A 57,671-nucleotide genomic window follows, 5' to 3' on the forward strand; every position below is an offset into this window, starting at 1 on the left:
ATATAGGCCCAGAATATATAGTTTGTCACCTGGCGTTTTCTGGACAAAAAATCAGCCCAGCACACATGATAACCCGCATTTCCCGATTTGCGGGATGGAGTTCAGAAAGATGCCCTGCCACATCCCCATTAGCCACACTGCCGATAGTTGCCCGACAAAAAAGCCCGTCACATATGTCCGCCCCAAAATTGCGCTCACCGTTAAATACGTCATTCATGTTGTGTTTCGTCGCACCCGCACATTTATAACTGGCGGGCTGAACCACTTTCTTGATCGCGTTAATGGCTTTTTTGATGTTTTGGCCCAACGCCTTACCGCGCGCCGCCAGAAACGGCTGGATGTGCGTGTGATGAATAACCGGCAACTGGCCGATATTGGCCTGTCGCGCTATGATGTTGAGGATGATTACGCAAAATCATCGCATTGGAACTTTCATTTGAAAAATTGATCTGTCTGCTTGCGGCTGGTTGAAAAGAATACGTATCCTGTTTCGTAAAATTGTATGCGGCGGCGCATAGTGCCGCCGTTGTCCGCCACGGAAAGGATCAGACATGGCCAAAAAGCAAAAGCCGGCGCCTAAAAAAACAGCTTCCGACAAAAAAAACGATGGCACCCCGGCGCTTGATCAGGCCGTGCATAAAACCCAGCACAGCCGCAGCCATGCCAACCGCAACCCCGACCTGCAGGGCCTTGATAGCGAAACCCGCGATCACATGTTGCTGGATTCCGAAAGCCTGACCATGGAACGCCTTGATGATGGCAAGGGCAAACATCACCATCATGACAAAGACAAACATGACGATAATGCCAGCGCCCAGCGCAAAAATGACGTTGAAATGGCGCGCAAAGACACCGCCAAAACCGAAAAAGAAGCCGCCGTTGTCGCCAAACGTGCAACCCATGTGATTCATAAAAGTGTTGCCATCCCGGCAGACCTGCCAGACTCCCCCGATGAACCGCTTAAAAAGATCAAGACCAAACAATATCTGGAACTGATCGCACCGCTTCACATTGAACTTCTGAAATTCCAAAACTGGGTCAAAAGCGAAAAGGTAAAGGCCCTGATCATTTTTGAAGGGCGGGATGCCGCAGGCAAGGGCGGTACAATCAAACGGTTTACCGAACATCTTAATCCGCGCGGTGCGCGGGTTGTTGCGCTCGATAAACCCAACGATCGCGAAGTCACCCAATGGTATTTCCAGCGCTATATGCAGCATCTGCCATCGGGCGGTGAAATTGTTCTGTTTGACCGGTCCTGGTATAACCGGGCGATGGTCGAACGGGTTATGGGCTTTTGCACCCGGTTTGAAGTCAGCGAATTTTTGCAATCCGTGCCTGAACTTGAACGCATGCTGCTGCGCTCGCACATTTCAATGACCAAATTCTATTTCTCGGTCAGCAAGGATGAACAGGCCCGCCGCTTCGCCCAGCGCCAAGAAGACCCCTTGAAGCAATGGAAACTCAGCCCGGTTGATCTGGCATCACAAAACCTGTGGGATGAATACACCCAGGCCAAGGAAGAGATGTTTTATGCAACTTCCACGCAGGCCTGCCCGTGGGTGATCATTAAATCTGACGATAAAAAACGCGCACGGATCAATGCGATCCGCTATTTTCTCTCGCAGTTTGATTATCACGGCAAGCTGCCCGATCTTTTGCAATATGACCCGCGCATCATCCGCAATGTTGATCAGGAACTGGGCATCGAAGACTAACCCTAGCCCCACATATACCCGATACCGCAACCAAAAGAGTGTTGCTGTATCGGGTTTTCCCTTTTTCATCTTACCATCATTTCATTCATCGGCCCCGTGCCAGCAAACCGCGCCGCGCAGTTGCGCCCAAACACCGCAACCAGAATGCGCGATGTCTTTGGTGTGGTTTCAAAAAACACGCTAACGCATTTCCCTACCGACTTCCCGTGCATTGACAACCCCGCCTGCCCCGGCCTTTATAAGACGCAGGAAAAACCATTAAACGGGAGGCCGCATCATGGCCAAATGTGCATTTATCGGACTGGGTGTTATGGGCTATCCAATGGCCGGTCACCTGCAAAAGGCCAGTCACAGCGTCACCGTCTATAACCGTACCAGCAGCAAAGCCGAAAAATGGGCTGGCGAATTTGGCGGCACCTTTGCCGAAACCCCGGCCAAGGCCGTTGAGGGTGCCGAATTCGTATTTTGCTGCGTTGGCAATGATGATGACCTGCGCAGCGTCATCACCGGGCCGGACGGCGCATTGGCAGGTATGGCGTCAGGCAGCATTCTGGTTGATAACACCACCGCATCGGCCAATGTCGCGCGCGAACTTTATGAAATCGCGGCTAAACAGGGCGTTTCCTTTATTGATGCGCCGGTTTCCGGCGGCCAGGCCGGTGCCGAAAACGGTGTTCTGACCGTGATGTGCGGCGGCGACAAGGACGCATTTGACAAGGCAGCCCCGATCATTGATGCCTTTGCCCGTTCCTGCAAGCTCCTGGGCGAAAGCGGCAGTGGCCAGTTGACCAAAATGGTCAACCAGATCTGCATTGCCGGCCTGGTCCAGGGCCTGTCCGAAGCCATGAATTTCGGCACCAAAGCCGGCCTTGATATGACCAAGGTAATTGATGTGATTTCCAAAGGTGCCGCAGGTAGCTGGCAGATGGAAAACCGTGGCCAGACAATGGTTGATGGCAAATTCGACTTCGGTTTTGCTGTTGACTGGATGCGCAAGGACCTAGGCATCTGCCTTGACGAAGCGGGCCGCAATGGCGCACGCCTGCCGGTTACCGCCCTGGTTGACCAGTTTTATGCCCAGATACAGGGCCGTGGCGGCAATCGCTGGGATACATCCAGCCTGATCCACCTGCTGGCAAACGACTAAGGCAATCCGTGCTTGCACACTGTGCGCACCTTTTTTGTAGTGCCCAAACATAAAAATGGCGGCGTCCGATGAGGATGCCGCTATTTTCGTTTCTAAACCCGGTTAAACCGGCCCTTACAGGCCAGCCCGTAACAGGGGTTCAACCTGATTGCGATATTGGGCCAGCATACCGTCATTGAAGTAGCCAACAGCACATTCCAAAACCTGATCATGCGGGGCTTCTCCATTTTCGGCCCCTTCTGCATCACTGGTATGGTCGCCATCCTTGGGTTCAATTTCTTCGGTTTGCGGGTTGGGTGCCTGGTCTTCGGCCTTGAAGCCACCCTTGCCCAGACGGTCAATCTCGATATCGGCAGCGCACTGGTCAGCAGCAACCGATGTAATCGTCTTGCGCGGGTCACGGCGGCGCGGCGGCAATGCATGGGCAAGGTCGATCTCGCGATCGAATTCCTCGGCATCCTTTAGCTGCACTTCAATATCAGGAACCACACCATTACCCTGCACAATGTGGTTTTCCGGGGTAGTGTAATAGCCGGTGGTAATTTTAACCCCACCACCGCCCGAAAGCGGTAAAATGCGCTGCATCGACCCTTTGCCAAAGGACCGTTCACCAATGATGATGCCACGGCCATTTTCACGCAATGCGGCTGCCATCAGCTCCGCACCAGATGCCGAACCACGATCCAGCAGAATAACCATCGGCGTCCCATCAAAATAGCTGCTGCGATCTGCTTCATAGGTGCGCATCTTGCGCTCGCCCCGGCCTTCGGTCGCCACAATCAAACCTTTTGACAGGAACTGATCGGCAATGTCAGCCGCGGAATCAAGCAAGCCACCCGGATTACGGCGCAAATCGACAATAATGCCACGTGGATTGCTGACACTGCTTTTAAGCTGCTGCAGGTAATCCTGCGTCTGCTCAAGCGTATTGGCGTCAAAACGCGAAACACGGATATAGGGAATATCATGGTCAATCACCGCTGCGGTAACCGATGGCACCTCGATCTTGGCGCGGCGAATGATGACTTCAAAATTCTTGTCCTTACGCAAAATGCCCAGTGTCACCGGCTCGCCCACGCGGCCGCGCATCAGGCGCACGGCCTCGGCGATCGGCTGCCCTTTCATATCGTGGCCGTCAATGGTCGCGATACGGTCATTGGGCTGCAGGCCGGCACGCGCGGCTGGTGTATCGTCAATCGGTGAAACAATACGGATCTGTTTGTCTTCATCCTGCGCAATAACAATGCCAACACCGGCAAAGCTGCCTTCGGTGCTTTCCTGCAGGCGCTTGAACATATCTTCCGACATATAAGCACTGTGTGGATCAAGGTCATGCAGGCTTTGATCCAGCACTTCGCCAACGACATTTTCAGGGCTTTTGTCTTTCAGCTCCAGCTTTGGCAGGGCAGCGATGGAATCATCAACAAACTTGTTGGTATCAACCTCGAACACATAGTTTTCGCGCAGGACCTGTACCGTTTCGATATACAGGTTATCTGCCCGGTCAAGCTGGTCGTCCGTCGCGTTATCATCGACATAGTCACGATAGGCATCAAGGAAGCGTTGCTCATCCTGATTGGCCCATACCGGACCGGCACAGGCCACCAATCGTGTTCCGGCAAACGCAATGATGATCCCGAAAACGATTGGCAAAATTCCCTTCCGCAGCACCGCCTGCTCCTTGTTATGAAAGTCAAATATTGTCAGACCTTATATCCTTCATCGCGCAAACGCGACCCGGAAGCTGACATTTTTGGGCAAAGACGCGTAAATGTGATCGAAACGCACCATTGGGTGAAGACACACTGCGCATGCAAGCAAAGCAGTCGACAACTGCGCATTGGCACACATTTCAGATCACATTTAAGCAACCAAACACTACAGACAAATATATCGTAATTACGGCAAGGCAACATATAGGTCTGAAAGAACTGCAAATAAACCCGTTCCAAAGTCGGTATTTCACCGCTCAAAATTTCCGATCACACGCATAGCAATATGGACTCGAATTCCGTGCGTGGCTTGATTATGCTGTAGGCAACAATTGATGCCCGGCAAAAGACCGTGGCACATCCGAGCGGGCGCCTCACTGATTTTAGGGAGACGTCATAATTCATGACTGACTATTTGCCGCCGATTGACGATGTGCGCTTCATCCTTCGTCACGTTATCGGCCTTGATGGCATTGCAGAAATCCCTGCTTTTGCCGATGCCACCCCCGAGACCATCGACGCCATCCTTGATGAGGCCGGAAAACTCGCAGCGGGCCACCTTGCCCCGTTAAATCGCACGGGCGATCAACAGGGTTCGCATCTGCAATCTGATGGCAGTGTAAAAACGCCGGATGGCTGGCAGGATGCCTATCGCCATTTTCAGGATGGCGGCTGGCAAGGTATATCGGCATCACCCAATCATGGTGGCATGGGTCTTCCCCTGACCATTGGTGCTGCCGTCGCCGAATTCTGGCATTCGGCCAACATGGCATTTGCCCTGTGCCCGATGTTAACAGCTGGCGCAATCGAGCTTCTGACCACCCATGGCTCGCCCGTCCAAAAGGACCTTTACCTGACAAGGCTGATTTCCGGTGAATGGACCGGCACCATGAACCTGACGGAACCACAGGCCGGGTCTGATCTGGCACAGGTCCGCAGCCGCGCCGAACCCGATGGAAATGGCAACTGGCTTGTTCGCGGGCAAAAAATATTCATCACCTATGGTGACCATGACCTGACGGACAATATTGTTCATCTGGTTCTGGCCCGCACACCAGATGCCCCTGCCGGGGTAAAGGGCATTTCGCTGTTTATTGTGCCCAAATATCTATGTAATGAAAACGGCACATTGGGCCAGCGCAACGACGTTCACGTTGTATCGCTGGAACACAAACTGGGCATTCATGCCAGCCCGACGGCGGTTCTGTCCTTTGGTGACGATAAAGGTGCCGTTGGCTATATGGTTGGCAAGGAAGGCAATGGCCTGGCTGCCATGTTCACGATGATGAACAATGCGCGCCTTGCCGTGGGGCAACAGGGCATTGCCATTGGCGAACGCGCCTATCAGCAGGCACTGGATTACGCCAGAACCCGCATTCAGGGGCGCGACACCAAGACCGGCGCTCCGGCCCCGATCCTGCATCACGCTGATATTGCGCGCATGTTATTGCGCATGCGAGCCAGCACCGAAGCTGCCCGTATCCTTGCCCTTTATGCCGCAAACCAGCTTGATATCGCGCACCACCATGGCGACGCTGCTATCGCAGCCAATGCGCAGGCGCGTGCTGACCTGCTTATTCCCATGGTCAAGGCCTGGTCGACTGATCTGGGTGTGGAAAATGCGTCGCTGGGCATTCAGGTCCATGGTGGCATGGGCTTTATCGAGGAAACAGGTGCAGCCCAGCATCTGCGCGATGCCCGTATCGCCCCCATTTATGAAGGCACCAACGGCATTCAGGCACTTGATCTTATTGGCCGCAAACTTCTGCGTGACCAGGGTGCTGCGGCCTTTGCTTTGATGGACACGATCACCACCGATATTGCAGACAATGCCTTTGAACCATCGCTTGGCACAGCCATATCGCAGCTAAAAACCTGCACAAAACAGATCCTCGATACCTGTACCGATGACCATAATCTAGCGCAAACCGTCGCCAGCCCCTATCTGCGCCTGTTTGCCACCATTTGTGGTGGGTGGCTGATGGCCCGATCACAGGTCGCCCTTGATACGGCCCGTGGCGACTATTCCTCGGCTTTCATCACCCGCAAGCAGGCATCGATCACTTTCTATGTCACCCAGATTTTGCCGGAATGTGAAATGCTGCATTCGCAGATTCATCATTGCCTGCAGCCAGCAATTTCGGGGCAGCCGGGCAACATTATAATGGAAATTGAAACAGCCTTTGCTACCGATTGAAAGGCTGGCAACGATATGTCCGCCATCGGGTTTTGTAGGGCACCAACCCACATCATTTGATGGCGGACACAGGATTTTGAACGATCCACGCAGGCGATAGCATCTTGCAAAACAAGCCAAATTTGCTTGGCAAGCCTTCAATTTGGTAAATACGAAAAAATACGGAAATTTTCAGCCAATTTCCTGTTTCTGTTTTTATCGGCTTCTCTATAATCCGCCCGATGAATCGCTTGACCCGATATATGCTCAAACAGCAGCTTATCATGATGGTTTTTGTGACACTGGGCCTGCTCTGTGTCATTTGGCTGTCGCAAAGCCTGCGTTTCGTGGAAATGATTGTAAACCGGGGTCTTTCGATTTCGGTCTTTTTGCATTTAACCTCCCTGCTGCTGCCCAGTTTCCTGACAATCATCCTGCCGATTGCTTTGTTTTTCGTGGTGGTTTTCACCTATAACAAGTTGATCCAGGATCGCGAACTGATCGTCATGCGATCAGCAGGGCTAAGTCAGTGGGCGCTAGCAAAACCGGCCATTATCCTGGCAATCGCGGTTGCTGGCGTTGGATATTTTTTAACGCTCTATTATCTTCCCTACAGCTATCGTCAATTCAAAGAACTGCAATATACCATCCGGAACGACTATTCGTCGGTTCTGTTGCAGGAAGGCAGCTTCACCGATATTGACGGATTAACGATCTATGTGCGCGAAGTCGGGCAGGATAACGAACTGATGGGCATTCTGGTTCACGATGCTCGCAATCCAAAGGCGCAAAGCACGATGATGGCGAAAAACGGTGCATTGGTTCGCACCGATAAAGGCCCGCGCATTGTGCTGCTTGATGGCAACCGCCAGGAAGTGAATACCGAAGACGGTACCATGTCGATCCTGTATTTTGATCGATATGCCGTTGATATCGCCGAAGATATTGATGACCCGTCGCTGCGTTATCTTGAAGCGCGCGAACGCAGTGTTGGCAACCTTTTAACGGCCGACCCGCCTGATATCCAACCCCAGGACATTCGCAAATATCGCGCCGAAGGGCATGAACGGCTGATTTCCCCGCTTTATGCGGTTGGCTTTGCATCGCTTGCACTTGCGGTTCTGGTTTCAGGCAGCTTTTCGCGCCGTACCCAGCATTCACGCCTACTTATCGCCATTGCCCTTATGATCGGCTGCGAGGCGGCATCAATTGCACTTAAAAATATTGCCGCGAAAAACCCGGCCTTTATCGTGCTGATGTATCTGAATGTACTGCTGCCGATTGTGGGTGGTCTTTATTGGACCTTCCGGGGGCCTAAAATAACGCTGGCGCGCCGCAACGATTGCAGCACCGAGGAAGGATCCGCATCATGAGGGTCTCTCCGCTTCTCACATGGTATTTCGGCCGCCATGTGCTTTATTCCATTCTCGCCATTCTTGTCCTGCTTGTCGGCCTTATCTTTATTGGCGACATGATCGAACTTCTGCGCCGCGCCAGCAGCCGGCCGGATGCGACCATTACCATCGTTGCCCAAATGGCAATGGCGCGCATTCCCTTCATGACCGAAAAGGTTTTGCCTTTTGGGGTCCTGTTTGGCTCGATGTATTCCTTCTGGAAACTGACAGGAAACCAGGAACTGGTGGTGACGCGCGCAGCTGGCGTATCTGCCTGGCAGTTTTTGTTGCCGCCGCTTCTGTGTGCCTTCCTGCTTGGCACCATCCAGATCACGGCATTAAACCCGTTATCGTCGATTTTGCTGCAGAAATACGAAAAGCTCGATTCCCGCTACCTTAAGGGCGTATCAAGCGTCATGAACCTGTCTTCCAGTGGTTTGTGGTTGCGTCAGGGCACGCAAAATGGCCAGGCGGTGATTTATGCCCGCACGGTACAGTCCCAGGAAGAAGACCGGATCGACCTGCGCGATGTCACGGTATTTCGCTTTGAAAACCTCGATGACTTTACCTCACGCATCGATTCTGCGCGCGCTGTTCTCGAACCGGGGCTTTGGCATTTTTACAATGCCTGGAGCTTTGTTCCCGGCCAGAAAAGCACCTTTGCAAAGGACCTGGAACTACCGACAAACCTGACAGCCCGCAAAATTCAGGACAGCTTTGCCTCGCCCGATACCATGTCATTCTGGGACCTCAAGCCGTTCATCAATTTGCTGGAGCGCGCGGGTTTCAATGCAAAGCGGCACCTGATCCATTTTCACGGTCTGCTGTCCCGGCCGTTACTGTTATGTGCCATGGTTCTCATTGCGGCGGCCTTCTGCCTTAAATTTTCTCGACGCCGCAGGGTGTCTCTTGTTATCGGTGGTGGTGTTACCACAGGTTTTCTGTTGTATTTCTTTACCGACGTTGCTTCTGCACTGGGTGTTTCGGGTGGGTTGCCCCCGGCCCTGGCCGCGTGGGCACCAGCTGGTATTTCCGCATTGCTGGGAATATCGACATTGTTACATCTGGAGGATGGCTAACTAGATGGCGGACTTGTCAGGGGGAAGTCTGAAAGCATTGGCTGTATGGGGAATGATCGGGGGGATGGTCTCGGCCATGACACCTGTCATCTCTTACGCCCAGGGTACAGACGCTACGAAGCCAGCAGTAAATGCCGATAACCAGAACGGCAGTAACAGCAATGCCGATCCTGCAACGGATAAGGAAAACCCGCTTCTGTTTTCTGCCGATGAAGTGGATTATAGCGACGATCTGAAAACGGTTACCGCTCGCGGAAATGTTGAAATTTCGCGCGATAACCGTGTTCTGATGGCCGATACCGTCAGCTATGACATGACCAAGGATGTCGTTTCGGCATCGGGTAATGTCAAAATGCTTGAACCGACGGGCGAAGTGGTTTTCGCCAATTATGTCGAGCTTACGGGCGACTTCAAGGAAGGCATCATCAAAGACATTTACGTCCTGCTTGATGACCATACCCGTCTGGCTGGTGTTGGTGCACGCCGCAGTGAAGGCAATTTCACCGAACTTGCCAAAGCCGTTTATTCGCCCTGTAAAGTCTGCGAAGACGACCCCGAAAAACCGCCGCTATGGCGCATCAAGGCCGCCCGGGTCACCCATGACCAGAAAGGCCAGAATATCGAATACAAGGATGCGCGCCTTGAATTTGAAGGCGTGCCAATCCTTTACAGCCCCTATTTCAGCCATCCCGATCCCACAGTAAAACGGCGGTCTGGCCTTCTTGCGCCAACGTTCGGCAGCACCAGTTACGTTGGCGCAAGATTTGAACTGCCCTATTACTGGGTCATTGATAAATCAAGCGACCTGACGCTGCGTCCCATCGTCACAGCCAAAAAGGGCCCGGTTCTGGCATCGGAATATCGTCGCAAGTTCGATACAGGCAATTTGAATATCATTGATAGCATCACCGATGGTGGCGATGATGGCTGGCAGGGCCACATTGATGCCGACGGCCGTTTTGATATCGACAAAAACTGGCGCTGGGGTTTTGATGCCGAACAGGCTTCTAGCAAAACCTATATGTCACGATATGGCTTTGGCTCCCCCTCTGTCCTGACATCAAACCTGTTTGGCGAACGGTTTAGCGCGCAAAATTACGGCCGTATCGATGGTTATTACTTCCAGGGTCTGAAGGAAGAAGACAGCCGGGCAACCAGCCCGCTGGTACTTCCCCATGCCCAATACCATGCCCGCACCACACCCGATGCCATTGGTGCCTATACCACGCTCGACCTTGATGCCTTATCGCTGTCGCGCCGTGAGGGCGCAGATTCCAACCGCCTTTCCGGCAAAGTTGGTTGGGAACTGCCACATATCGGCGATTACGGCGATGTCACCAAAATCACGCTTTCGATGCGTGGTGACAGCTACATGGTCAACAACGTAACGCGCAGCGGCCAGTCAGATTACACTGGCTATGCCGGGCGTGCCGTACCGCTCGCCGCCATTGACTGGAACATGCCGTTTGTGCGCGACGAAGGCGGTTATCATCAGGTTATCAAACCGATTGCCATGGTGGCATGGTCACCCAATGGCGGTAACCCGGATGAAATTCCGAACGAAGATTCGCAATCCTTCGAATTTGATGACATCAACCTATTCTCCCATGACCGCTATGGCGGGCTTGACAAGGTTGAAGACGGTTTGCGTGCCAGTTACGGCATGGAATGGGGTATTTACGGGCAAAATGGGGGCTATACCAATGCTCTGTTTGGCCAAAGCTACCGCCTGGAAGATAACGGCACATTTGCCGACGGTTCCGGCCTTGATAAACATCTTTCGGATTATGTTGGTCGCGTTACGGTTGCCCCGAACCAGTTTGTCGATTTAACCTATCGTTTCCGTCTTGATAGCAGCGATTTCTCTCCGCGCCGCAACCAGTTGGCCGCAAGTGTGGGCGAAGAACGCACCCTGCGCCTTGATCTGAGCTATTTGCAGCTTACGGAAAATGCCGGCTCGGAAGAATTCAACGACCGCGAAGAACTGTATTTCAACGCAACACACCGCTTTAACGACTATTGGTCGGGTAACGGATATGGTCGTTTTGACCTTGATCAGAACGGCGACCCCCTTGAATACGGTATCGGCTTTCAGTACGAAGACGAGTGCTTTATTTTCGACGGACGTGTACGCCGGACATTTTACCAGGATCAGGATCTTGGACAGTCTGACGAAATCATGTTCCGCCTCGTCTTCAAGACACTGGGCGAATTTGCCTCCCAAGCAGGACTTTAACAGAATATGAGACCTTACATTTCCAGACCGCTTCGGCTTTGTGCGATGCTTCTTGGCGTTGTTCTGTTGACCCTTCCCGGTGGGCAGGCCCGCGCCCAATCGACCATTGGTCTGGCTGCTGTTGTCAATGACCAGCCGATTTCGGTTGTTGACCTGATTGACCGGTTGAATCTGGTTGCCACCACATCGAACATTCAACTGACCGAAGATCGCCGCCGGGAAATGATCCCGCAGATTTTGCATCAGCTGATTGATGAAACCCTGCAGATGCAGGAAGCAAAACGCCGCGGCTTTACTGTTAGCGATGCCGATATGGAACGCGCAGTTGCATCTGTCGAACAGAATTCCGGCATGCCTCCGGGGGGCTTGGAACGTTATCTGCAGGCAAACCGCATTCCGCTGGAATCCCTGCAGGACCAGTTGCGCCCGCAAATTGCGTGGCAGAAAATCCTTGGTTCGATGCGCCGTGACATTGAAATTTCCGAAAGCGAAATTGACGACGTCCTTGAACGCATCAAACGCAACCAGGACAAACCGCGCAGTAATGTTCAGGAAATTTTCCTGCCGATTGATAACCCGCAGGAAGAAAACAAAGTCCTGGACGATGCGCGCAAAATTATTGGCGCCCTTCGCAATGGTGCAAGCTTCGAGGGTCTGGCCCGCCAGTTTTCTGCCAATGCCAGCGCGGCCAATGGCGGGAACCTTGGCTGGATGTCGTCTGGTGAAATGGACAGCACCCTTGAAAACGCTGTCAGCAACATGCAACCCGGCCAGATCAGCATGCCGATCCGTACCGTTCGTGGTTTCTATATCCTGAAACTGCTGGACCGAGCCCAGGGTGACACCAACGCCGATCGTGATGTCAAACTGGACCTGTATCAGCTGTTTATTCCGATTGCCCAGAACGCAACCGAAGATGAAATTCGCACCAAGGTCGGCATCCTGCAAAATGCACGCAGCACGGCACAAAGCTGTGAAGCCATGGCCAATATTGCGGTTGATCTTGGCTCGGACCTGAGCGGCCGTACCAAGGGTATTTCCCCGCAGGAACTTTCAGGGACCGTTGCCAATGCCGTCAGCCAGCTTAAAGAAGGCCAGACATCGAATGTCATTCGTGTTGATGGCGGCGCGCTTGTAGTGATGCTGTGCGGCAAAACGGTTCAAAGTACCCTGCCGGACCGTGAAACCATTCGCAGTCGCCTGTCAATGGACCGCCTTGAAATTGCAGCCCGCCGTAAACTGCGTGAACTGCGCCGCGAAGCCTTTATTGATATCCGTATCTAACCGATACCCAACCTGACGCGAGACCGCCAATGGCAAACCTACAGCCACAACCTCTGGCAATGACCCTTGGCGATCCCGGCGGCATCGGGCCGGAACTCGCACTGAAAGCCTGGCAGGCCTATCAGATAGCAGGTAAAACCGCATCACATCAGGGCAGCGACATGCTGCCCTTTTGCCTGCTGGCCCCTGCCCGCATCATTGCACAATATGCGGGCATTCTCGGCTACGACGTCCCGATCATCCCCATCCGGGACATCAACGAAACAGCCGAAAACTTCGCAAAGGGACTGCCCGTTCTTGAGATCACTGATAATGGGGCCCCTGTAACGCCAGGTGTTGCTTCGGCCAGTACGGCCGCCATGGTGATCGACAGCATCACGACTGCCGTTGCCCTTACCCGGCAAGGCGTGGCATCAGCCGTTGTGACGAATCCCATCCAAAAAAGCGCGCTTTATCAGGCTGGTTTCAGCCATCCTGGCCATACTGAATTTCTGGCCGAACTGGCCGGTCCCGGCACCCTGCCGGTCATGATGCTGGCAAACAGCAAATTGCGCGTTGTCCCCATGACCATCCACATTGCCCTGTCGCAAGTACAATCGGTCCTGACCACTGACCTGATTATCGCACTAACCCGCATAACGGCGAGTGACCTTACGCGTGATTTCGGACTGGCAAAGCCACGCATCGCCATTGCCGGGCTTAACCCCCATGCGGGCGAAGACGGCGCCATGGGGACTGAGGAACAAACCATCATCGCCCCCGCCATCAAGCAGTTGCAGGCAGAGGGTTACAATGTCGTTGGCCCCCTGCCGGCAGATACCATGTTTCACGAAGAAGCCCGCGCCGAATATGATGTGGCGCTGTGCCCCTATCATGACCAGGCATTGATCCCGGTTAAAACACTGGATTTTCATGGCGGCGTCAATGTCACACTGGGCCTGCCCTTTGTCCGCACATCGCCCGACCACGGAACGGCCCTGAATATTGCTGGCAAGGGGGTTGCCCGGGTCGACAGCCTGATGGCCGCCCTGAAAATGGCCGGTGACATGGCACACAATCGCCTTAGCATGGATATCAAACATGACTGATGTTTCATCCCAGTCAGAACAGGCAACCGGCAAGCTCGCCAATGACGGCCTACCGCCCCTGCGTGAAGTCATCGCCGAACACGGCCTTTCGGCCCAAAAGAAATTCGGCCAGAATTTTCTGTTTGATTTGAACCTGACTGGTCGTATCGCGCGTACCGCCGCCCCGCTTGACACCGCCACTGTAATTGAAATTGGTCCGGGCCCCGGCGGCCTGACCCGCGCCCTTTTGTTTAACGGCGCCAAAAATTTAACGGTGATCGAGCGTGACCCGCGCTGCCAACCGGTATTAACGCAAATCAGCAATCATTATCCAAATTGCCTACATGTGATCGATGGCGACGCGCTGGAAGTCGACGTCACCACGCTGGGCCCGGCACCACGTAAAATCGTTGCAAACCTGCCCTACAATGTGGGCACGCTGCTGTTGTTGGGCTGGTTGGAAAAAATAGACGAATTTGCCAGCCTGACCCTGATGTTCCAGAAAGAAGTTGCCGAAAGAGTGGTGGCAAAACCGAAGACCAAGGCCTATGGCCGCTTATCGGTTCTGTGCCAGTATCTGTGCGATTGCGACATTCTGTTTGATGTGCATCGCAGTGCCTTTACCCCGCCGCCCAAGGTCACATCGGCTGTCGTCCAACTGGTCCCCAAAGTGGATCGCGGCGAAAATATCAGCCTTGATAGCCTGGCAAAAGTAACCCAGGCAGCATTTGGACAACGGCGGAAAATGCTGCGTGCCAGCCTGAAAAGCCTCAACATCGACGTTCTGGCATTATTGGAACAGGCGGGCATTGCCGAAACGGCCCGCGCGGAAGAGTTATCCGTCACCGATTTTGTCCGCCTGACCCGGATTTATGACAGCCTTTAAAAGAAATCCCCCTATGACACTGACATCAGGGGGATTTATTGATCACCAGCATGGCCCGAAATTATGGGTCAGTCGGTCAGAAGCTTTTTAACAAAGGCATTCAATTCCATCTGCCGTTCGCGCTTTACCCGCTCCGCACCGATAATATGCTCGACAGAGGCAAGGCACTGTTCCAGGTCATCATTGACCAGCACATAGTCAAACTCTTCCCAGTGGCTGATTTCGGCCCCTGCCTTTGCCATGCGTTTCATGATCACATCGTCGGCATCCTGCCCGCGGTCGCGCAGGCGGCGTTCCAGTTCGGCTGACGATGGCGGCAGAATAAACACCGACACAACATCATCACCGCCTTTTTCGCGCAACTGACGTGCGCCCTGCCAGTCAATGTCAAATAGCACATCCCGCCCGGCAGAAAGCGCTTCTTCAACCGGCTGGCGCGGCGTTCCGTAATAATTGCCAAAGACTTCGGCCCATTCCAGCAGCTCGTCATCGGCAATCATATGCTTGAAGCCATCAACAGACTTGAAGAAGTAATGCACACCTTCTTCCTCGCCCGGGCGCGCGGCACGGGTGGTTGCCGAAACAGACAGCGAAATATGGTCGTCTTTTTCAAGCAACTGGCGGGTAATTGTGGTTTTTCCTGCCCCGGATGGCGCACAGAAAACCAGCATGACACCCCGACGCTTATGCGAATCAATCATTGGTCAAACCTTTCGCCAACCGTTATTCGACGTTTTGTACCTGTTCGCGCAACTGGTCGATAATCACCTTCAAGTCCATACCGCAACCTGTCAGCTCGATATCATTTGCTTTGGAACACAGGGTGTTCGCTTCGCGGTTAAATTCCTGGCACAGGAAGTCAAGCTTGCGGCCAATCGCCCCACCCTTGCCAATCATGGTGCGCGCCGCTGCGATATGGGCTTTCAGACGGTCAATTTCTTCACGCACATCAACCTTGGTTGCCAACAGGGCAGCTTCCTGATGCAAACGATCAGCATCAAACTGCCCCGCCTCCATCACTTCGCCAATCTGGCGCTGTAACCGCGCACGGATCGCCTCTGCCCGCGCACCGGCACAGCTTTCGGCTTTCACCACTGTCTGTTCAATACGCTCAATATGGCCCTGCAGCAATTCCTGCAGTTTTACACCTTCGGCATCGCGGTTTTCCGCCAGTTGGGCAATCGCAGTGTCCAGTGTTGCCATCATCGCGCCCTCGCGGGCTTCGCGGCTGGCATCATCTTCGGTCTGCTCAACGGCTTCCAGCACGCCGCGTACATTCAAAAGGTCGGCAATCGTACCAGCTGCCAGTTTGCTGGAATTATCAAATTCTTCGGCAAGGCGGACCAGATCAGCCAAAAGATCGCGATTGATGCGGTAGCTGGTATTTTCCCCCGGCCGTGTCACATTCAGGGTGACACCGATATTGCCACGTTTGAAAGCCTTTGAAACCGCATCACGTACAGGGGCTTCCAGGCGTTCAGCACCATTCAGGCGGGCACGCACATCGAGTCCCTTGCCATTCACACTGCGAAGTTCCCAGACCCAGGCAAATCCCTCGCCTGCACCTTCGGCGCGGCCAAACCCGGTCATGCTTGAAACGGTCATGCTGCTGTCCATCCTGTTAAATTGTGTGGGGTTTTATAACGTCGCAACGTGATCCCGCCAAGGATAAGTCACTTTCAAAACCCACGGATTATGCATGTGGCATTCATATTGATGCCCCAATCATCCCCCATCTTCGCGCCAGTTACAGGGTGCAGATTCATAAATTCGGTTGATATCGCAGGTTGCCCGCGCGACATGTCGGCCAAATTTATAAGTCTGCACCCTTAAAACGCAAAAAATGCGCCATTAACAAAGCGGAATACGTCCTCGCATGTCTTTGCAATATAACGCAATTCTGATCACAGGTGCCAGTTCCGGTATCGGGGCGGCACTGGCGCGGCATTATGCGCGCCCTGGTGTCACCCTGTTTATCAGTGGTCGTAACCAGCCCCGCCTCAAACAGGTTGAAAATGACTGCCGCGAAGCAGGCGCCAATGTCTTTGCCGATATCCTTGATGTCACTGATGCCGGTGTCATGCATGAATATGTCAGCAAATGCCACGGTATCATGCCGCTTAGCCTTGTAATTGCCAATGCCGGAATTTCAGCTGGCAGTGGTGGTAGCGGCGAAACGTCCGGCCAGGTCCGTCAGATCATGGCAACCAATGTCGACGGTGTTTTAAACACCATCGATCCGGCCATCGAAGTCATGAAGCATGACGGGCGCGGGCAAATTGCCATCATGTCCTCTCAGGCATCCTGGCGGGGCCTGTCGACCGCGCCAGCCTATTGTGCCAGCAAAGCCGCCATCCGCATTTATGGCGAGGCCCTGCGCGGCAACCTTGCACGTGATGGCATCCGGGTGAATGTTATTTGCCCAGGCTTTGTAAAAAGCCGCATCACCGATGCCAATAGCTTTCGCATGCCGTTTCTTATGGAGGCTGCCAAGGCAGCCAAAATCATTGATCGCGGGCTAACCAAAAACCGCGCCATCATCGCCTTCCCCTGGCAAATGAATATGGCAACCAGCCTGCTTAAACACCTGCCATCGGTCATTTTTGAACGCCTGACAGCGCGCCTGCCCAAAAAGTCTGCACAGCAGAATGGATAAGCAACTTCACTGTACCGGCTGAAATCAGCCACCTAGCTAGGATAACACAAAAAAAGGGGCGTCTTTCCTGATGCGAAAGACGCGCCTTTTTCATCATAATACCCGCAAGGACACTGGATCAGTTATTGTCATCCTGGGCCCGCAATTTACGCCAGCGCGCCACATTACGATTATGTTCATCAAGTGTCCGGGCAAAAGCATGGCCCCCCGTACCATCGGCAACGAAATAAACTTCGTCGGTTGCGGCAGGATGCAGTACCGCATAAATCGCCTCGCGGCCCGGATTGGTAATGGGTGCTGGCGGCAAGCCCGTGACAACATAGGTATTGTAAGGGCTTTCAAACTTCAGATCAGCCCGGCTTAACGGCCGGTCAAGCGGCATGTCCGGGCTAACCGCATAAGCCACGGTCGGGTCGGACTGCAGGCGCATATTCTGACGCAGGCGATTGACAAACACACCAGCAACACGGGCGCGTTCGGCGGCAACGCCTGTTTCGCGCTCGACAATCGATGCCAGGGTCAGGGCCTGTTCGCGCGTCTCAAACGGTAAATCAGCCGCCCGCTTGGGCCACAGTTTTTCAAGCAGTTCGCCCTGCGCAGTGCGCATCCGGTCGATAATGCCCTGTTTTGAATCGCCATAGGAAAACTGGTAGGTTTCGGGCAACAAAGTGCCATCATCTGGCACGCTATCAATCGAGCCAACCAGCCCGTCCACACGGTCCAGGCGGTTTACGATCTCGACGCTGCGCAATCCTTCCGGGATCGTCACAAACCGTTTAACGGTTTCACCCGATGCCAGAATTTCAGCAGCCTGCCGCGGGCTGACCCGGGCGGGAAAATGATATTCCCCGGCCTGCAAGGAATGATCCAGGTTGGCTGCACGTACACCGGCCAGAAAGATCAGCGGGTCGGACACGATTTTATGGCGGGTAAGGATGGCGCCAATCTGGCGCACGCCAGTCCCCTGCGGGATGACAATGTCAATGCCCTGTGCAAGGCGGCTTGGCGAAGTGTAGGCGATATATACGTACACCGCCGCGCCCCCGATAGCGAACGCAGCGGTGATACATAACATACCAAGTAAGAGCAGAAAACGCCGCAATGCGTTCCCCTACTGACTTGTTAGACCGATTTGAACACCAGCGATGCGTTGGTGCCCCCGAAGCCGAACGAGTTCGACAAAGCGTAATTGACCTTGCGCTGTTTGGCTTCCAGCGGAACCAGATCAACACCAAGGCAAGCCTCGGACGGGTTGTTCAGGTTCAGGGTCGGCGGTACAGCACCTTCATGGATCGCAAGGATCGAGAAGACAGCTTCAATCGCGCCAGCCGCACCCAGCAGATGCCCGGTTGCCGATTTGGTCGAAGACATGGAAACCGAATTGATCGCATCACCAAACAGGCGTTTCACTGCACCCAGCTCAATCTCGTCACCCAGCGGGGTGGACGTACCGTGCGCGTTGACATAGTCAACCTGCTCGGGATTGATGCCTGCATTACGCAGGGCATTACGCATGGAGCGGAAACCACCATTGCCATCCGATGCCGGGGCAGTGATGTGATACGCATCGCCAGACATGCCATAACCGGCAATCTCGGCATAAATTTTTGCGCCACGGGCTTTGGCATGCTCGTATTCTTCAAGCACGACACAGCCGGCACCTTCACCCATGACAAAACCGTCACGGCCTTCGTCCCACGGACGGGAAGCTTCGGTCGGGGTGTCGTTATAGCCGGTCGAAAGCGCACGGGCAGCAGCAAAGCCAGCCATACCCAGGCGGCAAACAGCGGCTTCGGCACCACCTGCAACCATCACGTCGGCATCGCCAAGCATGATCAGGCGCGAAGCATCGCCAATGGCGTGTGCGCCGGTAGAACATGCGGTAACGACGGCATGGTTCGGGCCTTTCAGGCCATGCTTGATCGAAACCTGGCCTGAAACCAGGTTAATCAGGCAGGACGGAATAAAGAACGGACTGATACGGCGAATTTTGCCTTCGGCAAGCAATTCGGCAGATTCAGCAATACGCGGCAAACCGCCAATGCCTGAACCGATCATGACACCAGTGGCTTCGCGGTCTTCTTCTTCTTCCGGCGCCCAGCCGGAATCAGCAAGCGCCTGGTCAGCAGCAGCAATGCCATAGACGATAAAATCGTCCATCTTTTTCATGTCCTTGACGGAAACATGATCTTCGGCATTGAACTCGTCAGCACCCGTTCCACGCGGAACCATACCCGCAATCTTGGCGGGGATATCAGACACATCAAAATTATCGATAGCTTTGATGCCCGATTTTCCGTTCAGCAGCCCCTGCCAGGTAGCACGGGCACCGTTTGCGACAGGCGTGACTGCGCCAATACCGGTTACAACTACGCGTCTCATCCCGCTTTACGCCTTTATTTTATGAAAATTGCAAAGACGAAAAGGGCGCCCGAGGATGCCTCTGGCGCCCGCGTCAAACAGCAAAATTAGCCGTTTGCCTTTTCGATGAAGTCAATCGCGTCTTTGACGGTCAGAATTTTTTCAGCGGCATCGTCGGGAATTTCAACGCCGAATTCTTCTTCAAACGCCATGACCAGCTCGACGGTATCCAGGCTGTCGGCGCCCAGATCGTCGATGAAGCTGGCGTTTTCCGTGACCTTGTCTTCTTCAACACCGAGGTGCTCGACAACGATCTTCTTCACGCGATCTGCGACATCACTCATAGCTTAAATCCTTCAATAGGTTCTCTGTCAGTAGTTTAACTTATCCTTAAGTTCGCCCTCTCTGGTGCGAACCGGGACCGTGGAAACCGGCAACCGTAATTGCCGGTTCCGGTAATTTGGTATAGCGGCCTCTTTTAAACAGAAAAGCAGGCAACCCGCAACGGGTTAAATCATCGCCATTCCGCCATTTACATGCAAGGTCTGACCGGTGACATATCCGGCTTCGTTACTTGCAAGGTACAAAACCGCTGCGGCAATTTCAGCACTATCGCCCATGCGACCGGCAGGAATGCCGCCCAGCAGCTTTTCTTTCTGGGCATCGCCCAGTTCTTCGGTCATTGCCGTGGTAATGAAACCCGGTGCAACACAGTTAACCGTAATGCCGCGTGCGGCAACTTCCTGTGCCAGCGATTTTGACCAGCCAATCATGCCGGCTTTGGCCGCGGCATAGTTGGTCTGGCCCGGATTCCCGGTCACGCCGACAATCGAGGTAATGTTGATGATGCGGCCAAAACGGCGCTTCATCATGCCACGCAGGGAATTGCGCGCCAGCTTGAAGGCCGCGGTCAGGTTCACATCGAGAACCGCCTGCCAGTCTTCATCCTTCAAGCGCATTGCCAACTGGTCACGGGTGATACCGGCATTGTTCACCAGAATATCAAGTTGACCACCAAGGGCTTCTTCTGCCTGCTTGATCAGCCCGTCAACCGAGGCACTGTCCGAAAGATTGCCCGGCACCACAACGGCGTTTTCGCCGATTTCGGCAGCAACGGCTTCAAGGCGTTCCGCACGGGTACCCGAAAGGGCAACCTTGGCACCAGCACTTGCAAGCGCCTTGGCGATTTCGCCGCCAATGCCACCCGTTGCGCCCGTTACCAGTGCCGTTTTACCTGTCAGATCAAACATATGTTTCGTTCCTGTCACTTTTTAAACCGGTGCCGCCTTAAAGCGCGCCCAGAAATGCTTCTATATCTGCCGGACCATTGATTGCGGTACCGTTAAGATCGCGATCAATTCGACGCACCATGCCGCTCAGAACCTTGCCAGCACCGATTTCGACCAGTTCGGATATACCCTGTTCTTTCATATAAAGAACTGATTCGCGCCAGCGCACTGTGCCGCAAACCTGTTTAACAAGCAAATCACGTATCGCATCGGCATCCTGCACCTTCGCGGCAGTCACGTTGGCAACCAGCGGCACTTTCGGTGCATTCATGGTAACGTCGCCAAGGGCTTCGGCCATACGGTCCGCTGCAGGCTGCATCAGGGCGCAATGGAACGGTGCTGAAACCGGCAGCAGAACGGCGCGCTTGGCACCCTTTTCCTTGGCCAGTTCAATCGCACGTTCAACAGCGGCCTTATGGCCCGAAACCACGACCTGCCCATTGGCATTGTCGTTGGCGGCAGTGCAAACATCACCCTGTGCGGCCAGCTCGGCAACAGCGGCGGCATCGGAAAAATCCAGGCCCAACAGGGCGGCCATTGCGCCAACACCAACCGGCACGGCAGCCTGCATTGCCTGACCACGGATTTTAAGCAAACGCGCAGTATCGGAAATACTGAAGGTGCCCGCAGCAGCAAGGGCGGAATATTCGCCCAGCGAATGGCCAGCAACAAGCGCGCATTTATCCGTCAGGGTAAAGCCGCCTTCTTTTTCAAGAACACGGGTAACAGCAAGGCTGACAGCCATCAGCGCGGGCTGGGCATTTTCCGTCAGGGTCAGATCCCCTTCCGGGCCTTCAAACATCAGCGTACTGAGTTTCTGGGAAAGTGCGTCATCAACTTCCTGAAACACTTCACGAGCCAAAGGAAAGGCATCGGCCAGTTCCTTGCCCATACCAACTGCCTGCGACCCCTGACCGGGGAATACAAATGCGCGTGTCATTATTGATATAGCACCCTTGTCTGCGTTTATGTCGCCCGGCGCGCCCGGCCCGACAATTTAAAAGGCCCCCTTGATAACGCGCCCGCCCGTCCTGTCAAGACCGGACACCATTATGCCGCGCAGGAAAAACCAGATTGTTGTCAAAGGTGGCTTAGAAATTCACGATTGCAAGAAAAAAGGCAGCAAACATCACAATTTGTCTGCTGCCTTTTCATATATGAAACGGAAATCAGTTAAATACCAGATCCCCGATCCGGGCCAGACAGCCCCTATTCAAGGTAATGCTGCATGCTTGAAACAACGCTGTCCGAGATGTGCGATTTGGTAATCACACCACGCACATCGGACTGGCGCGGCAAACCGCGGCATGGCTGAACAACAACAGCAGCCCGTGCCTTACGGCGATGCATACGCTTGATCACGTCAAACAGCGTGGTTTTATCAACAACCACAACAAAATCCTCATCGACAACATCGCTAAGCGTTGCGGTGCCCTGCTCGCCTGCAATGGCAAACAGCTGGTCAATATCGGGTAGCACGCCCACAATACGATCACCCGCAACCACAACAATCGATGCCACCTTTGGCTTCGGCGTCAGGTTTTCAACGGCTTCGGAAACACGCATTGCAGCATCCAGGAAGATCGGCTCGCGATCCATCACCTCATGTGCCGGGTGAACCATGAACATGTTGCTGTGGCGTTCCTTGGGAATATGCAGGCCGCGCAGCACCAGTTTGGACGTATAGATGGTTTCGCTGATCAGCATACGGCGAATACCCAGTGCAATTGCCACAGCCACAACCAGCGGCACGACAATATTATAGTCACGGGTCATCTCGAAAATCATGATGATCGCCGTCATTGCCGCACCAGTACCGGCCGCAACAACACCGCCCATGCCAACCAGGGCAAATTCCGCCGGGTTGATACCAGCATCAGGGAAGATCATCGACCCGATCACACCAACAGCACCGCCCATCGTCGCACCAATAAACAGTGACGGCGAGAACACACCACCTGATGCACCCGAACCGATACTGACCGATGTCGCATACATCTTGGCAAAGAACAGGATCACCAGCAGCGGCAGGGTCGTCATGCCACCACGCAGAATTTCCTGGATCGTGCCATAACCAACGCCATCGACATAATAGTTGCCTGCCGTCAGGAACAGCACATACATCAGAATGCCGACCGAAAGCATGCCAGCAGCATGACGGGCATAGTCATTGACCGGCAGCTTTTTGAAGAATTTGTCGGTGATCAGCATCGATCGGATCAGCATCCAGGCGGCAACACCGCTTAGAACACCCAGCACCACATAAATAATAAGTGCTTCAACATCGATTGCCGAAACCTGCGGAATGGCGGCCAGCGGCACTTCGAAGGCCGGCGCCAGACCAAAGGAAATGCGCCCGATATAGGTCGCAGCCCCCGTTGCAATCACGACAGGCAGGAAGGTCCGGGTCGAAACCTCGGGCATCATCAGTTCGATGGCAAACAGCACCGCACCCAGCGGGGTGTTGAATGTTGCCGCAATGCCAGCACCCGCCCCTGCAGCCAGCAGCGTAATGCGCTGGCCGGTCGGCAGGTTGCGCAACTGCGCGATACTTGAACCAAGGGACGAACCGATCTGAATGATCGGGCCTTCACGACCAACGGCTGCCCCCGTACCAATTGACAGGGCCGATGCAACAGACTTGATCAACGCCACCAGCGGGCGAATGCGCCCCTGATTGAAATAGATGGCATTCATCACTTCCGGCACGCCGTGGCCTTTGGCTTCCGGGGCGAAATTGTTGACGAGGAACACAACAATCATCCCGCCAAGAACCGGGACAAGAATAATAAGGGGTCCCCACGCCGACGGGGCCGTCAGCATATTGGCGTCATATTCCAAAGAGAATGTGCCGTAAAACGCCACGTTGTGAATGATCGCCACCAGCGCACGGAACGCAACCGCGCCGTACCCGGTAATGATACCGACAACTAGGGAAAAGAAACATAAAGTAAGAAGCGTTGCGCGCCGGGACGACGCACCTTCAACCTGGGATTCAACCATCACCAAACCATGTACATTCTGAGTATTGCCCGGTCATGCGCTCAGCAACACGAAAGCCCTGCCCCGCAATTTTTGTTGTCGTTAAGAGGAGGAGGCAGGAAAAATGTGCAAGAAAGAGAGATAGACCGGTTCGACGAATGGCCCTAAGCTGTACCCGCACACCCGTTGCAAATCAAGGGAATATCCGGCTTTGCATAGCCGCTCTTAGAAAAGTGCAACGCTTTTGTGACAATTTTTCAGGCAGGGCTTGCGCCCCAAGGATCGTGCAAACCTGACCTGCAAAAACCGGGACGTCGAATCGTGTGAAAATCGCGGTATTTGCCGTTGCACCAATTGCCGAAAAGTGTATATTCGCCCGCTCACGGCTCCTTGCCGGGACGTACCCGGCTATGCCTGCACGACATGAGGTCGTGCCAGGAAGAGACAAGCCACAAGGGGTGATTAGGAGAATTATGAGCAAGTACGAAAGCGTGTATATTGCACGTCAGGACTTCTCGACTGCACAGGTCGAAGCCCTGAACGAAAAGCTGAACGAAACCCTCACCGGCCTCGGCGCAACTGTTGCCAAGACCGAATACTGGGGCCTTCGTTCCCTGACCTACCGGGTCAAGAAAAACCGCAAGGGTCACTATACCCTCTTCCAGATCGAAGCCGACAAGGACGCGATTGCGGAATATGAACGCCAGATGCGCTTCAACGAAGACGTTCTGCGTCAGATGACCGTAAAGGTTGACGAGTTCGAAGAAGAACAGTCGGCCATTCTGCGTAACCGCGACGAGCGCGGCAGCCGTGGCAACCGCCGCAGCGGCCCGCGTCAGTAATCGAGTAACGAGGAGGATATATCATGGCTGGACGTCGTCTGTTTTTCCGTCGCCGCAAAACCTGCCCGTTCTCGGGTGCGGATGCGCCGAAGATCGACTACAAAGATGTCAAACTGTTGCAGCGTTTCGTTTCCGAACGCGGCAAGATCGTTCCGAGCCGTATCACGGCCGTTTCGGCCAAGAAACAGCGTGAGCTTTCAAAGGCTATCAAACGCGCTCGTTTCCTGGCGCTGCTGCCCTACGCAGACCAGGTCTGAGGCAGTCGGCAAGAGACTTTGTTTTGCGGTCTCGGCCACGGAGTAGCTAATGTCTTCGCGTGATACCCTGATGTCGATCGGTGCAGGACTGGGCAGTGCGCTCTTGTTCCTGCTGGTATTGACAGGAAGTCCGCTGGCTTTGCTGCTTTCCTATTTCGGGCACTTGCCACTTTTCGTTATCGGATTGTGGCGCGGACCCAAAAGCCTGCTGGTTTCGGCGCTTGCGGCATGTGCAGCCCTTCTTCTTCTGGGCGGCCCCATGCCATTCACGGTCTTTCTGGTCGTGATAGCCGGACCGGCGACGATGCTGACCCGCGTGGCGCTGATTATGCGGGCTGACGACTCCGGGAAACCGGGGTTCATACAGCCCGGGATCATTTTGGCAGCCATGGCCCTGGCAGTTGCAGTGGTGGTGACAATCGTCCTTGCAACTATCGCGGCGGAAGGTCTGGAAATACAGGAAGTGATCGCTCACTTCTTTTCGACGATGTACTCCTCGATGGGTGTTCCGCTAACCCCGGAAATCCAGCAGGTCATCGCGATCTTCCAGGCATACTTCCCGGCAATTGCGGCCTTGTCCTGGTACCTTATGGTTCTGGTCAACGCCATGATTGCACAGGCAATTCTAGTGCGCGCAGGCCAAAACCTGCGCCCGACGCCTTCACTGGCATCGCTTGAATTACCTGGCTGGTCGCTTTTTGCGTTTGCCCTGGCCGGGGCATCCATCGCGTTTGGCGATGGCAACCTGGCCTATATCGCACGCAACGTCGCGGTTGTATTGGCGGTGCCGTTCCTGTTTCAGGGCCTGGCGCTAATACACGGGCAGGCAGCCCGATGGCCGCAAAAACGTTTGATATTGACGGTATTTTATATCGTCGCGGTTCTGTCTAGCTGGTCGTTTATCGCGATTTGCGGACTTGGAATTGTTGAGCATTTAATCAGGCTGCGGGGGAACCAACCGATGACCCGTAGCAATGAGGAGGATCGGTGATGGAAGTTATTCTGCTCCAGCGGGTGGAAAAACTCGGCCAGATGGGTGACGTTGTCACCGTGAAGCCGGGCCACGCCCGCAACCGCCTGCTGCCCCAGGGCATGGCCCTGCGCGCAACCAAGGCAAACATTGCTGTGTTCGAAGCACAGAAAGCCCAGCTTGAAGCTGACAACCTTGAACGTCGTAGCGAAGCCGAAAAAGTTGCCGAAAGCCTCGGCACTCTGGCCGTTACCCTCGTTCGTCAGGCTTCTGACGTTGGTCAGCTTTACGGTTCGGTTACTGCCCGTGACATCGCGGTTGCCGTTACCGAAGCTGGTTGCACCATTTCGCGCGGTCAGGTTCGCCTGGATGCCCCGATCAAGACCCTGGGTCTGCATGACGTTACCATCGCTCTGCACCCGGAAGTCCTGATCACGGTTACCGCCAACGTTGCCCGTACCGAAGAAGACGCTGCAGAGCAGCTTCGTAAAGGTGCGGCCGTTCTGGGCACCATCGACGAGATGGAAGAAGAAGAAGCTCTCGCTGAAGAAGCATCCGAAGAAGAACTGGAAGCTGCTGGCGAAGAAGAAGCTGCTGAAGCCAACGCCTGATTGGTGTTGCCTTACAGGTTTCGGGAAACGGCGTATCCATACGGATGCGCCGTTTTCTTTTGCCCGGGGCGGAATTTTTCCTGCAAATGTAAAAAGTTGCCCCATGGCAGGACCTTTGCGGTTACGGTATACCCGCTATGACCACAATGGTTTTACACTTTCAGCTCAACAGGATGACTGATACCCTCCGCCATCATGAATGATCCCGAGCTCGATGCCCTGTTTGCACCTATGGATGCAGACGAAGGTGCAAACAACAGTACCCCCCTTGAACGCATGGCCCCTCATAACTTTGAGGCGGAGGCTGCGTTGCTGGGCGCTATCCTGAACAACAACGCCGCCTATGAGCGCGTGTCCGATATTTTGCGCCCGGAGCATTTCGCCGATGCCCGCCATGGCCGCATCTTCGAGGCATGTGGTAAGCTCATCGAACGTGGCCAGCTTGCCAACCCGGTGACGCTGTCGGCCTATTTCCGTCAGGATGAACATCTGGCCGAAATTGGTGGTCCGCAATACCTTGCCGAGCTGTCCAATAACATGGTTTCGGTCATCAATGCCGGCGACTATGGCAAACTGGTTTATGACCTGTATCTGCGCCGCGAACTGATTGATATTGGCGAAAATGTCGTCAATGAAGCCTATCAGTACGAACTTGACGCCGATGCCTCCAACCAGATCGAAAATGCCGAGCAGCGGCTGTTTTCCCTGGCAACGGCTGGGGCGGCGGAATCGGGCTTTGTTGCCTTTGGCCCGGCCCTGACCAAGGCGGTCGAAAATGTCGAACATGCCTATAAAAACGCTGGCAAGGTTGTCGGTGTTACCACCGGCCTTCGCGATATTGACCGCAAGTTGGGGGGGCTGCACCCTTCCGACCTTCTGATCCTGGCGGGTCGTCCGTCGATGGGTAAAACGGCACTGGCCATGAACGTGGCTTTTAACGCCGCGATTTCAGCCCACAAAAACCGCAGCAACCCCGAAGACCAGGATGACGAGCTTCGCACCGGGGCGATTGCTGTCTTCTCGCTTGAAATGGCGGCCGACCAGCTTGCCGGTCGTTTGCTGTCCCAGGCGGCCGAGGTTTCGGGCGACAATATGCGCCGAGGTGACCTGACCGAGGACGATTTTGAACGTCTCGTCATTGCCTCGCGCGAACTTAACACCGTTCCGCTTTATATCGACGATACGCCAGCCCTGCCGGTATCAACATTGCGTACCCGTTGCCGGCGTCTGAAACGCCAGCACGGTCTTGCCATGATCGTGGTTGACTATTTGCAGCTTCTTGCACCGCCAACCAACTTCCGTGGCGATGGCCGCGTGCAGGAAGTCTCGGAAATCACCCGTTCTCTCAAGGCAATCGCCAAGGAACTTGGCTGTCCGGTGCTTGCCCTCTCGCAGCTTTCGCGTGCGGTTGAACAGCGCGATGACAAACGTCCGCAGCTTTCCGACCTTCGTGAATCCGGCTCGATCGAGCAGGACGCCGACGTCGTGATGTTCATCTATCGTGAACAATATTACCTCGAACGTGCCGAACCTGCCCAGAAGCCAGAAGAATCCAACGAAAAATTCTCGGAACGCTATTCGCAGTGGCAGGAACGGTTGAACCACGTTTACAACACTGCCGAAGTTATTGTTGCCAAGCAGCGACATGGTCCGGTCGGTAACGTCCGCCTGTTCTTTGATGGTAACTACACCAAGTTTGGCGACCTTGATCATGTCGCCGAAGAATTTGAAGAATAACCCACTATGTACATAACGGGGTTTTAAGCCGATGAGCGTCCTTCCCGCCCCTGGCCGTGCGGCAGATTGCGCACAGCTGGAAATTAACCTGAAAGCAATCGCTGAGAACTATCAGCGCCTGCAGAAAACCTATACCGGCCGCACAATGGGCGCTGTGGTGAAGGCTGATGCATATGGGCTGGGTGCCAAGGCGATTGTGCCGGTTTTGAAAAAACAGGGCTGCCGCCTGTTTTTTGTGGCCCATGCCAACGAAGCCGCCGACCTGTTCCCGTTATTGCGGGGTGGCGGGCGCATTGCCGTCTTTAACGGCCTGATGCCCGGCGACGAAGAATTCTTCATCGAAAACGACGTGATCCCGGTTCTGAACGATCTGGGCCAAATCGAACGCTGGTCGAACCTGTGCCGCGAATATGAACGCCCGGCACCGGCCTTTATTCACCTTGATACCGGCATGAACCGCACGGGTCTGTCGCCGCGCGAACTGCAGGAACTGATCGAACGCCATTCGCAGTTGCTATATGGTTTCGAGAAGGCCGGTTATATGACCCACCCGGTCGCCGCCGACGAGGCCGATAACCCCATTACGCGCGAACAGTACGACCTGTTCATGAAATGGTATCGCCGCCTGCCCCCGGCCCCACGCGGATTTTGCAATTCGTCGGCCATTTTCCGCCACAAGGATTACCACCTTGAATTTTGCCGGCCGGGTTATGCCCTGTGGGGTGGCAACCCGACACCGGAAAAATCCAATCCGATGCGCAATGTGGTCACGTTAACAGCCAAGGTCCTGCAATTGCGTCAGATTGACACCGGTGAGTCGGTCGGATACGGTGCGTCCTGGCGGGCCGAACGGCCATCAAAGATTGCAACCATTGCTGCAGGTTATGCCGATGGCTGGTTGCGTCATCTTTCCAATGTCGGGAAACTTAAAATCGGCGGAATCGCAACGCCCATGGTAGGACGTGTTTCCATGGATGCCTTTGGCATTGATGTAACCGACCTTCCCGAAGGCAAGCTGAAACCGGGTGATGACGTTACCCTGCTTGGCAAAGACTGCACTGTTGATGATATTGGCACCATGTCCGGTACCATCGGCTATGAAATCCTGACCTCGCTTGGTCATCGTTATCAGCGGGTTTACACCGAAGGCTGACCGGCCCGGGCATTTGCCCGCCGATTGCCAAAAACAAGGGAATAACGCCCCAGATGCCGATCTTAGCGCCGGTAGGCCGGATATTTCTTGCATTTCTGGCTGTTGTCGGCCGGGTAACCGTTTTCGCAGCAAAAACACTTTTGCATTGCGTGACGCCGCGTTTCTATTTCCGGCTGATCTTCAAGCAGATGTGCGAAATCGGCTATTATTCGCTGCCGGTTGTTGCCATGACCACGCTGTTTGCCGGTATGGTGCTTGCCCTGCAAAGCTATTCCGGCTTTTCGCGTTTTTCGGCCGAAAGTGCAGTTGCCACCGTGGTTGTCATTTCCATGACCCGCGAACTTGGCCCGGTTTTGGCCGGCCTTATGGTTGCGGGCCGCGTGGGTGCGGCGATTGCCGCTGAAATCGGCACCATGCGGGTTACCGAACAGATCGACGCGCTGGTAACCCTTTCGACGAACCCGTTTAAATATCTGGTTGTGCCGCGTGTGATTGCCGGTCTGATAACCCTGCCGATCCTGGTTTTCATTGGCGATATTATTGGCGTTCTGGGTGGTTACACCGTTGGTGTGAACAAACTGTCCTTCAATTCCGGTTCCTATATCCAAAACACGTTTCAGTATCTTGAAACGCTGGATGTGGTCTCGGGTCTGGTCAAGGCCGCGGCGTTTGGTTTCATCATTACGCTGATGGGCTGCTATCAGGGCTATCATTCACGCGGCGGCGCACAGGGCGTTGGACAGGCTACCACGAATGCCGTGGTTTCCAGCTCCATCCTGATCCTGATCGCCAACTATATCGTGACCGAACTGTTCTTCGTTCGCTAAGCGGGGCCGCAAAACATGTCTGACAGCCCGAAAATCAGCCTGACTGACCTGCATAAAGGCTTTGGCCCCAAAAAGGTGCTTCAGGGGGTTAACCTGAATGTTGCCGCAGGCGAATCTGTCGCCATCATTGGCGGTTCGGGCACCGGTAAATCCGTTACGCTAAAATGCATTCTGGGTCTTCTTACGCCGGACAGTGGCTCGATCAAAATTGATGGTGTCGAAATGGTTGGCGCAGACCGCAAGGCCCATGATGCCATGCTGGCCAAAACCGGCATGCTGTTTCAGGGTGCCGCCCTGTTTGATTCGCTATCGGTCTGGGAAAATGTCGCCTTCGGCCTGATCGAAGGCCAGGGCATTGCCCGCAAGGAAGCCCGCGAAATTGCCATTAAACGCCTGGCCGATGTGGGCCTGGGTGGTGAAATTGCATCGCTGTCGCCCGCATCGCTTTCGGGTGGAATGCAAAAACGTGTCGGCCTTGCCCGCGCCATTGCCACCGAACCCGAAATTCTGTTTTTTGACGAGCCGACCACCGGCATCGACCCGATCATGGGTGACGTCATCAATGATCTGATCGTCAAATGCACCCGCGAACTAGGGGCCTGTGCCCTTACCATTACCCATGATATGGCAAGTGCGCGCAAAATTGCCGATCGCATCGCCTTTCTTTACAAAGGCACGATCATTTGGGATGGCCCGGTGGCCGATGTTGAAAACAGCGACAATCCCTATTTGCAGCAATTCATTTCCGGCAACACCGAAGGTCCGCTTGACCTTGATCTAAAGCATCTTTAATCCCGGCATCTGATTGCGTATCGTCACACCTGCACCTGCCTGCAGGCGTCCACGCCCCTGACCGCAGCCATCACTGGCCTCCAAGGGTCTTTGGCGGCAGGGTGCGATCAGACCGTGAACCAGACATTTCAAAATCCAGCGGAGCTTTTCGTGGCAAAAACCCAAAGCCGTTTCATCTGCCAGAATTGCGGTGCCGAATACCGGAAATGGACGGGCCATTGCGATGCCTGCGATGCCTGGAACACCATCGAGGAAGAACGCATCGAAGCCGGGCCGAAGGCAACAGGTGGCATCACCACCGGTGCGCGCGGCAAGCAACTGGATTTTGTTGCCCTTGAAGGTGAAAGTGCGCGCCCGCCCCGCATCATTACCGGCATTACCGAACTGGACCGTGCCTGTGGCGGCGGCCTTGTTCCCGGTTCTGCCCTGCTGGTTGGCGGCGACCCCGGCATTGGTAAATCCACGATCCTGCTGCAGGCGGTTGGGGTGTTGGCCGCGCGACATAAATGCGCCTATATCTCGGGCGAAGAAGCGGTTGACCAAGTGCGTATGCGTGCTGCCCGCCTTGGCCTTGAAAAATCCAAGGTCGATTTCGCCGCTGCCACCAGCCTGCGCGATATTATTTCAACGCTGGATCAAAGCAGCCACGAAGTGGTGGTTATCGACTCCATCCAGACCATGTATGCCGACACCCTTGATAGCGCACCGGGAACGGTATCGCAGGTGCGTGCCTGCGCGCTGGAGCTGATCCGCCTGGCAAAGCGCAAAGGCTTTGCCGTGATCCTGGTGGGCCATGTCACCAAGGAAGGGCAAATTGCCGGCCCCCGTGTGCTGGAACATATGGTTGATACCGTTCTGTATTTTGAAGGCGAACGCGGCCACCAGTTCCGCATCCTGCGTGCGGTGAAAAACCGTTTCGGCGCCACCGATGAAATTGGCGTTTTTGAAATGGGCGATGCCGGGCTGGTAGAAGTTCCCAATCCTTCTGCGCTGTTTCTGGCCGACCGTGACGCCCCGGTTAGCGGCACCGCCGTTTTCGCCGGGTTAGAGGGCACCCGCCCGATGCTGGTTGAAATCCAGGCGCTGGTGGCGCAATCGGCACTGGCAACGCCGCGCCGTGCCGTTGTTGGCTGGGATTCCGCGCGCATGAACATGATTTTGGCCGTCCTTGATGCCCGTTGCGGTCTGCCGCTGAGCCAGTTTGACGTTTACCTGAATGTCGCAGGTGGCCTGCGTGTTGGCGAGCCTGCCGCCGACCTTGCCGTGGCATCAGCCCTGATATCGGCCGTGGCCGATGTGCCCGTCCCCGCAGAAACGGTTATCGTTGGTGAAATTGGCCTGTCAGGCGAAGTGCGCCCCGTCGGCCAGATCGAAGCCCGCCTGAAAGAAGCCGCCAAACTGGGCTTTGCCAATGGCTATATCCCGCGGCACGGCCAGAACGCTAAAAAGAAGCTGAGCATAAAGGGCCTGAAACAGGTTGAAATCAGCCATCTTCAGGATTTGGTAAATTTATTCGGTCAGGATGTCCGTGAAAAGGTGCGTCCGCGCGAAGGCATGTATTAACCCTGCCCGCTGCCCGCCGCACCCTTGGGGACTTTTCCGATCATTTCAGCTTTCGATAATACCGGCTATGCCGCCTTTCCGCGATACGCGGATCGATAACAGGACCAACACAGAATGGACTTTTCCTTCCTCTCAGAACTGGGTGCCAGAGACGTTTTTGATCTGGTTGTGGTGGCGATTGTCCTACTGTCGGGCCTGTTTGCATTCTTTCGCGGCTTTGTGCATGAAAGCCTTTCCATGCTGGGCTGGGTTGGTGCCGGTGTTACGGCCCTTTATGGCTATCCGGTTGCCCGCCCCTATGTCCGCGAACTGATCCCTTCCCAACTGATTGCCGATCTTGCCACGGGCATTGGCCTGTTTGTGCTGTCCTATCTGATTTTTTCCTTCATCAGCGGGCGCATCGCAAAGGCCGTGCAAAATTCCGGGCTTGATAGCCTTGATAGCACCCTTGGCTTCATTTTCGGGCTGGTGCGGGGTGGTCTGGTGGTGTGTATTGCCTATCTGGCCCTGTCATGGCTTATGCCCCCTTCACAACAACCCGAATGGGTGCAAACCGCGCGCACCCGCCCGGTTTTGCAGGAGGGTGCCTATTTGCTCAAGGCTGCCATGCCTGATGCGCTGTTTGACAATACCGCCGAAGAAATCGCCCGTACCCAGCGCGAGGCCGATGCACGCGATGAAACCTACCGCAAATTGCTGGGCCCAACGCCAAAAGCCAGGGAATCCGCGCCAATTGAGGGCTACACCCAGGAAGAAATTGATGCCAAAAACCGTTTGATCGATGCTGTAACCCAGCAATAGTTTTTGGCAGCACCACCTTCGCGCGGTGCACAAAATGATTTTAAACAGCATTGGCAGGCACCTGACCCGCAAAAGGTTCTGGACCAAACCCCCAAAAGCGTTATACAACGCCCTCGCGCGAAGATATGGATTGCCCCTGGTGGTGATCCCCAACGAGTGAGGCGTCGGGATTTCGTTAACGCGTGCGGCATCCGATAGACGCCACCGGCGAGAGAGCGGAACCCACTCATGCTGACCACCAACCCATTTGATGACGACAAGCTACGCGAAGAGTGTGGCGTATTTGGCGTTTTTGGCTCGTCCGATGCGGCAGCCCTAACGGCACTTGGCCTTCATGCCCTTCAGCATCGCGGCCAGGAAGCGGCCGGTATCGTTGCCTACGATGGTTCTGACTTTCCCGCCCACCGGGCGTCAGGCCAGGTTGGCGATATTTTCGGATCCCAGGACGTAATCGAAAGCCTGCCCGGCCATCGCGCCGTTGGCCATGTGCGGTATTCCACCGCAGGCGGCAAAGGCCTTCGCAATGTGCAGCCCCTGTTCGCCGATTTTGAATTTGGTGGCCTGGCGATTGCCCATAACGGCAACCTGACCAACGCCCTTGCCGTGCGTGACCGTCTTGTGCGTCGTGGCTCCATTTTCCAATCCACGGCCGATACCGAAGTTTTCATTCACCTGATCGCAACCAGCCTTTACGAAAAGATCGTCGATCGCCTGATCGATGCACTGCGTCAGGTCGAAGGGGCGTACAGCCTGGTAGTCATGACCCAGAAAAAGCTGATCGGTGTGCGTGACCCGTTAGGTGTGCGTCCGCTGGTGCTGGGCAAACTGCACGACTCCTACATCTTTTCATCGGAAACGGTTGGCCTTGATATCGTTGGCGCGGAATTCATTCGCGACGTCGAACCGGGCGAAATCGTCGAAATCACCGATGAAGGCATTCGTTCGATCAAGCCGTTCAAACCGGTCAAATCGCGCTTCTGCATTTTTGAACATGTTTACTTCGCCCGCCCCGACAGCATTGTCGAAGGCACAAGCGTTTATGACGTGCGCAAAAATATCGGCCGCGAACTGGCCCGTGAATCCGCCGTTGATGCCGATGTTGTCGTTCCGATCCCCGATTCAGGCGTGCCTTCCGCACTTGGTTATGCCGAAGAATCCGGTATCCCGTTTGAACTGGGCATCATCCGCAACCATTATGTCGGCCGGACCTTTATTGAACCGACCGACCAGATCCGCCACCTTGGCGTGAAGCTGAAACACAACGCTAACCCCGGCAAGCTGAAGGGCAAGCGCGTTGTGCTGGTTGATGATTCCATCGTGCGCGGTACGACTTCGACCAAAATCGTTGAACTGGTCCGTCAGGCCGGTGCGGCCGAGGTGCATATGCGTATCACCAGCCCGCCCACAGCCCATCCTTGCTTCTATGGTGTTGATACACCGTCGAAGGAAAAGCTGATGGCGGCGAACCACAAGATCGACGAAATGGCGAAAATGATCGGCGTTGACAGCCTTGCGTTCGTCAGTATTGACGGGCTTTACCGTGCAACCGGCCTTCCGGGCCGTGATGCCGAAAACCCGGCTTTCTGTGATGCCTGCTTCACCGGCGATTATCCGATCCGCCTGGTGGATCACACCGCCGAAGAAAACAAAAACCGCAAGCTTTCACAGCTTGTTGAAAGACGTACTGCATGAGTGCGCAAAAGCGTCTTGAAGGCAAGATTGCACTGGTTACCGGGGCATCGCACGGCATTGGCCGTGCGATTGCCAAACGCTACGCCGCCGAAGGTGCCACCGTCATTGCGCTGGGCCGCAATGTCGGCGCGCTCGAAGAACTCGACGATGAAATCCGCGAAGAAGGCGGCAAAGCCGTTCTTCTGCCGCTTGATCTGACGATGTATGAAAAGATCGATGCGATGGGTGCGTCGATCTATGAACGCTTTGGCAAGCTTGACATCGTTGTTGGCAATGCCGCCGTTCTGGGCGAACTGGCACCGGTTGGGCATATTGATACGCAGATGTTTGAAAACACCTTTGCTGTCAATGTCACCGCCAATTTCCGCCTGATCCGCAGTGTCGACAAGCTGTTGCGTTTTTCCGATGCCGGCCGCGCCATTTTCCTGACTTCCGGTGCATCGGCCAATGGCCGGGCCTATTGGGGGCTTTATGCCTCGACCAAGGCCGCGCTTGAATCCCTGGTGCTGTCCTATGCCCAGGAAATGGAAGACACCAAGGTTAAGGTCAATCTGGTTAATCCGGGCCGCATCCGCACCACAATGCGTGCAACCGCCTATCCCGGTGAAGACCCGCAAACCCTGCCGACTGCCGAAACCATCACCGATATTTTCGTTGATCTGGCAGCCGATGATTGCAGCCATCACGGCGAAATCCTCAAGGCTTGATAAGAAGCCTTTTGCGTTTCACTGCTGCAGATACACAAAACGGGCCGCTTTGTTGGCCCGTTTTATTTTTGGCATCTATCAAGCAAAACCAAACCGAAACCTATTCAGCCGTTTGCATCCCCAGCCGCGAAAGAACCCACCGTTCGGCAAAAACAACCAGCTGGTAAAACACGACAGACAAAATGACTGACAGCACAGCCACCGTCCAGATCATGCCGTAATCCATATAGCCACGGGACTGGTTTAACAAATTGCCCAGCCCCCTGCCCGTCGCCAGCCACTGCGCAATCATGACACCCAATAGCGCGCGCGGCACTGTCAAACGGGTGGCAGCAAACAGATAGGGCAATGATGCCGGGATCGTCACCATGCGCATTTCCTGCCAGGCCGATGCCCCATAAGCCCGCGGCACATCACGCGCGCCCTTGGGCACCAGGGCAATGCCCTGTGCCAGCGTTACAAAGGCAGGAAAGAAGGTTACCGAAATCGTCACCCACAATGTCAGCGACGTTCCCCGCCCCAGCAACAGCACCAGAAGCGGCGTTAACGCCACCAGCGGCATTGTTTGCGTGACCAGCGCAACCGGCATCAGGGCATTTAAGATACGTGGGTAAAGCCGTGTGGAAATTGCCAGTACAAACGCCACAGCCAAGCCCGCAGCCATCCCGGCAAAGGTAATGGGCAATGTTTCGGCAACTGCCTGCCACAGACGCCCCTGCGCATTTGCCGACGATGGTGCATAAAACAGATAATTCACCACCCCCAACGGGGTTTTCGCAATCATATCAGGTACGGATAACAGCCGGATAAACAACCACCACAACCCAAACGGCAAGGCACATGCCCCTGCCAGCAAGGCAATGCGGGCAAACGGCCCCTGTGCGCCAATCTGGCTATCGGGTATTGCCGTATTCATCGTAACAGCCCGGCTGGCCCCCAAAAACCGCTCCGATAACAGCGCAAAGACCAGATAGCTTAACCCGGCAATCAGGGTAGCAAGCAGGCCAATACCCCATAAACGGTCCGGTTCGGCACGGCCAAGTGACCCCAGCAAATAGGCGCCAAGGCCCCAGCGCCCCCCGCCACCAAATTCGGCCAGGATGGCCCCTAAAACCGCATTGGGGGCTGCCACACGAAAACCCGACAAAATGGAAGGCACAGCACCGCGCAATTGCACCAGGCGCATCACCGCCCAGTTTCCCCCACCATAGGCTCGAACAACATCGATTGCACGGCTGTCAGCCTGGCTTAGGCCAATGACCGTGGCCGTCATGGTGACAAAATAAACACCCAGTGTCGCCAGCACGACACGCGGCGTCATTCCCGACAGAGTCAGAGTCAGAATTGGGGCAATGGCAATGGGTGGCAGGGCAAAAATGGCAATATTCACCCCGCGCCATAACCGCAGGGCCACCGGTGACATGGCAAAAATAATACCCGCTCCAACCCCCAACAGATTGCCAAAAACAAAACCCAGCCCCGAACCGTAAAGGGTCGCCATAATATGCTGGGGGTAATCCGCACGATCCACCCACAGCCGGATCAGAATTTCGGAAAAGCCAGGCAGCGCCCCACCCGCAACCAGATCAAGCCTGCCAACGATTTCCCAAATCACCAGCAGGCCAATCGTCGCGACAATGCCCTTCAAGTGCCCGTCCTTATTCAACGACATGCAGCACCTCGGCGACTTCATCACACATCTGGTGAAATTCGGGGTCGGAAAACAGCGTTTCATCACGCGGCCGGTCAAAGGGCACATCAATAATCGCGGCAATACGCCCCGGTTTCGAATGCATCACAACAATGCGGTCTGCCAGAAACACCGCCTCGTCTATCCCGTGCGTTACCAAAAGCGCGGTTGCGCCGGTTTCGGCCCATATGCGTTGAAGCTCCAGGTTCATTTGCCGACGCAAAATCTGGTCAAGCGCGCCAAACGGTTCGTCAAGGAACAGAACCTTGGGATGCGTCACAAGGGCCCGCGCAATGGCAACGCGCTGGCGCATTCCGCCCGAAAGCTCGCCCGGCAGCGAATTTTCAAAACCTTTCAGGCCAACAAGGTCGATCATCGCCTGAACCTGTTCCTGATGGTCACGGGGTTTACGGCCCAAAACCTCCAGCGGCACTTCGATATTTTTGCGCACGCTGCGCCAGGGCAACAATGCAGCATCCTGAAAGGCGACACCGGTCAAGCCTGCCCGGCTGGCATCACGCGGGGCCTGCCCTTCAAGCAGCACTTCGCCGCTATCGGCATTTTCAAGGCCAAGGGCGATACGCATCACCGTGGATTTGCCACAGCCCGACGGCCCGATAATTGCAGTAAAAGAACCAGCCGGGCAGCTCAGGGATACATCCCTGAGCGCCTCAACCGTTTTGCCACGGCCCCGAAAGGTTTTGCTGAGCGCAGAAAGCTTAATCCCGTCGGGGGCCATGATCAGATCTCCTCAAGCAGCGTGGTATCAAACATGTCCCGCGTGCCTTTAATGCCGATCTGGCCCAGCGCGGAAAGGCAGGCTTCAATATCGTTTTCCGACATGCTGAAAACGCCATTCGGGCTTTCAATCAGCGGCTTTTGCGCTGTGTTGAAATAAACTTCGTTATCAATGGTCCGGCCCGTACCTTTAAACCAGCTATCTTTCCATTGCGGCGGATAAACCGCCGGGTCCGCCAGGTTTTCCGTCCATCCCTTGCGCGATGCCCGCAGCCATGCCACCAGTTCCTTGCGTTTGGATTTCAGTACTTCTTCCGTCACAACAACGGTGTCGTTGAAAATGGTAAAGCCAAAATCATAAAGCAGGAAGGAAGTGGCTTCCTTGCCCTGCTGAGAAATGGTGTAGGGAACGTTGGTGGTGAAATCCAGGCTGGCATCGATCTCACCGCGCAAAAGCGGCGTCGGGTCATAGGCATAGGGCACAATATTCACATCAGCCTTGTCGATGCCATTCATCTTAAGCATGGCTTCAACCGAAATCACATTGACCGGTGGCACCGCCAGCGTTTTGCCAACCAGATCGGCTGGCTTGGTGATCGGGTTCGATTTCAGCGACACAATGCCAATCGGGTTTTTCTGGTATTGCGCACCAATAATTTTAAAAGGTGCGCCCTGTTCGGCAATCGCCTTGATGGTTGTATCAGGTGTCGTCAGGGTCAAATCCGCACGATTGGCAATGATCGTGCTTTCCGGGATCACGTCAGGCCCACCTGAAACATATTCAAGATCAAGCCCTTCATCGCTGTAATATCCCTTGTCCATCGCAAGGAAATATCCCGAAAATTCGGCATCATTGATCCAGGATGCCTGCATCACAAATGGCGATGCGGCCCGTGCGCCAAACGGGCGGAATGACATGGCCGAAGCCGCAACCCCTGCCGCCGCGACGCCCAGAAAATGGCGGCGATTTAAACGTAACGTCATCGAAAGTCTCCTTGATATGGCGTTCAGGCAAGACCCTGAATGCGCTGAAGCTCCTGAAGGGGGGGCGTTTGCTCTATTTGTTTTGGGTCCAGAAGCGGCCATTTCACGCCGCTGGGACGTTTGGCTCTGCGGCCAATTTCATGCATGCAGGTTGGTGTCGCGATACGGTCGACCAGAATATCGGTTTCGGAAGGCTGCAACTGGTCCTGGACCACCTGCACATCGTGAACAACCGCCGTAACCGGCGTTGCCTCGTCCACCAGGCCAAGGTCGGTAAACATGCCCCATTCCAGATCAAAGAAACCATGCCCCTTGCCGAAACGAACCCCGTTAACCGACACCGCCGATGCTCCGGTCACCATGAAATCAAACCGTGCACGCCGCGCGATTTCCTCAAGCGTGATCGGGCGACCGAAATGCTCCATACCATCCAGCCAGGAGGCGTAAAGGGCCGCCCCTTCGGGCACCATTCCTGGCTCGATCAGCAAAAATCCGCGATAAATGCCATAGGTGGACATGACAAAGGATTTGCCATCTTCGATCATGCGACGGCGCAAATCAGCCAAGCAGTTATCAGGCGTAATGAACGCAAATTCAGACTTCTGATAGGCTTCCTCTGCCACAACCCGGTCAACTGCGGCTTCCGATCCCTCAAAATCCGGGATGACCTCCGCGAAATTCAGATGAAACCGGGTATCCGGTCTGGCTACGTCATGCAGCTTGGTCCATATTCTTTCGCGTATCACCTTGGAGGTTGACATTTTGCAATCCCGCATCGTTTCATTAATCAGCGTTTCACTGTTTCAAAAATAAGAAACTGTTGTTTCAAACGTCAAGCAGAATTTGTCACGCCCCCAATCTCAAGGGACTAAAATGGCCTCGCGACTTATCCTTAGAATTCACGAAAAACAGGCAAAACTGACCAGCGCGGAAAAGAAGATTGCGCAGGTTATCCTGGAAAATCATGATATTATTGAAACACATACGGCAACCGAGCTTGCCAATATGGCCGGTGTTTCAAAGGCGACGACGGCACGTTTTTTTCGCACCCTGGGCTATGCCGATTTTGAAGAAATACGGTTGCAAGCACGCGATGAACGCAACCGAAAACAACCCTATCGTCAAACAGTTGTTTCAAACGCACCAAACGTTTTGGGCCGTTCCATTGGTGATCATCTGGAACTTGAATTACGCAATCTGACCCGTTCTTTTGAAGAACTCAGCTCGCACAAGCTGATTGAAACCGCCGAAATTTTATCATCAGCACCGCGCATCTGGTTTTTGGGTTTTGGCGCCGAAGATGGTGTGGCCCGAGTCGGTCGTGCCATGTTGTCGCGGCTGCGCCACGATGTGCATTATATTTCCGGCATTGGCGAGGATTGGTCCAGCGACCTGGCAATGGCCGGTCCGCGCGATGCCCTGGTGCTGTTAACGCTTGATACACGGCCCAAAATCATGCGGTCGATCATCTCCTATGCCCGCACATCACGCATGCGCATCATCACCATCACCGCACATGGATATGAACGCCAGGCTTCGCGCTTTTCCGAGGTTGTCCTGCCCTGCCATGTCGCGAATTACGGCCTGCTGCCCACCCACGCCACCATGCTGTCCATGTTGCGCTTGGTTGGCATCACCTATGCGGGCAAACATCCCGAAGCCGTTAAACAGCGTGCCGAAACACTTGATGCCATCATCGAAGAACTCGACATGATGGAATGAAACAACGGCGCACGGCCCCCATTCGAGCGACTGCCCGTCAATAAGCCGACCAGAAACGAAAAAGGGCCGCCAAATCGGCAGCCCTTTTTTCTGAAATCCTTATCCCCGCCGCTTCTTTTTGGCATAGGGGTTATCGCTGCTGCGCAGGAAGATACGGATCGGAACGCCCGGCATATCAAAATCGTCACGCAGGCCATTAATCAGGTAGCGCGTGTAGCTTTCCGGCAGCTCCGCCGCCTTCGAGCAGTTGATAAAGAAGCTTGGCGGACGCGATTTCGCCTGGGTCATGTACCGCAGACGGATACGACGGCCCGAAATAACCGGCGGCAAATGGCGTTCGGTAATCGCTTCAAGCCAGCGGTTAAGCTGCGAGGTCGGGATGCGGCGGCTCCAGATATCATAAATATCCAGAACGGTCGGCATCAGGCGGTCCGTTCCGCGCCCGGTCAGGGCCGAGAATGTCAGGATCGGAATACCACGCGCCTGGGCAAAGCTGCTATCAAGCTTGTCGCGCAGGGCCTGCATCACACCGGCCTTATCAACGACCGAATCCCATTTATTGACCGCGATAATCAGCGCGCGGCCTTCTTCAAGCACCATGCGGGCAATCGTCAGGTCCTGCTTGTCGATGGTGTTGGTGGCGTCAAGCATGATGACAACCACCTGCGCATAGCGGATCACGCGCAGCGTATCGCCCACCGAAAGCTTTTCGACGCGATCATCGATCTTCTTTTTACGGCGCATACCCGCCGTATCGACCAGACGGATCGGGCGCCCTTCATAGGACCAGTCCACCGCAATGGCATCACGGGTCAGGCCAGCCTGCGGGCCGGTCATGACACGGTTTTCACCCAGAAGCTGGTTAAGAAGCGTTGATTTACCCACATTCGGGCGGCCAACAATCGCCAGCTGGATTTTGGAATTATCGCGAAAAACGGTCGGCTCGTCGCCTTCGTCTTCTTCATATTCCTCGTCATAGCTGATTTCAAAGGACGGGAATTTCTCGCCACCACCCTCGGTCGCGGCCGCAATCTCGGCCTGCCAGGCAGCATCTTCGTCTTCGTCGTCATCTTCAAAATCGGCGTCAATCGCACTGATATCGCCCTGCTGGCGCGCCTTGCGCTGCTTGTCGCGATATTCTTCCCAATGCGGCAGCATGATATCGATCAGCAATTCCATGCCTAGGCCGTGTTCAGCCGAAATCGGCGCAACATCGCCCAGGCCAAGGCCATAGGCCTCGTAAAGGCCCGGGTCCTGGTCGCGGCCTTCATGTTTGTTGGCAATCACATATACCGGCTTTTTGCGCTTGCGCAGCCAGTCGGCAAAATGGTTGTCCAGCGGGGTCAGGCCCGCACGGGCATCAACCAGAAACAGCGCCAGATCGCATTCATCAAACGCCATTTCACTTTGCTGGCGCATTTTGCCTTCGATCGAATCATCGAATGCTTCTTCAAGGCCTGCCGTATCGATCACCTCGAAATGCATATGGCCCAGCCGCGCCTTGCCATAACGGCGGTCGCGCGTCACACCGGGCTGGTCATCGACAATCGCCAGCTTCTTGCCAACCAGGCGGTTAAACAGGGTCGATTTCCCGACATTCGGGCGACCGATAATGGCTACTTTCAAGGACATCTGACTACAGACTCTTTATAAAAACGGCGATGTGCGCCACGATAAATATCGGTGGCGCACCCGCAAAAAACAGGGAAAGGCAAAGCCCTTCAAATCATATAATGGTCAAGACCCTAGCGATAGGCAACCAGCGTCGCGTTCGCTGTCAGGAAATAGAGCATATCCCCGGCAACAACAGGCGGCAACGTAACCGGTCCGGGCAGGGTATCGGTCCCCAGCACCTTTCCATCGTAAGGCGAAATCGTTTCCACCTGGCCCTGCTCGTTACCGACGATCAAACGATCACCCGCCAGAACCGGTCCAGTCCAGACCATCGCCTCGCTCTGATCTTCGGGATCAACATAGCGCGGCAAAGTCGACACCCATTTAACCCGTCCCGAGCGCCGCTGCAAGGCAATCAGGTCGTTGGTATTCGATAGCAGGAATACATAATTGCCGGCCACCCAGGGTGACTGGATGCCGCCTTCTTCAAGTTCCCACAAACGCACACCGGTACGAAGGTCAATTGCAACCGTCAGGCCGGAATTGCTGGTGGCAATAACGAGATCATTATCGATCACCGGCAAACCGCGAATATCGGCAATTGCCGAAACCGCATCGGTCCGCCCGGCAGACGCCAGCGTATCAGACCAGATCACCTGGCCGTTTTCCACACGCAGGGCATAAAGCTCGCCGGTGCTATAGGCGGAAATCACAACGCCCTGGTCAACAGCCGGACTGGCCCCACCAATAAAGGTTGCCCCTTCGGACGCACCACGGTGGTTCCACAGGATTTCCCCGCTATAGGCATTCAGCGCCACGGTCTGGTTATCAACCGTGATCACGAAAACGCGGCCACCGCGCACCGTCGGCGCAGCGCGCATCGGTGCGGTAAGGGTGGTGCGCCATTTGACTTCGGCAGTCGCCGCATCAATGGCAACAACTTCAGCAAAGCCGGTGGTCGCATAAACCATGCCATCGGCATAGGCCAGACCGGAGCCCAGAAGGGTGCTGTCACCTTCCTGGTCCGGGGCAATATCCACATCCCAAATCTGCTTACCGGTTTTCGCACTAAAGGCGCGCACTTCGGCGTCGGCATCAATGGTAAAGATCACGCCCTTGGCAACAACCGGCTGGTTTAACAGCAGGTCTTCATCAAGCGAACCGGTGCCAATGCTGCTTGACCATTGCTGCTTCATGGTATCGTTATCAAATGCCAGATGCTGCAACGAATGGCTTGGAACACCGCCATTCTGCGGCCAGTCTTCCTGTACCTGCGGCTGGGGCAGAACAACCTTCTGATCCGTCAGGCCGGGGTCAGGCTCAATCGTGCTTTGCAGGGACAAAACGGCAAGGCGCTCGCCCGGAAGCGGCGGCTCTTCGGATTCACCCATCCAGCTGGAACAGCCGGAAACAAGAACGGCAAGACCCAATACACAAAAAGCGGATTTAAAACGGTCCAGACGGTGTAATTGCAAAACCATATCCTTTAATCCTGTCCCGGCAGGTATCCAAAAAGATGAGCAAACGCTCCAAGGCAAATCAGGCCTTGATCGCCTTCAGAAGTTCGCTGGCACGGCCGCGCATGTCTGCCGGTGCCGTTTTATCATCGGCAAGTTCGGTCAGAAGCGATTTTGCCTCGTCCTTTTTACCGGCTGCAATATTAAGAACCGCCATCATCTCGCGGGCCGAGTGATACCAGGTATTTTCCGGCACAGCTATCGGCTTCAAACGTGCGATCAGGGCATCGGCATTGTCCGCAGTGCCGCTATTCATGGCAATCTGCACAACAGCCAGATCACGGTAAACCTTGTCAACGTCGCTATCTGAGGCAATCGCCTCAAGCTCGGTCACAGCCTTTGCCGTTTCGTTCTGGCTCAGGAAAATGCGGGCCTTCTGGAAATGGCCCAGCGCGACAAAGCCGTCATCGCCCTTGGCAATGATGGTGTCAAACGCATCAAGGGCAGCCTGGCTTTTATCCGGGCCAGCATTGACCAGTTCCAGCGCATTGGCAAAGCGCGTACCGTTTTCAATACGGGTGGAATGCTCATAACTTTTCCAGCCCTCGCGACCCGCAACGCCCAGAACAATAACGGCTGCCACGGCAACAACCACCTTGCCGTATTTGCGCCAAAGGCGCTCTGTGCGCTCGCGCTTGAGGTCTTCTTCGACTTCCTGGAAAATATCGACCACGAAACCCGCTCCAATTCGATCAAAATAAAGCGGGCACCTGCCCGCCAGTCAGAATAAAATGACGGCAAGGATTTAACGCGCCACTGCCCAAGGGGTCAAGGGCGCTGCGCAGTTCAGGTGCAATTTAACCGCACCGGGGGCGAAATTGGCCGCTTTTCACGCAACCTGCGGGCAAATCGGGGCTTTCCCGGCAATTTTTTCACCCTGCACGCGCGCTGAGCGCCCAGCCTTGACGCTTGCATAAACACGCCGCTCGCAATTATTGCCTGCCAGCACAACATAAATAACCGCAAAGCAGCGGATTCCGCCCGCAACACCCATACTGGCGCAACAGGCAATTTAACCGGCACAGAACTTGCTTTGTTTGCTATGAAAGTTTTGGGGAACAGATCATTGCAACCGTAACCCGGCAAAATTGTCCGGGATGCATAGGGGTAGAACCGCATGAAGGCGACATTTATGCACGCAAACCAGGCGCAAGCCCGCCATGAAGGCCCCCTGCATGGCATTGCAAGGCGCGTGCGGGGCTGTGCGGTTGGCGTAACAATGCTTTCTGCGTTTTCCGGTCTTACTGCCTGTGCTGCCTTTGACGACACGGTTGCCACCGCTACCGGGACGGATCTTTTGACTGCGACACAATGGTATATCGCCCTTGATGTCGTCTCGATCATCAATACCGACAAAACCATTGTCGATCATATCGTTTCCATGTCCACCGGGCGCGATTGCTCCACCGTGCGATCAAGCATGGGCGAGCCCTATTGCAAAACCGACCCGATCCCCGAACCACCGCTTTACTGCTATCGCAGCCTGGCCGCTGTTACCTGCTATGCCACCCCGGACCCGTACAATACCGGCAAACGCCCGATTGACTGGCCCCCCACACGCGGGCGCAGCCTGTAAGGCGCCCGTCGCACCCGATTATGCCCCAGTCAAACCGCTAACGAAGTCGTGCAATCCCGGCACGCAGTCCCCAAAACACCTTTGCATCCTCCCGGCATTTAGCCTGCCCCTAAGTGGCGTATGCCCCTCGCCGCCTGCCTGCGATGGTGGCGGTTGCGGACACATTTGCAAATTTCCGCCCCCAGCCCATGGCAATAATTGCGTAAATGACCGGAAATTTACCAGCATGCCCGGCTTTGCGGCTTGAGGGGCCGTGCAAAGCGCGCTACCGTATTGGGGTGATTGTAAATCTTAAATGACAATCGGCCTTTCCACAGTCCGGAGAACGGCATGGGAACACTTCTGAATCTGGCGCAATACCGCAAAGGTAAAACTTTCGTCCATTTCAATCGGGCCGAACTTCAAAAACTGATGAATATCTATTCCCGGCAGGTGGCGGGTGGTGCGTGGCGTGATTACGCAATCGACCAACTTGATGGCATGGCCATGTTTTCCATGTTTCGATCCACTCACGAAAGTCCACTTTTCGCCGTGATCAAACTGCCCGCTGACCAAAAAAATGCCGGGCAATATCTTGCCCTTCACAGCGGCGTTAAAATCAAACAAAGTTCACAGCTTGAAACCATCCTGGAGGCGATTGAAAAACGCGCCAGCAAGGTGGTTCCGCTGTTTAAAAACCGCTAACAAAACCGGTCCCGTTGATGCGAAATTTCCGTTCTTACTGCCTTCCGCCCTGCCCGTCACACCTGTCTGGCAAACCTTTTCGCATGCTGATGCTTGTCGGTGTTGTTGGCGGTTTCGCCACAATGGCCGACATCACCAGCGCCCGGGCAGATTACAAGGAAGGTTACCTTGCCTATAAGGCGGGTAATTACAAAAGCGCGCTTCAACAATGGCAGGACGTCGCCAATAGCGACCCGCGTGCAGCCTATGCACTGGGGCTGATTTATTATCGCGGCAAAGTCGGCCGCACGGATTACGACAGTGCTGCAAAATGGTTTGGCGTGGCGGCCCGGGCCAATCACCCCAATGCCCTTTATTATATGGGGCTGCTATATCTTAATGGCTGGGGCGTTTCCTATGACCAGTTCAAAGCCACAGATTTTTTCAAACGTTCGCTGGATGCCAATGGTGATAATGCCGATGCCGCCTTCCTGCTGGCCGAACAATACATGCATGGCCGGGGTGCGATGCAAAATTATGTCGACGCGGCGCGCTATTACCTGAAAGCAGCCCAAATGGGCATGCCCGCCGGGCAATATATGATCGGGGCCATGTATGAACGCGGCTGGGGTGTTAACCCTGACCTGTCAGAAGCCTATTACTGGCTGCGCCTTTCAGCCCTGAAACCAATCAACACCCCACCAGGAACCGAGCTTGAGGCAGATCCCGGCAAGGCGATTGCCCTGTTGGAACAAAAACTGCGCCCCGAGGAAATCCGCCGGGTAGAAGACCGGCTGGGCACCAGCATTCACTGATGCCGGTCTGCCGCCGTCCCCGTATGGCGCCACGCAATGATAACGGCGCTAACATTGTTCTTGCACCATGGCGACGCTTAAGCCCCGAACACTTCAAAGAAAAAGGCCTTCGGGATCACCTCCCGAAGGCCTCGATGCTTTACCGGCAAAGGCGGCTTTAATCAGCTGAATGCCTCGTCCCAGGTGCCACGGGTGGCTGCCTTGGAATATTCGGTTGCGCGGTTTTCAAAGAAGTTGGTGTGCTCGACCGCATTCAGCATCGCATCCATCCACGGCAGCGGATTATCCTCGATGTGGTAGGTCGGCTCCAAGCCCAACTGGGTCAAACGGCGATCGGCAATATAGCGGATATACTTTTTGATATCATCCGGCGTCAGACCTTCAACGGCACCCGCCTCAAACGCCAGATCAATAAAGGCATCTTCGTGGGTCACGATGGTCTGGCAGGCTTCCAGCAAATCCGCCCGCATCGCATCATCCCAGATTTGCGGATTTTCGCGGGTAAAGGTCTTGAACAGGCGAATGACGCTTTCGCAATGAAGGCTTTCATCACGCACCGACCATGTCACGATCTGGCCCATGCCCTTCATCTTGTTAAAGCGCGGAAAGTTCATCAGCATGGCAAAGGATGCAAAAAGCTGGAGGCCTTCGGTAAAGGCACCAAACACAGCAAGCGTCTTTGCCATTTTGCGCATGCCGTCTTCGGTCAGGCGCAAATCACCGCGTTCGTCGGTATATTCGTCTTCAGGGGCGATACCCCAAATCTGCATGTAATCGTATTTGTCCTTCATTTCCTTGTACTGGAAGAAGGCTTCATACTCTGCCTCGGGCATACCGATGGTATCAAGCAGGTGCGAATAGGCCGCAACATGGATGGTTTCCATGTTTGAGAAGGCCGCCAGCATCATCTGTACTTCGGTCGGTTTGAACACACGGGTGTAATGCCGCATATAGCAGTTATTCACCTCGATATCCGACTGGGTAAAGAAACGGAAAATCTGCGTCAGCAGGTTCCGTTCCGCATCGGTAATCGTGTGGTTCCAATCCTTGACATCATCGGCCAGCGGCACTTCTTCCGGCAGCCAGTGAATCTGCTGCTGGGTCAGCCAGGCTTCATAGGCCCAAGGATAACGAAATGGCTTGTAGACCGGGTTTTCGGTCAGAAGGTCCATGGTTTTTTCTTCAGTCATTTCCGTCTCTTTTCCGCAGGGGCCTTATTGGCACGCAAGGCATTCTTCATATTCGGTTTGCGATCCGCCGTCCTGCGCGGCAAGGGCACCGCCCGCAGCGCGGGCCGCGGCCAGAACGGCGTCGATGTCAAGCTCGGCCGCCTTTTCCTTGCGCGGCACATTGGCAACGACTTCGGCACGCTGGATCGATTTCGACCGGCAGTAATAAAGGCTTTTCACGCCTTTTTTCCATGCCTGGAAATGGATCTGGTGCAAATCGCGCTTATGCACGTTTGACGGCAGGAAAATGTTCAGCGACTGCGCCTGGTCGATCTTCGAGGCACGGTCACCGGCCAGTTCGATCAGCCAGCGCTGGTCAATTTCAAACGCGGTTTTAAACACGTCCTTTTCCAGATCAGACAGGAAATCAAGATGCTGGACCGATCCTTCATGCACCGTGATCGAGGTCCAAATCTGTTCATTATTCTGGCCTTTTTCCTCAAGCACCTGTGCCAGATACTTGTTGCGCACGTTAAACGACCCCGACAGCGTCTTGTGGGTATAGGAATTGGCGGCCATCGGTTCGATCCCCGGCGACGCGCCGCCACAAATGATCGAGATCGATGCCGTCGGCGCAATCGCGGTTTTGTTGGAAAAACGTGCTTTCATGCCATATTCCTGCGCATCGGGGCAGGAACCACGCTCGTCAGCCAGCTTTTCGGATGCCGCATCAGCCTGCTTTTGGACATGATCAAAAATCTGGTTGTTCCAGACCTTGCTCATCACGCCTTCAATGGGAATGCCCTGTGACTGCAGGAACGAATGGAAACCCATCACACCCAGGCCGACAGACCGTTCACGCATTGCCGAATATTTCGCGCGAGCCATGCTGTCTGGCGCATTTTCAATGAAATCTTCCAGAACGTTATCAAGGAAGCGCAGCACATCTTCGATGAATTGCGGCTCGTCCTTCCAGGTCAGGTAATGCTCAAGGTTAAGCGATGACAGGCAGCAAACTGCCGTGCGGTCCCCGCCATGCTGGTCACGGCCAGTCGGCAGCGTGATTTCAGCACACAGGTTCGATGTTTTAACGCTCAGCCCCGCCATTTTGTGATGCTGCGGCACCGCACGGTTTACCGTATCGATAAACAGCATATAGGGCTCGCCGGTTTCCACGCGCGAGGTCAGCAGGCGGATCCAGAGCGAACGGGCCGAAACCTTGCGAATGACATGGCCATCTTTCGGCGATGTCAGGGCCCATTCCTCGTCATTTTCAACGGCGCGCATAAAAGCGTCCGAAATGGCAACGCCCTGGTGCAGGTTCGGGGTTTTACGGTTGGGGTCACCACCGGTCGGGCGACGCATTTCGGCAAATTCTTCGATTTCCGGGTGGCTGACCGGCAGGTAAACCGCTGCCGACCCACGCCGCAGCGACCCCTGGCTGATCGCCAGCGTCAGGCTGTCCATCACCCGGATAAAGGGCACAACACCGGATGTTTTGCCGTTTTTGCCAACTTTTTCACCGATGGACCGCAAATTCCCCCAATAGGAACCAATGCCGCCACCGCGCGCCGCCAGCCATACATTTTCCGTCCACAAATCAACAATGCCGGAAAGATTATCGTCTGCTTCGTTCAGAAAGCACGAAATCGGCAGGCCACGGGTAGTACCGCCATTCGACAGAATCGGGGTTGCCGGCATAAACCAGTGCTTTGACATATAGTCATAGATGCGCTGCGCATGACCGGCATCATCGCCGTAATAGCTGGCGACACGGGCAAACAGGTCCTGATAGCTTTCGCCGGGCATCAGATAACGGTCAGTCAGGACGGCCTTGCCAAAATCGGTGAGCAATTCGTCACGTGTACGGTCAACAATAACCCGCGCGCCTTTTTCATGCTGCACGACATCTAGCATTTTCATGCTGGTATCCCTCAAACTATGCGTTTACCGGCCATTACCGATACGTCGCCAAAACGATATGCGACGGGCCACACCAGCCACCTTTATGACGCACAAATACCCATCCGTCCGCGCACATATGCCGCAGACGACAAGCCATTCATACCAGATATGGTGGTTTCTTACGGGTGTGTTCCCGTGTCCCTTTTTATTTGCGAGGCAAGTTTATGCATATTCCAGACTGGTTTGAAAACACTATATCTGGTGTTCGGGCTTAATTTTTTATCCATTGATTGTATCAATTTTGTTGCAAGCCCGGATATCCAATGATTCGGGCGCTATCACCAAAACCAGGCTGAAACGGTCAAGCGAAACATCGAAAAAACGCACACACGGCTTTCGCACACGTTCCGGATCGAAAAACCACCAAACCCGCAACCATCGGGCTATCAAATTGCGTAAAATCGCTTATTCCGCTTCGAAAAATACGTCTTCGATTCGACATTCAAATATCCGGCCGATCCTGAATGCCAGCGGCAAACTGGGGTCATAGCGCTGCTTTTCAATGGCATTCACCGTCTGGCGTGACACATCAAGCAACCCCGCCAGATCAGCCTGGGACCAGCCACGCACACGGCGCAGTTCGGCAATACGGTTATTCAACGATACCTCCGGTTTGCCAATACAAGCCCCAGGCACCACAGCACACCCATCACCGGCCAAACTGCAAACATCGTAATATCGGGTGCGCCCACATTTTGTAAAAATCCGTAAGTCAGGCTAATCACCGCCGTCCCGGCAAAGGCAAAACCAAGGGCCTCCAACTGGATCTGACGCTGCATTTCATCTAGCCGGCGCAGCGCGCGCAACACAACCCAGCACATGCCAATACAGGGCAACATTGGCAGCACCGCCACCACAGCCCGCAAGGCATCGTTTTGCACATAAACGGCTAACAGCCAGATCGACAGCATCAGCAACACAAAATACACCCCCAGCGCCCCCAGAAACTCTATCAGATATTGCCGTTTTGCCTGCTCCATAATCCTCATCCACCATGTAAAGCATCCTTTACATGGTGTTTTGCACACAGGACGACACATGTAAAGCACCCTTTACATCACCGGCCACAAAAAAGGAGCCCCGATGAGGCTCCTTTCCGGCAGTTTTCCGGGCAGGCATGCGGGGTTGATCCTCCCGCACATGCCCGCGAAACCAGGCTATTTGTTATTATCTGGCAATTTATAGGCCATCACATAATCCCCCGGCTTGGTACCGATGGAGCCATGCCCACCCGCAACAATCACAACATATTGTATGCCATCATCGGTGGTGTAGGTCATGGGGGTAGATTGACCACCAGCAGGAAGGCGCGCCTCCCACAGCTGCTTGCCGGTTGTCAGGTCATAGGCGCGGAAAAAATCATCCACGGCCGCACCCAAAAAGGCCACACCACCGCCCGTAATCATCGGGCCGCCAATACCTGGCACACCCAGTTTGATTTTCAGGGGCAAGGGCGTCATGTCGTAGACAGTGCCGTTTTTATGCTTGTAGGCAATTTTGCCATCGCGCAAATCGGCCCCGGCAACATAACCCCAGGGCGGTGCCTGGCAGGGAACACCAACCGGTGACAGGAACGGACCCATGCTAACGGCGTAAGGTGCGCCTTCATTCTGGTTGATGCCCATTTCACTGGCTTTTTTGGAACCCTGTGGCGGCACCTCATCACGCGGGATTAATTTGGAGGTAAAGGCCAGATAGGTCGGCATGCCAAACATCACCTGGCGTTTTGGGTCCACCGCGACACTGCCCCAGTTAAAGGTACCGAAATTACCCGGATAAATCAGCGATCCCTGCAGGGATGGCGGGGTATAGCGCCCTTCATAGTTCAACCGGTGAAACGCAATGCGGCAAGCCAACTGATCAAACAGGGTAATGCCCCACATATCATGCCCGGTCAGTTTTTCCGGCATGAAGGTCAGGTCTGAAACCGGCTGCGTCGGGGCTGTATGGTCCTCGGGGATGGCACCACCGGGTGCTGCCTTTTCCCGTACCTTGATCAAGGGTTCACCCGTGCGACGATCCAGCACATAGATATCGCCCTGCTTGGTCGGGCCGACCAATGCCGGGGTTTCGTTGCCCATTTCGTCGGAAATATTGATCAAAACCGGCTGGGCGGGCACATCCATATCCCACAGGTCATGATGCACCGTCTGACGTACCCATTGAACCTGCCCGGTTTTCACACTTAGCGCCACGATGGAGGATGAAAACTTCTCGACATTCTCGCTGCGATTCATGCCCAACTGGTCCGGCACCTGGTTGCCCAGCGGGATGTAAACCATGCCCAGTTCTTCATCGACGGAAAAGACCGACCAGCTATTGGGGGAATTGGTTGTGTATTTTTCGCCTTCCTTTAAGGGTTCGGTTTCCGTCGGGTTACCGGAATCCCAGTTCCACAGCAATTCACCAGTATGGATATCAAAGGCGCGGATGACACCCGACTGTTCCTTGGTCGAATAATTGTCATTCACGGCACCGCCAATAATGATTTTGCCATCAACGGCAACGGGCGGTGATGTCGAATAATAATAGCCCGATGGCTTGTGGGGCATATTCTGTTCAAGATGGAGCGTGCCGTTATCAGCAAAGCTTTCACAAACACTGCCATCCTTGGCATCCAGCGCAATCAGACGGGCATCTGACGTTGGCAGGTAAACCCGTTCCGCACAATGGTCATCTGCCGTGGCATTCTGATCAGCATAATAAGTAACACCCCGGCAGGTCTGATGCTGGCGATCGGAATTCATGCCAACCTTGGGGTCGAATTTCCATTTTTCCTTGCCGGTTTTGGCATCAATCGCCACGGCCCAACTATGCGGGGTGCATAGATAAAGGGTATCGCCCACCTTAAGCGGCGTCACCTGATAGGTCGTTTCCGGCACGTCTTCGGACTGACGAACGTCACCTGTTTCATAACGCCAGGCTTCGCGCAGATCGCCGACATTTTTAACATTGATCTGATCAAGCGGCGAATAACGCTGCCCATATTGCGTGCGACCATACTGGTGCCAGTCCCCGGCGGGAATTTTGTTTCCCATGTCAGGGTTTTGCGCCACCACCTTGTCATTCAGGCGCCCATTAATCGCCGTTGAATCACTGACCATCGAGGCAACAGCCGCAACGATCGTGATAACAACCGCCATACTAAGGCCGATTGTGCTGGGTACTTTGCCTGTCGCGGCCCCATTTGACGGGCTTGCCAACCCGCGACGCACCCAGGGTGTTAACAGCCACAAACCAAGCAGCACCGGCACACCGCCACGCGGCGCCAACTGCCACCAGTCCAGCCCAACTTCCCACATCGCCCAGATCAGGGTGCCGATCAGGAAAATTGCATAAAACCATAATACCAGCGGCTTGCGGCGATGCAGCAGCCATGACGTCACCCAAAAGGCGATCCCGGCAATGGCATAATACCAGCTACCGCCCAGCACAATCAGCCATGCGCCGCCAGCGGCAAGCACAGCACCGATCAATGCAAAGACGACAACGCTCAGCAGATTAACCATCTTCTGTTCCATTTCGTTTTGCAGTTCGGCAACGCACCTTTTTTTAAAACCCGGCCCGGTCCAATCAGGTCATCAAGGGCAGCAAAGGCACGTTACGCAAATTCAGGGAACACCCCGCCCCCATTTTCGGGCCTGCGGGTTTTCATCACATCAAAGCCATTGCCAATCGCATCGCAACGCCACCAGACAACAGATTGAATAGCGGGAAATCAGGCCGATTAAAGCCGTACGGCCAGCCCCAACAGATGGAATGAAAAATGTGTTTAATTCCAAAACGCAAAACGGTTCGGCAGGTTCCTTGGCCTGTCCAATTTCATCGCACATAAACAAAAAGCCCCACCATATGGCAGGGCCCGTTTCATCAATGCGCCAATTCCGGGCAAAGAACCCGCCATTAATGGTGGGTTTCAATCACCATGCCCGATTTGATCACTTCTGTAATTGTCACGCCCAGCCGGTCATCAACCACCACCAGTTCACCGCGTGCCACCAACCGGTTATTGACATAAATATCAACCGGCTCCCCTACCTTGCGGTCAAGCTCCAGCACGGCACCGCGGGTCAGGCGCATCAGCTGCGCTACCTGGATCTGGCTTTTGCCAATCACGGTCGAAACACGCACCGGGATATCGTAGGCCGCGCCAATTTCGCTTTCGCCATAGCGTTTTTCGTAAGGGTCTTTGTCACTATCGGCCATATCTACCAGCGATCCTGCAAAACGGGTGTGAACGCAAAATTTCCGTGCGTTTGTTTCTATAGCCTACCCCTGAAAATTTGGTTAGCAAGCAGTTTTCAAAAACTACGGTGGATTTATGTATAATTATCCACTAAACGAAACAGCTTGAAGTTTTTCCCAAAGACGCATTTGACAGAAACAGGATAACCATGTCGCAGGATCGCCAATGGGTGGCCGATGCCATCGCCCGGATCGAAGCCGATTTCACCCGCTCCGCCGATACCCACCTGATCAAGCTTGATCTGCCACAGCTTGGCGATATCGGTCTGTATCTGAAGGATGAATCAACACATCCCAGCGGCAGCCTGAAACATCGTCTGGCGCGGTCGCTGTTTTTATATGGCCTGTGCAATGGCTGGATCACCAAGGGCACGCCCATCATTGAGGCATCAAGTGGCTCAACAGCCGTGTCCGAGGCCTATTTCGCCCGCCTGCTGGGCCTACGTTTTATTGCCGTGATGCCCAAAACCACATCACCGCAGAAGATTGCCAAAATAACCTTTTATGGCGGTGAATGCCACCTGGTTGATAATGGCAGCATGATCTATGACGAATCCCATCGTCTGGCGCGCGAACTGAACGGCCATTACATGGACCAGTTCACCTATGCCGAACGCGCAACCGACTGGCGCGGCAATAACAATATCGCCGAAAGCATCTTTGAACAGCTTGCCCGCGAACCCCACCCCACCCCACGCTGGATCGTTGTTGGGGCCGGCACCGGCGGCACATCGTCAACCATTGGCCGCTTCATCCGCTATGGCAAGGTATTGTCAAATGGCTGCGAATTATGCGTTGCCGACCCGGAAAATTCCGTTTTCTACGATGCCTACGCAACAGGCGATGTCTCCATCACCGGCACATGTGGCTCACGGGTTGAGGGTATTGGCCGCCCGCGGGTTGAACCCAGCTTCAACCCCACTGTGGTTGACCATATGATGCGCATTCCCGATGCGGGCAGCTTTGCCGCCCTGCAATATCTGGAAAAACACCTTGGCCGCCGCTGTGGCGGGTCTACCGGCACCAATCTGGTGGCGACTCTGGCACTGATCAGCGAAATGAAACAGGCTGGCGAAACCGGATCGGTTGTTACCCTGCTTTGCGATGGCGGGGATCGCTACAGCGACACCTATTATAACCCGCAATGGATCACCGATCAGGGCATTGACCTTGCCCCCTGGCAGGCAGCCTTTGACCGTTTTGATGAAACCGGCATTTTCGATATGAAGCTGCAACGCCACAGCGCCTGAGATCAGCACGTTCCGGCACCAATCAGCAATACAAAACGAAAAACGGGCGGGGAAATCCCCGCCCGTCTCCGTTCGTTCGTCATTTATTCAAGTCAGGATGCAAATCAGGCACCGGCAACGGTAATTTTACGCGGCTCCGGCTTCTGTTCTGCAACTTTTGGCAGCGAAAGTGTCAGAACACCGTTTTTAAACGCCGCCGAAATGTTGTCGGCATCAACGGTATCAGGCAAACGGAAAGACCGGATGAAACTGCCATAGCTGCGCTCAACAACGCGCGCACCTTCATCGCTTTCACGGGCTGATTTCTTTTCACCCTTGATGGTCAGAACACCTTCAAGGACGGAAACATCCACATCCTGCTGTTCAACACCCGGCAATTCAGCACTTAGCTCGATTGCGGTGTCGCTTTCATGAACATCGATACGGGGATTAAGGATTTTTGCAGTTTCCTGCCCTTCTGCGGCACCAGATTCACCACGACCAACTGCTGTACGGAATGCAGCACGCGGCAGGAATGAACCCAGCACGCGGTCAATATCGCGGGAAAACACGCCAAAAGGATCGCCAAATGCCGGAGCATTTACGAGACGACGGGAAACACCATTAACATTCGAAAGACCAGTCATAATTACTCTCCATACTAGACGAGCATTCTTGCGCTTTTTGGTCCAGCCCGGCTGCAACCGTTGCGCGATCAAGGCCACCATGGCCCTTTCAAACCAAAATGTAGATCGCTATTTTCCCCTCGCAAGGGGATAGTGAATTTTTTTCCCAAAATTTTTGCAATTTCTGGCCATCCCTTCTTACACAAAATTGTGTCCGCGCCGATTGCGCAAAACACATTGGCGGCGCGCCAATACCCTGTTTAAGATGGCCCCATATGCAGGCGCGTTTGTGCGTCCCCACCTTTTACAGGATCACCCCATGAGCAAACTTTTCTCATCACTGGCGCTGGGCCAGTTGAATTTGCAAAACCGCATCATCATTGCGCCCATGTGCCAATATAGCGCCGATAACGGCAAAGCGACCGACTGGCACAATATCCATCTGGGCAATCTGGCCCTTTCTGGTGCCGGACTTCTGATTATCGAGGCAACAGCCGTTACGCCAGAAGGCCGCATTTCCTATGGCGACCTTGGCCTGTGGGATACGGAAACCGAAGAGGCCCTTGGCAAAGCCCTTCATGCCATTCGCGCCCATTCCCCCATGCCGATTGGCATCCAGCTTGCCCATGCCGGGCGCAAAGCCAGCACTGCCAAACCCTGGGATGGCGGTGCAGCCCTGTCCCCCGATGATGAAAATGGCTGGCAGGTTGTAGCCCCGTCAGCCATCCCCTTTATCGATGGTAACCCCACCCCCGAAAGCCTGACCGTTGAAGGCATCGAAGAAATCAAACAGGCTTTTGTCGATGCCACGCATCGTGCCGCACGTTTGGGCCTTGATGTCATCGAACTGCACGGCGCACATGGTTATCTTGTGCATCAGTTCCTGTCGCCCCTGTCAAACCAGCGCGACGATCAATATGGCGGCAGCCTTGAAAACCGCATGCGTTTTGGCCTGGAAATTTTTGAAGCCGTTCGCGATGCCTTCCCATCAGAAAAGCCGGTGGGTTTTCGCATTTCCGCCACCGACTGGGTTGATGGGGGCTGGGACCTGGATCAAAGCCTGGTTTTTGCCCGCGAACTGGAAAAACGTGGCTGTGACTTTATCCATGTCAGTTCTGGTGGCCTGCATACCGAACAGAAAATCCCTGTCGGCCCGAACTATCAGGTCCCGTTTGCTGATCG

The 57,671-nt window shown here is 54.7% G+C and carries 52 protein-coding genes (1 of these 52 only partly in view); 29 read left to right on the forward strand and 23 right to left on the reverse strand.

All coding sequences use genetic code 11. The features are described 5' to 3' along the window. Window positions 1–109 precede the first annotated feature (109 nt). The 3 genes from CSC3H3_RS11760 (at window position 110) to CSC3H3_RS11770 (ending at window position 2,862) form a co-directional block, all read left to right on the forward strand. A complete protein-coding gene (locus CSC3H3_RS11760; RefSeq protein ID WP_157831884.1) occupies window positions 110–448 on the forward strand; it encodes a DUF1127 domain-containing protein in 339 nt (112 codons plus the stop codon). 103 nt (window positions 449–551) lie between these two features. Continuing rightward, the gene (ppk2, locus tag CSC3H3_RS25010; protein ID WP_245881095.1) at window positions 552–1,715 is read left to right on the forward strand and encodes a polyphosphate kinase 2; all 1,164 of its coding nucleotides are present in this window, start codon (window positions 552–554) and stop codon (window positions 1,713–1,715) included. 277 nt (window positions 1,716–1,992) lie between these two features. After that, the gene (locus tag CSC3H3_RS11770; RefSeq protein WP_101284932.1) at window positions 1,993–2,862 is read left to right on the forward strand and encodes an NAD(P)-dependent oxidoreductase; all 870 of its coding nucleotides are present in this window, start codon (window positions 1,993–1,995) and stop codon (window positions 2,860–2,862) included. A 114-nt stretch (window positions 2,863–2,976) separates the two neighbouring features. Here CSC3H3_RS11770 and CSC3H3_RS11775 read toward each other — a convergent pair whose 3' ends face one another. Beyond that, window positions 2,977–4,533 (reverse strand): S41 family peptidase, encoded by a 1,557-nt coding sequence (locus CSC3H3_RS11775; protein ID WP_245881096.1) that lies wholly within the window; start codon window positions 4,531–4,533, stop codon window positions 2,977–2,979. A 444-nt stretch (window positions 4,534–4,977) separates the two neighbouring features. On the opposite strand from CSC3H3_RS11775, the gene CSC3H3_RS11780 reads away from it, so the two are divergent. The 7 genes from CSC3H3_RS11780 to rsmA all read left to right on the forward strand — a co-directional run bounded on the left by CSC3H3_RS11780 (window position 4,978) and on the right by rsmA (window position 14,696). Further along, entirely contained in the window at window positions 4,978–6,771 is a 1,794-nt protein-coding gene (locus tag CSC3H3_RS11780) for an acyl-CoA dehydrogenase (protein ID WP_101284934.1), read from the forward strand. Between the two features lie 242 nt (window positions 6,772–7,013). After that, window positions 7,014–8,123 carry an LPS export ABC transporter permease LptF gene (gene lptF / locus CSC3H3_RS11785; RefSeq protein ID WP_101286210.1) on the forward strand — a complete coding sequence of 370 codons (1,110 nt, stop codon included), beginning with the start codon at window positions 7,014–7,016 and terminating at the stop codon, window positions 8,121–8,123. Then, window positions 8,120–9,223: an LPS export ABC transporter permease LptG gene (gene lptG, locus CSC3H3_RS11790; RefSeq protein WP_101284935.1), complete on the forward strand. Its 1,104-nt coding sequence runs from the start codon at window positions 8,120–8,122 to the stop codon at window positions 9,221–9,223. The genes lptF and lptG overlap by 4 nt, the downstream gene beginning before the upstream one ends. A 76-nt stretch (window positions 9,224–9,299) precedes the next feature. Then, a complete protein-coding gene (locus tag CSC3H3_RS11795) occupies window positions 9,300–11,459 on the forward strand; it encodes an LPS-assembly protein LptD (protein ID WP_101286211.1) in 2,160 nt (719 codons plus the stop codon). Window positions 11,460–11,504: 45 nt separating this feature from the next. Continuing rightward, entirely contained in the window at window positions 11,505–12,743 is a 1,239-nt protein-coding gene (locus CSC3H3_RS11800) for a peptidylprolyl isomerase (protein WP_245881098.1), read from the forward strand. Between the two features lie 29 nt (window positions 12,744–12,772). Beyond that, a complete protein-coding gene (gene pdxA, locus CSC3H3_RS11805; RefSeq protein WP_101284936.1) occupies window positions 12,773–13,831 on the forward strand; it encodes a 4-hydroxythreonine-4-phosphate dehydrogenase PdxA in 1,059 nt (352 codons plus the stop codon). Continuing rightward, entirely contained in the window at window positions 13,824–14,696 is an 873-nt protein-coding gene (rsmA, locus tag CSC3H3_RS11810; protein WP_101284937.1) for a 16S rRNA (adenine(1518)-N(6)/adenine(1519)-N(6))-dimethyltransferase RsmA, read from the forward strand. Before pdxA ends, rsmA begins: the two co-directional genes overlap by 8 nt. A gap of 68 nt (window positions 14,697–14,764) precedes the next feature. Here the strand turns inward: rsmA and gmk are convergent, their stop codons facing one another. Both gmk and CSC3H3_RS11820 read right to left on the reverse strand, forming a co-directional pair. Continuing rightward, on the reverse strand, window positions 14,765–15,397 hold the full coding sequence (gene gmk, locus CSC3H3_RS11815) for a guanylate kinase (RefSeq protein WP_101264387.1): 633 nt from the start codon (window positions 15,395–15,397) through the stop codon (window positions 14,765–14,767). 22 nt (window positions 15,398–15,419) lie between these two features. Beyond that, window positions 15,420–16,301, reverse strand: coding sequence for a YicC/YloC family endoribonuclease (locus CSC3H3_RS11820; RefSeq protein ID WP_101264388.1), 882 nt, complete (start codon window positions 16,299–16,301; stop codon window positions 15,420–15,422). Window positions 16,302–16,572: 271 nt separating this feature from the next. On the opposite strand from CSC3H3_RS11820, the gene CSC3H3_RS11825 reads away from it, so the two are divergent. Then, on the forward strand, window positions 16,573–17,352 hold the full coding sequence (locus CSC3H3_RS11825) for an SDR family NAD(P)-dependent oxidoreductase (protein ID WP_101284938.1): 780 nt from the start codon (window positions 16,573–16,575) through the stop codon (window positions 17,350–17,352). Between the two features lie 118 nt (window positions 17,353–17,470). Here the strand turns inward: CSC3H3_RS11825 and mltG are convergent, their stop codons facing one another. From mltG to CSC3H3_RS11855, 6 genes are all read right to left on the reverse strand, one after another. Next, complete coding sequence (gene mltG, locus CSC3H3_RS11830) at window positions 17,471–18,385, reverse strand: endolytic transglycosylase MltG (protein ID WP_342751293.1); 915 nt, start codon at window positions 18,383–18,385, stop codon at window positions 17,471–17,473. Window positions 18,386–18,474: 89 nt separating this feature from the next. Continuing rightward, window positions 18,475–19,734 (reverse strand): beta-ketoacyl-ACP synthase II, encoded by a 1,260-nt coding sequence (fabF, locus tag CSC3H3_RS11835; RefSeq protein ID WP_101284940.1) that lies wholly within the window; start codon window positions 19,732–19,734, stop codon window positions 18,475–18,477. Between the two features lie 86 nt (window positions 19,735–19,820). After that, the gene (locus tag CSC3H3_RS11840; RefSeq protein ID WP_073956513.1) at window positions 19,821–20,057 is read right to left on the reverse strand and encodes an acyl carrier protein; all 237 of its coding nucleotides are present in this window, start codon (window positions 20,055–20,057) and stop codon (window positions 19,821–19,823) included. A gap of 165 nt (window positions 20,058–20,222) precedes the next feature. Then, window positions 20,223–20,963, reverse strand: coding sequence for a 3-oxoacyl-[acyl-carrier-protein] reductase (fabG, locus tag CSC3H3_RS11845; protein ID WP_101264392.1), 741 nt, complete (start codon window positions 20,961–20,963; stop codon window positions 20,223–20,225). A 37-nt stretch (window positions 20,964–21,000) separates the two neighbouring features. Beyond that, complete coding sequence (gene fabD, locus CSC3H3_RS11850; RefSeq protein ID WP_101284941.1) at window positions 21,001–21,942, reverse strand: ACP S-malonyltransferase; 942 nt, start codon at window positions 21,940–21,942, stop codon at window positions 21,001–21,003. 269 nt (window positions 21,943–22,211) lie between these two features. Further along, window positions 22,212–24,005 carry a chloride channel protein gene (locus CSC3H3_RS11855; RefSeq protein WP_101264394.1) on the reverse strand — a complete coding sequence of 598 codons (1,794 nt, stop codon included), beginning with the start codon at window positions 24,003–24,005 and terminating at the stop codon, window positions 22,212–22,214. Window positions 24,006–24,457: 452 nt separating this feature from the next. Here CSC3H3_RS11855 and rpsF point away from each other — a divergent pair, with 452 nt between their 5' ends. The 12 genes from rpsF to CSC3H3_RS11915 all read left to right on the forward strand — a co-directional run bounded on the left by rpsF (window position 24,458) and on the right by CSC3H3_RS11915 (window position 35,936). After that, a complete protein-coding gene (rpsF, locus tag CSC3H3_RS11860; protein WP_101264395.1) occupies window positions 24,458–24,826 on the forward strand; it encodes a 30S ribosomal protein S6 in 369 nt (122 codons plus the stop codon). 23 nt (window positions 24,827–24,849) lie between these two features. After that, on the forward strand, window positions 24,850–25,083 hold the full coding sequence (gene rpsR / locus CSC3H3_RS11865) for a 30S ribosomal protein S18 (protein ID WP_101264396.1): 234 nt from the start codon (window positions 24,850–24,852) through the stop codon (window positions 25,081–25,083). A 49-nt stretch (window positions 25,084–25,132) separates the two neighbouring features. Continuing rightward, window positions 25,133–26,074: a DUF2232 domain-containing protein gene (locus CSC3H3_RS11870; RefSeq protein ID WP_101264397.1), complete on the forward strand. Its 942-nt coding sequence runs from the start codon at window positions 25,133–25,135 to the stop codon at window positions 26,072–26,074. Next, complete coding sequence (gene rplI, locus CSC3H3_RS11875; protein ID WP_101264398.1) at window positions 26,074–26,664, forward strand: 50S ribosomal protein L9; 591 nt, start codon at window positions 26,074–26,076, stop codon at window positions 26,662–26,664. The genes CSC3H3_RS11870 and rplI overlap by 1 nt, the downstream gene beginning before the upstream one ends. Before the next feature lie 195 nt (window positions 26,665–26,859). Then, a complete protein-coding gene (locus tag CSC3H3_RS11880; RefSeq protein ID WP_101264399.1) occupies window positions 26,860–28,401 on the forward strand; it encodes a replicative DNA helicase in 1,542 nt (513 codons plus the stop codon). Between the two features lie 31 nt (window positions 28,402–28,432). Further along, the gene (gene alr, locus CSC3H3_RS11885) at window positions 28,433–29,554 is read left to right on the forward strand and encodes an alanine racemase (RefSeq protein WP_101264400.1); all 1,122 of its coding nucleotides are present in this window, start codon (window positions 28,433–28,435) and stop codon (window positions 29,552–29,554) included. 53 nt (window positions 29,555–29,607) lie between these two features. After that, the gene (locus CSC3H3_RS11890) at window positions 29,608–30,381 is read left to right on the forward strand and encodes an MlaE family ABC transporter permease (RefSeq protein ID WP_101284942.1); all 774 of its coding nucleotides are present in this window, start codon (window positions 29,608–29,610) and stop codon (window positions 30,379–30,381) included. 15 nt (window positions 30,382–30,396) lie between these two features. Beyond that, window positions 30,397–31,173 carry an ABC transporter ATP-binding protein gene (locus tag CSC3H3_RS11895; RefSeq protein WP_101284943.1) on the forward strand — a complete coding sequence of 259 codons (777 nt, stop codon included), beginning with the start codon at window positions 30,397–30,399 and terminating at the stop codon, window positions 31,171–31,173. 150 nt (window positions 31,174–31,323) lie between these two features. Then, window positions 31,324–32,736: a DNA repair protein RadA gene (gene radA / locus CSC3H3_RS11900; protein ID WP_101284944.1), complete on the forward strand. Its 1,413-nt coding sequence runs from the start codon at window positions 31,324–31,326 to the stop codon at window positions 32,734–32,736. Between the two features lie 114 nt (window positions 32,737–32,850). Continuing rightward, on the forward strand, window positions 32,851–33,537 hold the full coding sequence (locus CSC3H3_RS11905) for a CvpA family protein (RefSeq protein WP_101264403.1): 687 nt from the start codon (window positions 32,851–32,853) through the stop codon (window positions 33,535–33,537). A 228-nt stretch (window positions 33,538–33,765) separates the two neighbouring features. After that, window positions 33,766–35,229, forward strand: coding sequence for an amidophosphoribosyltransferase (gene purF, locus CSC3H3_RS11910; protein WP_101284945.1), 1,464 nt, complete (start codon window positions 33,766–33,768; stop codon window positions 35,227–35,229). Further along, window positions 35,226–35,936 (forward strand): SDR family NAD(P)-dependent oxidoreductase, encoded by a 711-nt coding sequence (locus CSC3H3_RS11915; RefSeq protein WP_101284946.1) that lies wholly within the window; start codon window positions 35,226–35,228, stop codon window positions 35,934–35,936. Before purF ends, CSC3H3_RS11915 begins: the two co-directional genes overlap by 4 nt. Window positions 35,937–36,036: 100 nt before the next feature. Here CSC3H3_RS11915 and CSC3H3_RS11920 read toward each other — a convergent pair whose 3' ends face one another. From CSC3H3_RS11920 to CSC3H3_RS11935, 4 genes are read right to left on the reverse strand one after another with little or no spacing between them, the layout of a single operon-like run. Next, complete coding sequence (locus tag CSC3H3_RS11920) at window positions 36,037–37,608, reverse strand: ABC transporter permease (protein ID WP_215907491.1); 1,572 nt, start codon at window positions 37,606–37,608, stop codon at window positions 36,037–36,039. After that, window positions 37,595–38,365 carry an ABC transporter ATP-binding protein gene (locus tag CSC3H3_RS11925; protein WP_101284948.1) on the reverse strand — a complete coding sequence of 257 codons (771 nt, stop codon included), beginning with the start codon at window positions 38,363–38,365 and terminating at the stop codon, window positions 37,595–37,597. Before CSC3H3_RS11925 ends, CSC3H3_RS11920 begins: the two co-directional genes overlap by 14 nt. Window positions 38,366–38,367: 2 nt before the next feature. Further along, the gene (locus CSC3H3_RS11930; protein ID WP_101284949.1) at window positions 38,368–39,348 is read right to left on the reverse strand and encodes an ABC transporter substrate-binding protein; all 981 of its coding nucleotides are present in this window, start codon (window positions 39,346–39,348) and stop codon (window positions 38,368–38,370) included. A gap of 23 nt (window positions 39,349–39,371) precedes the next feature. Further along, window positions 39,372–40,109, reverse strand: coding sequence for a 5-formyltetrahydrofolate cyclo-ligase (locus CSC3H3_RS11935; protein WP_101264409.1), 738 nt, complete (start codon window positions 40,107–40,109; stop codon window positions 39,372–39,374). Window positions 40,110–40,221: 112 nt separating this feature from the next. Between CSC3H3_RS11935 and CSC3H3_RS11940 the strand changes: the two genes are divergently transcribed. Continuing rightward, entirely contained in the window at window positions 40,222–41,070 is an 849-nt protein-coding gene (locus CSC3H3_RS11940) for a MurR/RpiR family transcriptional regulator (RefSeq protein WP_101284950.1), read from the forward strand. A 99-nt stretch (window positions 41,071–41,169) separates the two neighbouring features. Here the strand turns inward: CSC3H3_RS11940 and der are convergent, their stop codons facing one another. The 3 genes from der to CSC3H3_RS11955 form a co-directional block, all read right to left on the reverse strand. Further along, window positions 41,170–42,702, reverse strand: a complete 1,533-nt coding sequence (gene der / locus CSC3H3_RS11945; RefSeq protein ID WP_101284951.1) for a ribosome biogenesis GTPase Der — start codon at window positions 42,700–42,702, stop codon at window positions 41,170–41,172. Between the two features lie 113 nt (window positions 42,703–42,815). Next, the gene (locus tag CSC3H3_RS11950; protein ID WP_245881099.1) at window positions 42,816–44,165 is read right to left on the reverse strand and encodes an outer membrane protein assembly factor BamB family protein; all 1,350 of its coding nucleotides are present in this window, start codon (window positions 44,163–44,165) and stop codon (window positions 42,816–42,818) included. Window positions 44,166–44,223: 58 nt separating this feature from the next. Beyond that, window positions 44,224–44,874, reverse strand: coding sequence for a DUF2659 family protein (locus CSC3H3_RS11955; RefSeq protein WP_101284952.1), 651 nt, complete (start codon window positions 44,872–44,874; stop codon window positions 44,224–44,226). Between the two features lie 459 nt (window positions 44,875–45,333). Between CSC3H3_RS11955 and CSC3H3_RS11960 the strand changes: the two genes are divergently transcribed. From CSC3H3_RS11960 to CSC3H3_RS11970, 3 genes are all read left to right on the forward strand, one after another. Continuing rightward, on the forward strand, window positions 45,334–45,777 hold the full coding sequence (locus CSC3H3_RS11960) for a hypothetical protein (RefSeq protein WP_215907492.1): 444 nt from the start codon (window positions 45,334–45,336) through the stop codon (window positions 45,775–45,777). A gap of 330 nt (window positions 45,778–46,107) precedes the next feature. Then, complete coding sequence (locus CSC3H3_RS11965; protein WP_101264414.1) at window positions 46,108–46,461, forward strand: DUF2794 domain-containing protein; 354 nt, start codon at window positions 46,108–46,110, stop codon at window positions 46,459–46,461. A gap of 83 nt (window positions 46,462–46,544) precedes the next feature. Then, window positions 46,545–47,255: a tetratricopeptide repeat protein gene (locus CSC3H3_RS11970; protein ID WP_101284953.1), complete on the forward strand. Its 711-nt coding sequence runs from the start codon at window positions 46,545–46,547 to the stop codon at window positions 47,253–47,255. 161 nt (window positions 47,256–47,416) lie between these two features. Here the strand turns inward: CSC3H3_RS11970 and CSC3H3_RS11975 are convergent, their stop codons facing one another. The 6 genes from CSC3H3_RS11975 to fliN all read right to left on the reverse strand — a co-directional run bounded on the left by CSC3H3_RS11975 (window position 47,417) and on the right by fliN (window position 54,595). Further along, window positions 47,417–48,445, reverse strand: coding sequence for a ribonucleotide-diphosphate reductase subunit beta (locus CSC3H3_RS11975; protein ID WP_101264416.1), 1,029 nt, complete (start codon window positions 48,443–48,445; stop codon window positions 47,417–47,419). A gap of 24 nt (window positions 48,446–48,469) precedes the next feature. Continuing rightward, window positions 48,470–50,341, reverse strand: coding sequence for a ribonucleoside-diphosphate reductase subunit alpha (locus CSC3H3_RS11980; protein WP_101286212.1), 1,872 nt, complete (start codon window positions 50,339–50,341; stop codon window positions 48,470–48,472). Window positions 50,342–50,794: 453 nt separating this feature from the next. Beyond that, window positions 50,795–50,989, reverse strand: coding sequence for a helix-turn-helix transcriptional regulator (locus tag CSC3H3_RS11985; RefSeq protein ID WP_101284954.1), 195 nt, complete (start codon window positions 50,987–50,989; stop codon window positions 50,795–50,797). After that, window positions 50,986–51,369: a hypothetical protein gene (locus CSC3H3_RS11990; RefSeq protein ID WP_101284955.1), complete on the reverse strand. Its 384-nt coding sequence runs from the start codon at window positions 51,367–51,369 to the stop codon at window positions 50,986–50,988. Before CSC3H3_RS11990 ends, CSC3H3_RS11985 begins: the two co-directional genes overlap by 4 nt. 177 nt (window positions 51,370–51,546) lie before the next feature. After that, window positions 51,547–53,910 carry a glucose/quinate/shikimate family membrane-bound PQQ-dependent dehydrogenase gene (locus CSC3H3_RS11995; protein ID WP_245881100.1) on the reverse strand — a complete coding sequence of 788 codons (2,364 nt, stop codon included), beginning with the start codon at window positions 53,908–53,910 and terminating at the stop codon, window positions 51,547–51,549. A gap of 382 nt (window positions 53,911–54,292) precedes the next feature. Next, window positions 54,293–54,595 carry a flagellar motor switch protein FliN gene (gene fliN / locus CSC3H3_RS12005; RefSeq protein WP_101264420.1) on the reverse strand — a complete coding sequence of 101 codons (303 nt, stop codon included), beginning with the start codon at window positions 54,593–54,595 and terminating at the stop codon, window positions 54,293–54,295. Window positions 54,596–54,783: 188 nt separating this feature from the next. On the opposite strand from fliN, the gene CSC3H3_RS12010 reads away from it, so the two are divergent. Then, window positions 54,784–55,884 (forward strand): PLP-dependent cysteine synthase family protein, encoded by a 1,101-nt coding sequence (locus CSC3H3_RS12010; RefSeq protein WP_101284958.1) that lies wholly within the window; start codon window positions 54,784–54,786, stop codon window positions 55,882–55,884. 104 nt (window positions 55,885–55,988) lie between these two features. Here the strand turns inward: CSC3H3_RS12010 and CSC3H3_RS12015 are convergent, their stop codons facing one another. After that, window positions 55,989–56,510 carry an Hsp20/alpha crystallin family protein gene (locus CSC3H3_RS12015; RefSeq protein WP_101284959.1) on the reverse strand — a complete coding sequence of 174 codons (522 nt, stop codon included), beginning with the start codon at window positions 56,508–56,510 and terminating at the stop codon, window positions 55,989–55,991. A gap of 298 nt (window positions 56,511–56,808) precedes the next feature. Here CSC3H3_RS12015 and CSC3H3_RS12020 point away from each other — a divergent pair, with 298 nt between their 5' ends. Beyond that, window positions 56,809–57,671, forward strand: partial view of an NADH:flavin oxidoreductase/NADH oxidase gene (locus CSC3H3_RS12020; protein ID WP_101284960.1) — the 5' portion only. It continues 232 nt past the right edge of the window; only the first 863 of its 1,095 coding nucleotides appear in the window; it begins with the start codon at window positions 56,809–56,811; its stop codon lies beyond the right edge, outside the window.

Origin of the sequence: Thalassospira marina, from assembly GCF_002844375.1 — a bacterium.
Taxonomy (GTDB): Bacteria; Pseudomonadota; Alphaproteobacteria; order Rhodospirillales; family Thalassospiraceae; genus Thalassospira; species Thalassospira marina.

Excerpts from the sequence above, each read along its gene's own strand:
- CSC3H3_RS11760 (WP_157831884.1), top strand. The coding sequence starts at position 110 with ATGCCCTGCCACATCCCCATTAGCCACACTGCCGATAGTTGCCCGACA.
- ppk2 (WP_245881095.1), top strand. The coding sequence starts at position 552 with ATGGCCAAAAAGCAAAAGCCGGCGCCTAAAAAAACAGCTTCCGACAAA.
- CSC3H3_RS11770 (WP_101284932.1), top strand. The coding sequence starts at position 1,993 with ATGGCCAAATGTGCATTTATCGGACTGGGTGTTATGGGCTATCCAATG.
- CSC3H3_RS11780 (WP_101284934.1), top strand. The coding sequence starts at position 4,978 with ATGACTGACTATTTGCCGCCGATTGACGATGTGCGCTTCATCCTTCGT.
- lptF (WP_101286210.1), top strand. The coding sequence starts at position 7,014 with ATGCTCAAACAGCAGCTTATCATGATGGTTTTTGTGACACTGGGCCTG.
- lptG (WP_101284935.1), top strand. The coding sequence starts at position 8,120 with ATGAGGGTCTCTCCGCTTCTCACATGGTATTTCGGCCGCCATGTGCTT.
- CSC3H3_RS11795 (WP_101286211.1), top strand. The coding sequence starts at position 9,300 with ATGACACCTGTCATCTCTTACGCCCAGGGTACAGACGCTACGAAGCCA.
- CSC3H3_RS11800 (WP_245881098.1), top strand. The coding sequence starts at position 11,505 with ATGCTTCTTGGCGTTGTTCTGTTGACCCTTCCCGGTGGGCAGGCCCGC.
- pdxA (WP_101284936.1), top strand. The coding sequence starts at position 12,773 with ATGGCAAACCTACAGCCACAACCTCTGGCAATGACCCTTGGCGATCCC.
- rsmA (WP_101284937.1), top strand. The coding sequence starts at position 13,824 with ATGACTGATGTTTCATCCCAGTCAGAACAGGCAACCGGCAAGCTCGCC.
- gmk (WP_101264387.1), bottom strand. The coding sequence starts at position 15,397 with ATGATTGATTCGCATAAGCGTCGGGGTGTCATGCTGGTTTTCTGTGCG.
- CSC3H3_RS11820 (WP_101264388.1), bottom strand. The coding sequence starts at position 16,301 with ATGACCGTTTCAAGCATGACCGGGTTTGGCCGCGCCGAAGGTGCAGGC.
- CSC3H3_RS11825 (WP_101284938.1), top strand. The coding sequence starts at position 16,573 with ATGTCTTTGCAATATAACGCAATTCTGATCACAGGTGCCAGTTCCGGT.
- fabF (WP_101284940.1), bottom strand. The coding sequence starts at position 19,734 with ATGAGACGCGTAGTTGTAACCGGTATTGGCGCAGTCACGCCTGTCGCA.
- CSC3H3_RS11840 (WP_073956513.1), bottom strand. The coding sequence starts at position 20,057 with ATGAGTGATGTCGCAGATCGCGTGAAGAAGATCGTTGTCGAGCACCTC.
- fabG (WP_101264392.1), bottom strand. The coding sequence starts at position 20,963 with ATGTTTGATCTGACAGGTAAAACGGCACTGGTAACGGGCGCAACGGGT.
- fabD (WP_101284941.1), bottom strand. The coding sequence starts at position 21,942 with ATGACACGCGCATTTGTATTCCCCGGTCAGGGGTCGCAGGCAGTTGGT.
- CSC3H3_RS11855 (WP_101264394.1), bottom strand. The coding sequence starts at position 24,005 with ATGGTTGAATCCCAGGTTGAAGGTGCGTCGTCCCGGCGCGCAACGCTT.
- rpsF (WP_101264395.1), top strand. The coding sequence starts at position 24,458 with ATGAGCAAGTACGAAAGCGTGTATATTGCACGTCAGGACTTCTCGACT.
- rpsR (WP_101264396.1), top strand. The coding sequence starts at position 24,850 with ATGGCTGGACGTCGTCTGTTTTTCCGTCGCCGCAAAACCTGCCCGTTC.
- CSC3H3_RS11870 (WP_101264397.1), top strand. The coding sequence starts at position 25,133 with ATGTCTTCGCGTGATACCCTGATGTCGATCGGTGCAGGACTGGGCAGT.
- rplI (WP_101264398.1), top strand. The coding sequence starts at position 26,074 with ATGGAAGTTATTCTGCTCCAGCGGGTGGAAAAACTCGGCCAGATGGGT.
- CSC3H3_RS11880 (WP_101264399.1), top strand. The coding sequence starts at position 26,860 with ATGAATGATCCCGAGCTCGATGCCCTGTTTGCACCTATGGATGCAGAC.
- alr (WP_101264400.1), top strand. The coding sequence starts at position 28,433 with ATGAGCGTCCTTCCCGCCCCTGGCCGTGCGGCAGATTGCGCACAGCTG.
- CSC3H3_RS11890 (WP_101284942.1), top strand. The coding sequence starts at position 29,608 with ATGCCGATCTTAGCGCCGGTAGGCCGGATATTTCTTGCATTTCTGGCT.
- CSC3H3_RS11895 (WP_101284943.1), top strand. The coding sequence starts at position 30,397 with ATGTCTGACAGCCCGAAAATCAGCCTGACTGACCTGCATAAAGGCTTT.
- CSC3H3_RS11905 (WP_101264403.1), top strand. The coding sequence starts at position 32,851 with ATGGACTTTTCCTTCCTCTCAGAACTGGGTGCCAGAGACGTTTTTGAT.
- purF (WP_101284945.1), top strand. The coding sequence starts at position 33,766 with ATGCTGACCACCAACCCATTTGATGACGACAAGCTACGCGAAGAGTGT.
- CSC3H3_RS11915 (WP_101284946.1), top strand. The coding sequence starts at position 35,226 with ATGAGTGCGCAAAAGCGTCTTGAAGGCAAGATTGCACTGGTTACCGGG.
- CSC3H3_RS11920 (WP_215907491.1), bottom strand. The coding sequence starts at position 37,608 with ATGTCGTTGAATAAGGACGGGCACTTGAAGGGCATTGTCGCGACGATT.
- CSC3H3_RS11925 (WP_101284948.1), bottom strand. The coding sequence starts at position 38,365 with ATGGCCCCCGACGGGATTAAGCTTTCTGCGCTCAGCAAAACCTTTCGG.
- CSC3H3_RS11930 (WP_101284949.1), bottom strand. The coding sequence starts at position 39,348 with ATGACGTTACGTTTAAATCGCCGCCATTTTCTGGGCGTCGCGGCGGCA.
- CSC3H3_RS11935 (WP_101264409.1), bottom strand. The coding sequence starts at position 40,109 with ATGTCAACCTCCAAGGTGATACGCGAAAGAATATGGACCAAGCTGCAT.
- CSC3H3_RS11940 (WP_101284950.1), top strand. The coding sequence starts at position 40,222 with ATGGCCTCGCGACTTATCCTTAGAATTCACGAAAAACAGGCAAAACTG.
- der (WP_101284951.1), bottom strand. The coding sequence starts at position 42,702 with ATGTCCTTGAAAGTAGCCATTATCGGTCGCCCGAATGTCGGGAAATCG.
- CSC3H3_RS11950 (WP_245881099.1), bottom strand. The coding sequence starts at position 44,165 with ATGGTTTTGCAATTACACCGTCTGGACCGTTTTAAATCCGCTTTTTGT.
- CSC3H3_RS11960 (WP_215907492.1), top strand. The coding sequence starts at position 45,334 with ATGCACGCAAACCAGGCGCAAGCCCGCCATGAAGGCCCCCTGCATGGC.
- CSC3H3_RS11965 (WP_101264414.1), top strand. The coding sequence starts at position 46,108 with ATGGGAACACTTCTGAATCTGGCGCAATACCGCAAAGGTAAAACTTTC.
- CSC3H3_RS11970 (WP_101284953.1), top strand. The coding sequence starts at position 46,545 with ATGCTGATGCTTGTCGGTGTTGTTGGCGGTTTCGCCACAATGGCCGAC.
- CSC3H3_RS11975 (WP_101264416.1), bottom strand. The coding sequence starts at position 48,445 with ATGACTGAAGAAAAAACCATGGACCTTCTGACCGAAAACCCGGTCTAC.
- CSC3H3_RS11980 (WP_101286212.1), bottom strand. The coding sequence starts at position 50,341 with ATGCTAGATGTCGTGCAGCATGAAAAAGGCGCGCGGGTTATTGTTGAC.
- CSC3H3_RS11990 (WP_101284955.1), bottom strand. The coding sequence starts at position 51,369 with ATGGAGCAGGCAAAACGGCAATATCTGATAGAGTTTCTGGGGGCGCTG.
- CSC3H3_RS11995 (WP_245881100.1), bottom strand. The coding sequence starts at position 53,910 with ATGGAACAGAAGATGGTTAATCTGCTGAGCGTTGTCGTCTTTGCATTG.
- fliN (WP_101264420.1), bottom strand. The coding sequence starts at position 54,595 with ATGGCCGATAGTGACAAAGACCCTTACGAAAAACGCTATGGCGAAAGC.
- CSC3H3_RS12010 (WP_101284958.1), top strand. The coding sequence starts at position 54,784 with ATGTCGCAGGATCGCCAATGGGTGGCCGATGCCATCGCCCGGATCGAA.
- CSC3H3_RS12015 (WP_101284959.1), bottom strand. The coding sequence starts at position 56,510 with ATGACTGGTCTTTCGAATGTTAATGGTGTTTCCCGTCGTCTCGTAAAT.